The following is a 57,671-nucleotide window of genomic DNA, read 5'->3' as shown; positions in this document are numbered from 1 at the left end:
ACGCACACGAAGACTTAATGGCGTATAAGTCACAGAGTGAGCAATAGTCACCCAAGGTGCTTGTTCTTTCACAATCACTTGTGCTTGTTCATATAATTTTGCCCGCTCGTTTTTATCGCTTAAACCAATAGCTTTATCTAATAACCCTTGATAATCCTGATTACACCAACGAGCATAGTTGCTATTACCAATGTTGCTACAACCTAATAATGGCGACAAGAAATTATCCGGATCACCATTATCTCCTGACCAACCATAAGTCCCAGCTCCCAACTCACCTGCTTTCGTACGTTTAATATAATCTCCCCACTCATAGGTCACTAATTTAGCTTTTACACCAATTTTCGCCCAATCAGCTTGCAAGATTTCACTCATACGACGTGGATTTGGGTTAGAATTACGTACCACTGGCTGAACCCATAATTCGATTTCAAACCCATCAGGATAGCCCGCTTCGGTTAGTAGCTGTTTCGCTTTTTCTAAATCAAACGGATAATCTTCGATTTTATCATTATACCCCCAAATAGTTGGTGGTAATGGGTTTTTAGCAGGGATACCTGCCCCCTGATACACGGCTTGAATAATAGTTTGTTTGTCAGTAGCATAATTTAATGCTTGGCGCACTTTCACATTATCTAATGGTTTTTTCTCAACATTGAGCGCCACATAAGCCACATTGAGCCCTTCTTGTGACATTAATTGAATTTTTTTATCCTCTTTCATTGCAGCTAAATCAGAGGCATTCGGAAAATCCATCATATCACATGCTCCGGTTTGCAATTTGGCATAACGAGCTGAGGCATCTGGCGTAATACTAAAAATTAAACGATCAATCGGCGCTTTACCTTTCCAATAATCTTTATTCGCTAAGTAACGAATTGCCTGATCAACTTGATAACCCGCAAACACAAATGGGCCTGTGCCAATCGGCTGAGAATCAATCGTTTCTGGCTTACCTGCTGCGAGCATTTTATCTGCATATTCAGCAGAATAAATGGAAATAAAATCCATTCCTAAACTGGCTAAAAACGTCGCATCTTGTTGATTCAACGTAATTTTCACTGTATGGTCGTCCACTTTTTCCACCGATTTCAACAAAGATGGAAATTTCATCGCATTAAAATACGGGTAAGTACCATTTGATACTTTATGATAAGGGTGATTTTTATCTAATTGGCGCTGAAATGAAAAGACAACATCATCAGCATTAAACTCACGGCTTGGTGTAAATTCTTTATTTGAATGGAATTTTACCCCTTTACGCAAATGGAAAGTATAAGTCAATCCATCATCACTAATCTCCCAGTTTTCAGCCAAGCCCGGTTCAATCTCTGTACTGCCACGCTTAAATTCGACTAAACGGTTATAGATTTGCTGTGAACTTGCGTTATAAGAAATACCATCCATCACCAACGCGGGGCTAAATCCTGATGGAGAACGACTTGTACAGTTAATAAACGTCGTTTCTGCTGCTTGCGCAAGGCTGGTAACTGATAAGGCTAAGGCCGTTAATGAGAGTTTTGTGGTTAATTTCATACTTGTTCCTTTCCTTTAATAAAATAAATTGGGTTAAAGATATAATAAAGTATCCTTGAATTAAAGACAAAATTGGTATTTATTATAACGATTTCTTCTTAGTCTGTAGCACTTCACCATCATTCGACCGCAAATAGCTTAAACACCAAAGCAATAAAATACCAAAAGAAGCCGTTGTAAAAAAAGTATAACTAAAAGCCTGTTGTAATGCTTGTGGATCGGCTGGCAAATAAAGGCGATAAATCCCTAAAATCACTGCCGATAACGCAATACCAAATCCAATTCCAACTTGTTGAACCACGCTTAACATCGTAGAGCCTGCACTATTATGATGGGGTGGTAAATCACACACCGTTAAACTATTTACAGCAGAAAAGATAGTCGACATACTCGCGCCATAACAGGCCAATACGACAATATGCCACCAAAGAGGAGTTGTCTCTCGCAATAATCCCATAGCAGCTACCGATAGACACATTAACACAGAGGCACATAATAATGTTCTTTTATAACCTAAGGTCGATAATAGTTTCGACAACCAAGGTTTAACTAAAATTGAACTTAAGGCAATCGGGGTCAACATCCAACCAGCCATATCAGGGCTATACTTAAACACAACTTGTAACATGAGTGGCAATAAAAATGGTACGCCAGAAGCGCAAAAGCGAACCAACAAATTAGCAAGACTCCCGAGACTAAACGTACGGGTTTCATATAATGCTAAGGTCATCAACGGATTTGACTTACGCTTAGCATATAAATAGTAAGCAAAAAGTAATGCACAACCCCCACCAAAAATAGAAAGTGCGGTCCATTTTTTTGCAACATTTTCACCGATTAAATCTAACCCTAACGTCAACGCAACTAGACCGCCACCAAACAAAATAAAACCAAACCAATCCAATGTCGAAATATGCACCTCTTTAATATTTGGCATAAAGCGACTCGAAGCCCATAAACTCACCAATCCAATAGGAATATTAATTAAGAAGATCCAATGCCAAGTGGTATATGTCACGATCCAACCGCCCAAAATAGGGCCGAGTACAGGGCCTAATAATCCCGCCATCGCCATGAGATTTAACGATGATAATAATTGATTCTTCGGAATCGTTTTAATGATAACCAAGCGAGCAACGGGCATCATCATCGCGCCACCTATACCTTGTATTATCCTTGATATCACTAACAGGTTTAAAGAAGTCGACGCTGCACAAGCAATAGAACCCAATACAAAAACCAACGTCGCAAAACGGAAAACATGTAAAGTGCCATAACGATCCGCGACCCAACCGCTAATTGGAATCAGTAGCGCCACTGTCAATGCATAACTAATTACCGCCAACTGCATTTGTAGCGGTGATTCATGCAAATAGGTCGCAATTGTTGGCAGCGCTGTATTTAAAATTGTGGCATCTAATGCTTGCATAAAAAAAGCAATCGCGGCTACCCAAGAAAGCGCATGGTTATTTATTTGTTGTTCCATTATTTTGTTGTTGATTAACCCAATGATAAATAAAGTGTGCAATAGCTGAAATCTCATTGAGATTCAACCGCACTTTTTCGACATCTACGTCATAATCTGTTGCTAATGCAATCACGTATTCATCTAAAACAGGCAGTGGTTTTGTCATAGCTTTTCGATGTAATAAAATTTTAGGGATAGGTTCATGCTTAAACCCCTCTACTAACACCAAATCAGTTAACATCGGATCAAATTGCTGACTTAGGTAGGATAAATCGGCTAATTCTGATGTTTCAGTCATCAAGGCCCAACGTTGCTCACAGGCCATAATCACTTGGCTTGCCCCCGCCTCTTTCATGCGCCAAGTATCTTTACCAGGCTTATCTATCTGAACATCATGATGTGTATGTTTAATAACCGCGACCCGCACCCCTAACGCTGCTAAGTGCGGTAATAATTTTTCTAATAATGTCGTTTTACCGCTACCACTATAGCCTGTAATCCCCAACATGGGAATCATACCCACTCCTTAAAAACCACCTGAAATATTCATGATTATACGAAAAATAACCTGAAACACCATGTTCTTTTCTCTTTCGTTCCTAAAAAACAAGAGAAATACAGTCATTATTTGTGATAACTCTCACACTTTTGCCTTTTATTAGCTGACAAATTTTTCATTTGTCTATATTGTAGGCATCGAGTCGCTGTAATAATCTCAAATGCTTTAAAATTTCACCTTACCATAAACGGAGAATTTTGATGCCTAATGTTATTCTTACACCTAATCAAGTTTGGTTTATTCACGATCCCAAAATGGCTTTCTTTTTTCCCCATAAAACCTCTTATCTTTAATTTCTAGGCAATTCGTCATATTGCTACTAATTTAATATTCATTCAGTTTAGCCTTGCGCTATTCTCATCTTGTTTTATGTAAAAAAGAGGAATTGATAATGGAAAATTTCAAACATTTGCCCGAACCATTTCGTATCCGTGTTATCGAGCCAGTCAAACGTACAACCCGTGCATACCGCGAAGCCGCCATTTTAAATGCTGGTATGAATCCATTTTTACTGGATAGTGAAGATGTATTCATTGATTTACTGACTGACAGCGGCACCGGTGCAATTACACAAAATATGCAAGCGGCTATGCTGCGCGGTGATGAAGCTTATAGTGGCAGCCGCAGTTACCACACTCTTGCCAACACGGTTAAAGAGATTTTTGGTTATGCATACACGATCCCGACTCATCAAGGACGAGGAGCAGAACAGATCTATATCCCAGTACTGATTAAAAAACGGGAGCAGGAAAAAGGCCTAGATCGTAGCAAAATGGTTGTGTTATCTAACTATTTTTTCGATACCACCCAAGGCCATTCCCAAATAAATGGCGCAACGGTATGTAATGTCTATACCAAATCAGCCTTTGATACCAGCATTCAGGAAGACTTTAAAGGCAATTTTGATCTTGAGAAACTAGAACAAACCATTCAACAAGTCGGTACCCAACATATCCCTTATATTGTTTGCACCATCACCTGTAATTCTGCAGGTGGGCAACCTGTATCATTGGCTAATATGCGAGCGATGTATGCTATCGCACAAAAATATGAAATCCCCGTTATTATGGACTCCGCACGCTTTGCTGAAAACGCTTATTTTATTCAGCAACGTGAAGCGGAATGCAAAGATTGGTCTATCGAAAAAATCACTTATGAATGCTATCGTTGCGCAGATGCTTTGGCTATGTCGGCCAAAAAAGATGCGATGGTGCAAATGGGGGGATTATTATGTTTCAAAGATCAGTCTATGGAAGAGGTGTATAACGAATGTCGTACCCTCTGTGTTGTACAAGAGGGCTTCCCTACCTATGGCGGTTTAGAAGGCGGGGCAATGGAGCGCTTAGCTGTGGGCTTACGGGACGGAATGCAGCAAGATTGGCTTGCCTACCGTATTAACCAAGTGGCCTATCTTGTGAATGGTTTGGAAGCAATCGGCGTGGTCTGTCAACAGCCGGGAGGACACGCCGCTTTTGTTGATGCTGGCAAGCTTTTACCTCATATCCCAGCGGAACAATTTCCGGCCCAAGCCCTTGCTTGCGAACTCTATAAAGTAGCCGGAATTCGCGCAGTTGAAATCGGTTCATTTTTATTAGGTCGTGACCCAAAAACAGGCCATCAATTGCCTTGTCCAGCTGAATTATTGCGCCTGACCATTCCTCGCGCGACCTATACTCAAACACACATGGATTTTATTATTGAGGCATTTCAACAAGTAAAAGAAAAGGCACAATCTATTAAAGGATTGACCTTCACCTACGAACCTAAAGTGTTACGTCATTTTACGGCTCGTTTAAAAGAAATTGAATAACTCTACAAAAAGTTACCGCACTTTTGTGCGGTAACCACAAATTATCGGCTGTCGTTTAGCTTATTTTATCACTTTGAAAATAAGGATATAGATTATGCCAAAAACACCTTCTATTTTTGGTGGTGCCTGTATTATTGCCAGTGTATGTGTTGGCGCAGGCATGTTAGGACTACCTACATCAGGCGCTGGAGCTTGGACAATTTGGTCTGCTCTAGCTATTTGTTTAACCATGATCGTCATGACACTATCCGGTTGGTTACTACTTGAAGCCTACAAACATTATGATATTCGTGCGTCTTTTAGTACAGTCACCAAAGATATGCTCGGCAATACCGTTAATATCATAAATAATCTTGCCGTTTATTTTGTGGGCGGTATTTTACTGTATGCGTACACCACAGCCTCCGGCAATATTTTAGACGGCTTAACCTCTGAGTTTATTTCTTTCGGTGAATATGGCGGACGTATTTGGTCTGTGATTTTTGTCCTGTTTTTCTCATTCTTTGTTTGGCATTCAACCCGTATTGTAGATCGTATCTCCGTACTGTTAGTCCTCTGTATGGCTATCACTTTCGCACTGACCATTAGTAGTCTTGCCGCTAATATCAACCTGAGTACGTTATTTGATATGCAAAATCCCGACGGCAATTATTCAGTATATGCCATCGGTATGTTACCTGTTGCCCTGACTTCTTTCGGTTATCATCATTCGGTTTCTACGATGCGAGCCTATTATGGCGAAGAGCGCAAGGCAAAATATGCAATTTTAGGCGGCACACTCATAGCCATCTCACTCTATCTACTTTGGCTTATCTGTATATTTGGTAATCTACCACGCGAACAATTCGGCCCCGTCATTGCTAGCGATGGTAATCTCGATGTGTTACTCAATGCCTTAGGCAATGTCATTGAATCTCATTCCGTTAAACAAGTGATTAATGCCTTTTCCATTGCCGCCATTCTTTCTTCTTTTATTGGCGTTGGCTTAGGGGTATTTGATTATTTGGCTGATCTATTTAAATTTGATAACAGCAAAGTTGGCCGAGCAAAATCTTGGGCGGTCACATTCTTGCCTCCATTGACCTTATCCCTGCTTTTCCCACTCGGTTTTCTTAAAGCTATTGGTTATGCTGGCGCTGTCGCAACAATCTGGACTTGTATCATTCCAGTACTGCTCGCTCGAAAATCTCGCCAAATGAAAAGTGATAATCCGTTTACTGTCTGTGGAGGTAATGCCTTACTGCTCTTTATCCTATTATTTGGTATTTGTACCGCCTTATTTCATTTTCTCGCTATGTTTAATTTACTCCCCGTCTTTCAGGGCTAACAAAAACCCCCATTATCATTATGATAATGGGGGTTTTTTAGGGACTATTGAGCCTAGATTACAAGTCAAATGGCTTCACATAAGGTAACAAGCCCTTACCTAACATTCGACTAATACCTGAATTATGATTATTGCTTAAACCTCGTAATTCAACCGTAAACAAAATACTCCGATCGTAGAAAGTATCTTTATCGTCTTTATATTCTTGATTTGCTTTACTGGTTACATATCGACGATACCCAACCCCAACACTCCAACAACACGTGTTATATTGTGCACCAAGATATTGCTCAATCGGTTTATTCAACGCAATATCATGATAATAACGTCCCACCATCGCCCAATGATTACCGATCTCCCAAGCGACAGTTGCCCCTAATTGTTGAATATCTTGATTATAACGGTTCGCGCTACGTGTTAAGTTTTGGTCGATATAAGCTTGGCTTGCAAAACGATAATTTAACTGAATCAAATTATTCCCTGATGGGTTGTATTCTAAAGTAGAGTTTGCCAAAGATGTCTCATCTAAACGCGTATCATACTGATAACTACCGCGCCAATTCCATTGATCATTAATCTTCCAGTTCGCTTCTGCAGCCCAAGAAGAAGAGCGTCCTGATGTACTATTTTCTGCCGAATTATCAATACGCGAATGATTGACGTATAGAATTTGTCCTAAAGAAAAATTAAAACGTTCGTTAGCATTTTCATCAAAGAAACGTGTCGTACCACCAAATGTAAACTGATTAGCAGAAGCGATACGATCTAAACCACTATAACGTCGGTCACGAAATAATGAGAAGTAATCTTGTTGTAACAATGTGGAATCATAGCCAAAACCAAGATATTCTGAATTAAGACTTGAACCGATGTTACTTTGATCTTTATAAGGACGATACAAATATTGCACACGAGGCTCTAAAGTTTGTGAATATCCGTCAATAAAACTTTTTTGATCAACTAAAACCGTTTGCGCATCAACTTTCACTTGTGGCAATACACGATTCACAGAGCGCTGAATATCTTCTGCTCGGTCGCTACGCCCTTTACGCTGATTATAGTGCGTGGCATAAAGTTTCGTTTCAATATTGACACTACCGTATTGATTTGCCAAAGGCAAATTTAAACTCGGTTCAAGATGGAAACGCCATGCGGTTGGCATAAGATTGCTATCATTATCAAAACGTACGGCTTGAGAAAATAATTTAAAATCTAAACGCCCGTCGGCAATGCCATTACGATAATAATTAAAATCTAACTGTGGCATAGCGCGATAAGGACCGATATCCGACTCATCAAACACTTGGAACTGTCTTGCGGAAAGAGAAATATTATAATTTGGTTGAAAATAACTGAGTTTCACAAATTGAGTCGCGTAACCATCAGTACTACTTCCATAATTAGAATCAAAATCTGAAAAATAGCGTTTATCGCTGACCTTTGTATAATTGACATTCAAACGCCAATTATTCCAAAACGCCGCATTATGCGCCCAATGAAACAAATGACGAGAACGATTTTCACCCACATAATCGGTATAACGATCGTCACCCAAATATTCACCGGCGAATCGTCCCTCTCCTAACAATGTTAAATAACGAAATTCTCCGTTAAGTTGCCAACCGCGATGAGACATATATTTTGGTATAATTGTCGCATCGTAATTCGGTGCAATATTCCAGTAAATAGGTTGAGCATAGAAATAACCATCACGGCTTGACGACCCGACTTCCGGAATCAATAGCCCAGAACGACGGCGGTCGCCAATCGGTAATTGTAAATAAGGCGTATAAAATACGGGTACACCTCTCACAAGGAAACGCGCATGCCACATTTCAGCCACTTCGTCTTCTAAATCCTGGCGCATCTCTTTCGCATATACCGACCACGCATCATCGCCAGGCAAACAAGAAGTAAAGGTCGCATTACGCATCAAACGATAACGAGAACGTAACTCAGTTTCTTCGGCAGTACCACGTCCTTGACGACCAACAAGCTGATAATCCACATTACTTAAATCGCCATCTTTGCTATCTAAATCCAATCTTGCTGCGGATCCAGTTAAATTAATCAAATCATCTTTATATGTTACACCACCTTTCACATAGGCATTACGCACGGGATTCTGTTCGGTGCCTGTTTGAATCACTTCTAAAGATTGTGTGGTTAAATAACGGTTGCCTTGTTTTACTTCCACATCCCCTTCATACCTCGCACTGGTCGGTTGATTTAACTCCGCACGATCGGCTTCAATATAGACAGGTAGGGAATTAGGATCACCTTGTACCGGTTCACCGTGAAATTGTGGCACGCCTAGCAAACATTGCTGCCTTAAATTTGCTGAAGCTTGCCCACTATAACAGGCAGCTAAAACAGAAACTGAAAGTAATGTGTAACAATATTTTTTCATGAACTCAACCGTTTATTCTTCAAAAATTCTTCCGATTATACTTGAAAAATTGTCTAGGGGCATGTCTTTTTACAAGGGCAATCATTCACATGATCGTCAACTAATCCCATTGATTGCATAAAAGCATAGCATGTTGTTTCCCCGACAAAGACAAAACCGCGTTTTTTCAATGCCTTCGACATCGCTTTTGATGTCTCCGTTTTAGCTGGCAAACTGGTTATATCCGGCACATGATTAATTTGGGGCTGATGATTGACAAATCCCCAAATAAAATCACTGAAATTTTCACCGCACTTTTCCATATTCAAATAGGCTTGTGCATTTTTGATGATAGCTTCCAATTTTCCTCGATGACGAATTAGCCCCTTATTCTGCATTAATATATCCACATCAAGTGCGGTCATTTTTGCAATTTTTTTCGGGTCAAATTGAAAGAATGCCTGGCGATAATGTTCCCGTTTTTTCAAAACCGTAATCCATGACAAACCTGCTTGCTGCCCTTCCAAACAAATCTTCTCAAATAACACCAAGCTATCATATTGCGGCCGTCCCCATTCCTGATCATGATAAGCAATATAAATCGGTTCTTCACCTGCCCATGCACAACGTTGAGTTTTCATAGTGATTCCTGTTGATTAAAAGATAACTTTGGCAATAACATTGAACCATCATTTATATAAATTATAAGGATAACGCAAAATAACACGGTTATAAAATGAACCATTAATTTGAGTTTTATTCAAATGATAAAGATGATACTGTCGAAATAATTCCCTATTAGGTTGTTCCGGTGAGTGCCAAAACTCAGCTAAGGACTTCTGATGGGTAAGGCCTGGCATATTATAATGGGCGCGACCTAAAGTCATGACCGGCATATTATGCAATAAGGCAGATAAACCGCTTGTACTGTTTAAAGTCACCATTCCTTTGGCATGACGTAAAAAAACCGGCATCATCACATCATGCACATAGTACAAACGATTTTTAAGTGATGGATAGCGTTTAATATAGTCTTTAATAATATGGCCATAATCAATAAACCCGCGATCCATCGGGTGATGTTTGATAATAAGTGTCAAATGGTTAGGGGCATGTTGCACAAAAGAGTCCAGCACATGCGTTAAAAAATCGCCTACACTATGAAAATCACTATGCACCCGTACTTGGCTATCGTCATAGACCTGTAACGGGACAATATAAAAATCACCAAATTTCCGTTTTTTAATTTTTCGGCTAAACGTATAATCCCCAAGCCAATATCCCAAACGCTTAATACCGGATACCGCCCATAATTTAATATAATACAACAGGTTTAAAATACGATGATGTTTATAAAGGGGATACTTGCCATTATCTAAATGGGTATAACAATAATATTGAGTGGCCAATTTAGCTACTAGCCAAAAACCCGGAGCCACTTTTTCCGGCGCCTCAACTTCAGCCACATCTTGTGCCCAAAAATAATCAGCCTGACGAGGAATCGGCTAAAAAGCATTCACCCCATTTTTTTCTAAGGTCACATAATGAGGACGAAAATACCCTTCTTCAAATGCCCAAAAATTAAGGGAGTACGTTTGTGAGATATTTTTTGCAATAAGATGATAAGGACGGTTATCCCCAAAACAGACTAATGTATCGATCTGGTGGTCAACGATAAACTGCTTAAGAAACGTTGAAAAATTCTCCAACGAATCTTGATAAGCGATGGGATTAAAAGGGTTATCCGTTTGAGGATAAAAATACTCATCACCACTATTAAAATTGATTTTAAATACGCGTTTATTTTGCGAAGATAGCCAAGTCCCAAACGCTTGAAAAAAAGCGCCCTATCGGCCCCTGTAATAATAAAATACGATGAGATGTTGAAACTAATTCATCGAGATTATGCACTGTAATAAAACACCCCGCTTATCATGTTACTTTTCAACGTATATCCTTTTCTCAAACGGTACGCAATAAACTTGAGATCATATAAAATAATGCTACCTCAATACAGAACACAATTGCACCAATTTTCCCCATTGCTTCAACATCCAACTACGTGACAGCCCATCTCCTTTTTGCTGTTGTTTTTGCTTTACCAAAATATCAATGGCTTGTTCCGCTTGAATCATATGTTTGGTTTTCGGATCAATATATTGCGGGTAATAAATCAATACCGCAGCAATTAATTCCCATAACGCTAATTGACGTTGACGACGTGGCAATTGGATTTCATCTACCGTTAATCCCCAATTGGCATAAAATGGCAAGCCATAACAATATACTTTTTTCCCGCGTAAAAGCGCCTCAAATCCCGCTAATGACGTCATCGTATGTACTTCATCAACTTGTTGAATACACTCTAATATATTCGCTTCAACGACAATTTGATCGGCATATTTCAAAACCTCGCTCGCCTCAATATACCCTATTCGATTACCACTTACCACATCCGGATGTGGTTTATAAATAATAAAATCTGTCGGATTTTTTAACCGCACTTTTTTCAATAAATCTAAATTTTTCACCACATCAGGCGAACCAAAACGAATAGAGGCATCGTCTTCAACCTGACCAGGAACCAAAATCATCTTTTTCGTTGTCCCTTGTAATGTCAGCCCAAGTTGACCCACATTATATTTACCAATATGAGATTGGATTAATTTTTGTTGTAAACGTTCTGCCTGAATTTTATCTTGTGGAGAAAACTGGTGATGTTGTAGCAATACCTCCAAACGAGAGGGGCAACGCGGATCAAAATAAATCCCCAAGTCATCAATCACCAAAGACAATGGCGCCACCAAATTTGACCCCAACCCCACAGATCGAATAAACCCATCTTCCATGTGTAATAGCGTAACATTTTGCTGTTTCGCATATTCTAATACTTCACTCTTCCCAACGCCCCAAATTAACAGTCGTCCATCTGCCGGAAGATGCTTTTTGGCAAGCTGTTTCACCGAAGAAACAAAATGTAAACGACAACTTGGTAGCCGGAAAAACGGCTTAATCACAGCCCGCTTCCACAGCGACATACCCACAGAATATAAATCACCACGCAGCCTATCATTAAGCAGCTTTCCTTGATGTAAGTAATTAATAACATCAAAAATCGTGCCACTTTGTTGTGTATAAGGATTCAAATAACGACTATATTGCAAATAAGCACAAGCAAACAGTTGTAATAAAGAGCGGTCTTTTCTGCGCGAATTTTTTTGTAACAAGGCTACATTTGGATGGCGATCATCAGTCAGTCCCCAACCGGCAAACCAAGGCACACCAAATGTCACCACCGGTTTATGCAACAATAATGCCTCAAATCCCATTTGTGAGGTAACACAATACACCTTATTTACCCGAGCTAACAAAGAAAGAGGATTCACATCTTCAGCCACTAATTTGACTTGAGGCTCCACAGTAGAAAGTGCGGTCAAATATCCCTGTTTTTTTCCACTAATCACATCCGGATGCGTTTTCACCCAAATCTCTGATGTAGGATTTTCCGCTATTGCTGCTTGCAACATTTGGATAAAACACGTTTCATCCGCCTGACCATATTTAACCGCCATATCACCAAACGTTTGATCGACGACCAAAACGATCTGTCTCTCAACCGAACCATCAAATACCATATCAGGCGCATGGTTATACTTCGACAATTGATATTGGCAGATCAAGTCCATCGCGCGCTGGCTATCTGCCAAAAAATGCTCTGATAATTCACCGCTCTTTAAAATAAGTTGCTCTAAACGAGATGAACGCGTTGTATCGTAATAAATACCAATATCATCATAAACTAAAGAAAACGGTGGATACCCTTCAACCCCTAGACCGACTGAACGTAAAAAGCCGTCTTCGAGAGCAACAAAAGGCAAGTTGTGCTGTCTCGCATAACTTCTTGCTCGACGCGTAGTCGGACGCAACCCCCACCCGATTACCTGTTCCACTTTGGGAGGTTTGCGCAAAACAGAATAAGTACAAAGCTCACATTCAGGTAAAAATACCTTAAGATGAGGTATTGCTAAAAGACCACGGGAAAAGATAAGAGATTGGGACATATCAGTTATAGTGAAAATTACAGATATCAATAAGCTATTATTATAATAAGAAATCACATAATGCTCTATAGCGCATTACATTTTCACACAACATATCTTATAGACATATCAAATAACAAACAGATAAACACAATAACCCAATATTACGCTTACAATTCTGCTACAACCAATAAAAAAGCGCACATAAGGTATGGATATAATGCGTTTACTACACAAAATATCAACCTTATGGCACCTTACTTAAAAAACACTACTTACATAAAATCCCGATATTTATCCATCAAATGCTGCAAGATGGAATTATTGACGCTTTTGCCTTGTTGGTACAAATCCGTTTTTCTAAAGGTGTTGTTCCAAACATGCATTGCATACATATTGTCAGTTAATGTACGCTCGTCAAAGTTTTGATCAAGCAGCATTTTTCTGGTTTGAATGGCGTTTAATCCATTAGGAAGCACGCTTCTCTATTGACAATCTGTAACAGCTTATCCAACTTAGCAGTAAAGATCTTATTGCCATATGCTAAAGACACATATAGATCATACACGCCCAATTCAAATTGGCGAGTTTCAATACCTTTTAATTGCAAGGTGGCAAAGTAACTAGCATTATAGTTAACACTAGGCTTACCAATTCTTGCACCAAGATTATTTTTACGCACTTGCCCAAGCTCGAATACATATTGTTTTTTGGTAATGTGTTTTCGCAGCACCAGATAATATTTTCCTTGTCTAAAATTGCTTAATGGCGCTTCGGCGACGATAAATTCACCTTCAACATGAAATATCGTGCCGTCCGTCCAAGAGCCTTCTACACTGATATGGCTGCCTGACGGTACATCAGTGCCGATGATGTCTTTTTTGGCAAGATACACTTTGCCGCTCTCTTCAAACAGGCGATACTCACAAAAATCATCACACGAATGCTTATCTAAGGCTGCGTCTGCCATCACTAGGCTGACATAGTTGCGGACATTTTTATCGGCAGAAACTGAGATTTGCACTTCATAAATGCCGTCTTCTAAAAAACTGACATCAATGCCTTTAAAACCTACCGTTGCCGTACCTGCGGCGGTGTAGTTATAGGTTTTGCCGTTAAACGGTTGGCTGCTGAGTTCTTTTTTGGGTACTGTACCTAAAACAAATTCTGCTTCATCATCATTGAGCAGGTTTCTAAATTTGATGTGCTTATGCAAATAGCGGTAATCGGGTGCGTCATAGCCTTGCAGATAGGCAAGCCCTTCGATAAAGAACGTGGCGTTGGCTATCCAGATTTTTTCAATGTTGTTGGTTGGAATGGTATTTGTCATTGTTTAACCCCAGTATTTTTCAAAAAAAGTATCAGTTTGCGGCCTTTTTCAGACGGCATTTAAATGCGTTGTTTGGTTTTTTGTTCATCTTGGAACACTTGCGATAAGATGTCGGCAGTGTAGATGAATTTGTCTTTATCGCCTTCGCATAATGCGTCCAAACAAGCTCGGTTAAAGCTGGCAGGCACAAGGCGTGGATAGACATAATGGTAGTGTTTTTGGATAAACTCTTTTGCGGTTTCATAGATTTCGTCTTTTACCGCTTGCGGATAAAACACAAACTCACGCAGATAAATCAGCAAATCGTGGTTCATATAAAACGCAATTTGATATGCTTTACGAACTTCAGGAATATATTGCCATAGCTTTTCAATGGCAACCATACGCTCTTGAAAGTTGCTTAATGATTTTGATGTGGTAATACTGGTTTGATTACCATACACCAACCATATATAAACACGGTTATCAATCAAGCCGATACGGTCAAGTTTGGAGTATAGCTTGGCTGTAAACAGCTTATCTTCGTATAAACCTGTTTCAAAATAGATGTCGTGCTGTTTTAGTGCTTCCACTCGATATAATTTATTGGTGGTGAGTGTATCATCATACAAAGCCAAGCGATTTACCAATAGATTTACTTTTTTGGTTTGATAAAGCCGTCTGAACCACTCGCCTTCTACACCTGTATTGATATCTCGTCTTACTGTGACGCCCGACACACAATCAAGTTGATGTGCCAAAGCATAATCCATCAAGTTTGACAGTGCGTCAGGATAGATTAAGTCATCCGAGTCCAAGAAAAAGATATATTCACCCAAGGCATTATCAATACCGAAATTACGGGTTAACCCCGGTCCTTCATTTTCTTTATAAAAATAACGGAAACGCGGATCGTTGAATGACTGAACAAAATGCTCTGCACGTTGCTCAGATCCATCATCAATGACCATCACATCTACATTTTGATAATGAGAATCTTGAATGGACTTTAATGTCGCTAGAATTTCTTTTTCTGCATTAAAACAAGGAATGACAATAGAAATTTTTGGCAAATCCCAACTGCTGTTTCTTTTAAATAATTTGGTTAAAAATTTCATCTTAAAGCCCCCTTACAGCTCGTCCAATTCGCCAATCAATTTATCCCATTGTGCAAACACATTTTGATTAGAAAAACGCTCAAACATTGCTTTAATCTTGGTTTGATCAATATCGGATACTTGTTTGACAGCGGCAATCACACCTTGATAATCGCCATAAGGCAATAAGAAACCGGTTTGCCCTTGCAGCACCAAATCTTTGGCAGCAGTAAAGGAATCAAACACCACCACAGGCTTGCCGCAGGCGTAGGCTTCAAGCAATACCAATGGGAAACCTTCGGATTTACTCATGAGCAGCAGCGAGTCGTTATCGGCAAAGATTTTGTGCTTGTCGCTCTCAAAGCCGTGCACACGCAAAATACCGTCCAAGCCGTTATCGCTGATCGCCTGCATAAAGTCGGCTTTTAATGCACCGTCGCCATAGATGTTAAGCACAATATGTTCATTTTGCGCTTTGATTTGTTTGCCCAAATCAATCATGGCAAAGATATTTTTATCTGCGTCCAGTCGGCTGATAACCGCCGTGTGCAGCGGCTTGTTAGACGCTATCGGCGTATAGTCAGCGTCAATGGAGTTATGCATAAAGCCGAGTTTTGCCTGTATTTCTTCGTTCAAATGCGGACGGAGCAACTCTACTGCCGATTGGGTCAACAACAGCAGTTTTTGGTAATTGTACAGTTTGCCTTCGTTCAGCCAGCTCAAATGCGGGCCGTACATTTCACGGGAAATCATATCTTTGACATCGCCGTGGAACATCAGCACCGATTTGGCATTTTCCAAATATCGCTGGAAGTGCATATGGGCAGAAAACTGTAAAGAAATCACAATGCCGTCTGTATTTTTTAGAATATGGGCACAGGCTCCATTCAAGTATTGACTGGAAATCGCATAGTCAATATACGGGCTTTCTAAAACGTGCAATTCGGAATTGGCTTCGGCAAACTCTTTAATCGCCAGCACAAAAACTCGGGCGTTGTAGGCTTGCTTATAATACTTCGCCATATTTTTGACAAAGCTATGGATACCGCCGATTTGGTTCAAATCGTTTACCAAGAAAATCACATCTTTACCATGGCGAATTTGTGGCTCAAACGCAATCGCTTCGGCAATACGCTGGGTCGCTTTACCATCTTCGAGCGGATAAAATTCGTTGATGATTTTGCTGTTATCGGCATTGATGGTTTGCCAGTTAATCGATAACAGCTCATCTTCGCTGCGGACGATTTGTTCAGACGGCAGATAATCGGCAAAATCAAAATACACGCCACGCTTTTTCATATAATCGGCATAGTCGTATTGATACAGCACAATCGGCTTGTTGAGCAGGGCAAAATCCAGCACCAAAGACGAGTAATCGCTAATCAGCACATCGGCAATTTTCATCAAATCCGCCATATCCGATGACGATGTGCAGTCAATCACATTGTCATAATGCTGATCAAGATGGTTCAGATAATGCAGCTTGGTGATTAAGATGTAATCGTCACCCAGATTTGCCAACAGGCTGCCTACATCAAACGGCAACGGCATAGCGCCCGCTTCACGGAAAGTCGGTGCATACAGCACAATCCGCTTGCCTTCAGGGATACCGAGCGAGTGTTTTAAATACGCCAAATCAATGTGTTCAGGCGTGTTGAATTTGCTGTTGTGGCGTTCAATTTGCAGCCAGTCAAGCGCCAATAAAGCCGCTTCGTCAGAGACGGTGTATTGGCGGCGTTTGATGATACGCAGCTCGTGCTGACGGCTTGGGTGTGCGGCGGCAAATTCGCTGTGGTCGTGGATAAACAGCACCACAGGGCGGTTGTATTGGTCAAACTGATAAATCAGCGGATTGTAGTCGCTGATTAAAATATCAGCCAGCAGCAGCGCGTCATTTTTGCCCAATGCGTGCGTGTAGTACACGTTATTTTCAGACGGCTTGGCGGCACGCAGATGAGCTGCCGGCAACAGCACCACAAGGCAATAATCCTGCCCCAAGACGTCTAAGAGTTTTTGGGTGTCAAACGGTACGGCAAATGTTTGTCCGCTGCGGTATTCAGGGGCATACAGGGCGATTTTTTTGCCCTGTGGCAAGCCGATTTTGTCGTACAAATCGTGTAAGCGTGCTTGGTTGCTGCGGTTATCGAGCAATTTGTCAATTTTGGCACTGCCCAGTTGCAACACTTCGCCTTCGTAACGCATAGCGCCACGCAAGAAAGTTTGGGTATAAAAATCCGACATTGATACCATGCTGTCGTATGCCAAATCATAGCGGATAGCGCCTGCCAAATGCTTGATGTCCAAATCAACAAACATTTTTTTGTACGGAATACCGTGCCATACCGACACCCATTTGTTGGTCTCGTTAATGCGGTAGCCGTAGTTCATCGTGCCTGCATCAATCATATAATCGGCGGTCATCTTTAAAAACTCGCCGTATGATGTGCCGTTTTTCACCAAAGTATGCGACGGCTTATACACCACATCTTCGTCTAGCTGACGCAAAATCACATACACATCAAAATCATCTTGATAATGGGCGATAAACGGCTCAATGTCCGCCATCACTCGGTGGTTATAATCCGATGGAATGAGCAGCAGTTTTTTCTTAATGGCAACGCCCAGCGACTGACGATAGCCGCCTTGTAAAATACGGGGAACGGCAGCGGTCGGCTTGCCTGTGGCACTGAGTTCATAAGATGAAAAGCCAAGCTGCTTGTTGCACTGCGCCAGCTGGATTTGCCACTGGGTGTTATAAGGGGCAAGCTCAAGCGCTCTTGAAATATAAAAATGCGCTTCGTGCAGACTTTTTAATTTCAGATGACATACGCCCAATTTAAAGGCGATTTGCGGATTGTTCGGTGCAGCTTTATGAGCGGTTTTAAAGGCATTCAGCGCTGCACCCCAGTGTTTCTTTTTATATAAAGACAAGCCGTTGCGGTAAGCGGCTGGTGCAATCATATAGTTGAATGAGTTTTTTAACAGTTTCATCGTGTGTCCTAGACATTTTCGCCATACAGACGCAAAGTTTTTATATATCGATTTCGTCTGTCGCTGTGTGCGGCTGAGATAATTTTTTTATACAGATAAATGATAAATTCTTGCTCGGAAATAATGTGTACATTCGGCGTATCCAATGCGCTGTCAAAATCCGTTTTCGGAATTTGCCAATCCGCACCGTAATTTTCGGTCAAATACTGCCCGTAATCTTTGGGAATGAGATATTCCTGACCCAAAAAACGACGGTAAGTCAGCTCAAAAGGCGAGTTGCTCCACTTGGTTTTACCGCCTGCGTGCCAATAATCGCCATCATCACGATGATGGATAAAAATATCAATGGTAATGCCGCTGACATGGCGAACCACCAAAATATCTTGACTGTAAATCGGTAAAATATAAAAGCAGCCGCTTTGGCGGATCATGCGTGCCAAATCTTGCACCGTATGCGTTTCCCACACGCCAACATCGATGTCTTTATCGTGTCCGAGCAGTTTGCCTTCACGAATACAGCCGAGCAAAGTACCGCTGATTAAGAAAAATTCGACTTGCTGATGATCCAAGCACTGCTTTAACGCTGCCAACGCGGCGGCAGCTTTTTTGTCCGTATATTGCTTAAGAGCGGTCGATTTTTGCAGATTTTTTACCTGTTCGCCCAACCGATACTGCCTACGCCAAAGCTCAAGGGCAAACCCAGTATCGCCAGCACGAGTGGCGGCATTGGATAGATGGCTCGCGATATCAAAGGGTAGGGCTTTGGTTTGATAATCGGGAAAGTAGCCGGCAAACAGCGTGCAAAACCGCTCAAATTCAGACGGCGTATCCACCAAATTGGATAAGTGCTGCCAAGTTTTGCCACGCTTAGAATGTGCCAGCAGTTCTTGCAGACATTGCCACGCTGCTGCCTTATCCGATAATCGGACATAAATTTCTGCCAGCAGATAGGTGGCTTCGGCGTGGTGCGGATTTTCGGCTAAAAACCGGCTCAACACTGCTTTTGCCTGCTCATTATCATTGGTGAGCAAATGGCTTTTTGCCAAATACAAATGCCCCAAAGGATCGCCTTTTTGAAGCATTTTATCGGCAAGTTGATGAATAGCTACATGATCGGCAGTTTCAAATGCCTGCGCCATCTGATAAAGATACAGATAAGCGTGCACGCCCCTGGTCTGCCGAGTGCCTGCGATGTGGTGTTTAATCTGCAGGCAACGCTGAACAAAAGGCGCGTGTTGGTATTTTGAGATAAGTGCGGATCGAAGCGGCTTCATGGTTATTGGCCGGAGAGCGTCTCTTTAATCTGCGTGGTCGAAATCCCTTCGGTGCGGGGTAGATAAACCACCTGGCAGTATTCTTTTAAGAAGTCGAACTTGCCCTGCCAATCGTCGCCGATGACGAAAATGTCGATTTTGTGTTCAACTACGTCTTGAATCTTTTGCTCCCAACTCCTCTCAGGAATCACTAAATCCACAAAACGTATAGATTCCACAATATAGGCTCGCTCTTCATAAGGATAAGCACATACTTTTCCTTTACCTAAATTAAATTCATCGGTAGAAACTGCAACGGTTAAATGATCTCCTAAGGCTTTCGCCCGTTTCAAAAGGTTAATATGGCCATAATGAAGTAGATCAAACGTGCCGTAAGTCAAAACTTTTTTCATAGACCCTAAAAGTTAGTATAATTTGTTTTTTATGTTATATATTAAGACAATTATTGTTCTCAATTGTACCATAAATTTAATTAAGGCTCATCATAATTTCAATCTCACATGTCTCTGTTGTATTAAGAATACTCAAACCGTTCAGCAAAGCAACTTTATGCATATTAAATAAGCCGAATGCATAATACTAAGGGCGATTATTCGATGTTTATTTGCTACAAAATTTTGCTAATTTCAATTAAGCACATTAAAATAGTGCCAACTTTTATTCAGTCTAATAATAAAAAGCTATGATAAAAAAATATCTCTTTCCTTTAAGTTTTTGTACCTTATTGATGGCTTGTAATGCCATGCCAACTTCAGGCCCTAGCCAAAGTAGCATTATGGGGTTACAAAACGAATCAAGTACATTGCCTGTCGTGAATGTAGTCGAAATTGATGACAATATTACGACGACCTTATTCAATCAACAACAAGCCCAATCATTCTCACAGTTCCCACAAACAGGACGAAATTATTTCGGTACGGTTAACTCAGGAGATATGCTTGATGTCATGATTTGGGAAGCACCTCCAGCTGTGTTATTTGGTTCTGTGTTAAATCAAAGTGGGACAGGGAGTTCACAACTGACAAGCTTACCCGAGCAAATGGTTAGTGAGGCTGGCAAAATCACAATTCCATTTTTAGGCGCGGTACATGTTAGAGGAAAAACGCCCGAACAAATTCAACGTGAAATCGTTAATCGCCTCAAGCCGATGGCTAATCAGCCACAAGCTATGGTTCGTTTAGTCAAAAATAATTCCGCGAATGTTACAGTACTACGTCAAGGTAATAGTATCCGCATGCCGTTAACCGCTCATGGTGAACGCGTATTAGATGCGGTTGCGGCTGTAGGTGGTGTAAGTGAAAATGCGGAAGATATTTCTGTACAACTGACCCGTGGCAGCCAGGTGAAAACCATCTCTTTAGAAACATTAGCAGCGAACCCACAGGAAAATATCGTTTTGCGTTCTGGTGATGTCGTTTCTCTCCTAAATAATCCGTTGAGTTTCACTGCGTTAGGTGCGGTTGGCGCGAATAAGCAAGTGAAATTTTCAGCGAAAGGTTTAACCCTCGCAGAAGCCATTGGGCGCATGGGAGGGCTAATTGATACACGTTCTGATCCACGTGGTATTTTTGTGTTCCGCTATTTACCTTTTGATTCTCTCTCTCTAACTCAGCAAAATTTTTGGGCAAGTCGTGGTTATAGCAAGGGTATGGATGTGCCTACGGTATATCGCATGAATTTACTCGAGCCAAAATCAATGTTTTGGTTACAACGTTTCCCAATTCAAAATCGCGACATTGTGTATGTCTCTAATGCGCCACTGGCTGAATTCCAAAAATTCTTACGCATTATTTTCTCCATTAGTTCTCCCGTTACAAGTACGGTCAATAGCGTGAATAATTTATAAGGATATATCATGACAGAAATCATTGAAACGCAGGTTGCTACACAGAAGACGGTACCGAACAAGAAAAAATCATTTTTACATAAATTTCGACCGCTCTTTTGGATTACTGTAGCATTACCGACTTTTTGTTCATTATTTTATTTTAGTTTTTGGGCTTCAGATATTTATGTATCTGAATCTAGCTTTGTCGTGCGTTCTTCACAAAATCAGGCTTCTCTTAGCGGCGTTGGCGCGCTATTACAAAGTGTAGGATTCGCACGCTCCCAAGATGATACTTATAGTGTGCAAGAGTTTATCACTTCTCGAAATGCTCTAGAGCAGCTAGGGCATACATTGCCTGTTCGTCAATTTTATGAAGATAAAGGCGATTTTTTTGCACGTTTTAATCCATTGGGTTTATCCGATGAAAATGAAGCTTTTTACCAATATTTTCGCAAACGTCAAACGGTTAGCGTAGATGCCCTGAGTGGCATTGCGACACTGAGTATTCGAGCTTTTGATCCTGAAGAAGGACAAAAAATCAACATAGAGTTATTAAAACAAGGTGAGGCCTTAATTAATCGCCTTAACGATCGTGCAAGACGTGACACCATTATTTTTGCGGAACAATCGGTGAAAGAAGCTGAAAAGCGCGTAGCTGAATCTGCTGCGGCCTTGAGCAAATACCGTATTGAACATGGTATTTTTGATTTACAATCTCAATCAGAAGTTCAGCTCAGCTTAATTTCGCGTTTACAAGACGAGCTTATTAATATTCAAACGCAATTAGATCAAGTACGTTCAATTTCACCACAAAATCCACAGGTAAATACCTTACAAGTTCGTGAAAAAAGTATTAAGGCTGAAATTCAAAAACAAATTCAACGTGTGCTTGGCGGGGGAAATTCTCTTGCAAACCAAACCGCAGAATATCAACGTTTAGTTTTAGATAATACTCTAGCACAACAGCAGCTCAGTACAGCAATTACCTCTTTACAAAATGCGAAAGGGGAAGCCGATCGTAAGCAGCTTTATTTGGAAATTATCAATCAACCAAGTAAACCAGACTTAGCCCTGGAACCTTATCGCCTTTATAACATTTTAGCTACGTTCTTCATCGGTCTAATGATTTATGGGGTATTAAGTTTATTAATTGCCAGTGTGAGAGAGCATAAAAACTAATGCAATACGGAGATCAAACGACATTTCGACAATCATTAGCAATTCAATGTCGTGTTATTAATGCGTTGTTAATGCGTGAAATTATTACGCGTTATGGGCGTAATAATATTGGCTTTTTATGGTTATTTGTTGAGCCAATGGTAATGACACTGCTCATTGTTTTATTTTGGCGATATATACGTGCAGATGCATTTTCCACACTCAATATTGTTGCTTTCGCCATTACTGGCTATCCCTTGATGATGATGTGGCGAAATGCATCTAACCGTGCTATTGGGGCAATCAGCGCCAATATTAGCTTGTTATATCATCGTAACGTGCGCGTATTAGATACTTTATTTGCTCGTATGCTACTCGAAATTGCAGGCGCCACCATTGCCCAAATCGTCCTAATGGGCTTCTTTATTGCTATCGGTTGGATGAATATGCCACACGATACATTCTATATGTTGCTAGCTTGGTTGTTAATGGCAATGTTTGCTATTGGCTTGGGCTTAATTATTTGTTCTATTGCTCAAGAAATTGAGGCCTTTGGAAAGATTTGGGGAACGCTTAGCTTCGTGATGTTCCCTCTTTCTGGTGCGATGTTTTTTGTCCACGCCATTCCAAGCCAATATCACCATTATGTACTTTGGGTTCCAATGATCCATGGAACAGAAATGTTTCGCCATGGCTATTTTGGCTCAACTGTCATCACTTATGAAAACCCATGGTATTTATTAATTTGTAACCTTGTTTTGTTATTCGTTGGCTTATTAATGGTTAAGCATTTTAGTAAAGGAATTGAACCATCATGATCAGTGTGGAACATGTTAATAAGCGTTATTTAACACGTCGCGGTTATAAAACTGTGTTACATGATATTAATTTTCAGCTTAAAAAAGGCGAGAAAGTGGGTATTTTGGGACGTAATGGCGCGGGGAAATCGACATTAATTCGTTTAATAAGTGGCGTTGAGCCACCAACAAGCGGTACTATCCGTCGAGAAATGAGTATTTCTTGGCCATTAGCATTTAGTGGCGCTTTTCAAGGCAGCTTAACGGGAATGGATAATTTGCGCTTTATTTGTCGTATTTATAATGTAGACGTCGATTATGTGAAACGTTTTACAGAAGAATTCTCAGAGTTAGGGGAATATCTCTATGAACCTGTGAAAAAATATTCTTCAGGTATGAAAGCACGGCTTGCTTTCGCGTTATCCCTTTCTGTCGAGTTTGATTGTTATTTAATTGATGAAGTTATCGCGGTAGGTGATTCGCGCTTTGCCGCCAAGTGTAAACACGAGTTATTCGAAAAGCGCAAAGATCGATCTATTATTTTAGTTTCTCATAGCCCTGCGGCAATTCGTGAATATTGTGACAATGCATTAGTTTTAGAAGAAGGATATATGCATTCTTTTCCATCTATTGATGAAGCTTATCAATACTACAATAAATCATAGGAACAGATAATTCTGTTCCTCTCTTCACTTACTTATTCAATAGCCCTTTACGTCGCATTTGTTGATACATCACCCATATAACCAACAAGTTAATAATGACCACAAGCCAATGCATCAAACTATCAAGGTTTTGTATAAGCTTATACATTTCTAGTGGTAAAAATAACCCATAACCCAATAAGCTAAACCAATATGCCCAACTACGTGAACGAAAAAGCCCGTAAGCTTCCAAAAAACGTAATAGACTATAACAAAACAGCGCTAACGCAGCCCAACTTCCATAATGGGCTGCAGCCTCTACTTTATCTCCCCAATAATCTAATTGAGTCGCGATTAAGCTTCCAAAAAGATGTCGAAGATAAAAAATTAAGCTTTGTATCACCTCGGGCAATGCATTGCGCCAAATCACAACGGCGACAGCCACCATGAGGGCCAGCACACCTTTCGCCGCCTCATATGAGGCGACAACTTTAATGGGATCGCGTGTTAATAACTTAGATTGCATGCGCTATTCTTATGGCATCACAAAACCAATCGCATTATAGACTTTTTCCAATGTTGCCTTTGCTTTTTGGCGTGCTTTGGTTGCCCCTTCTGCTGCGATTTGATTTAATAACTCTTCATTATTGCGGTAATGCCAAAAACGTTCTTGTAAGCCAATGAGCATTTCAGACACACGATCCGCCACTTCGGTTTTTAAATGCCCATACATCTTGCCTTCAAATTCCGCTTCAATTTCTGCAATAGGTTTCCCTGTCACGCCATGCAAGATATCAATTAAATTAGATACACCGGCTTTATTTTGGCGATCATAACGTACGATTGGTGGTTCATCAGAATCAGTAACTGCTCGTTTAATTTTTTTCGCCACTGATTTTGGATCTTCCAATAATGTAATCACATTATTACGATTATCATCAGATTTTGACATTTTCTTTTCAGGATCCTGTAAAGACATCACGCGCGCCCCAGATTTTGCAATAAACACTTCTGGAATCGCAAACATTCCTTCGCCATACAACGCATTAAAACGATTTGCGATATCACGTGTGATCTCTAAATGTTGCTTCTGATCTTCCCCTACCGGCACTTGATTAGCTTGATATAGCAAAATATCTGCAGCCATAAGCACAGGATAAGTAAATAGCCCCACATTAATATTATCTGCGTGGCGTGCCGACTTATCTTTAAATTGTGTCATACGCCCCATTTCGCCGAAATAGGTATAACAATTCAATACCCATGCTAACTGTGCATGTTCCGGTACATGGGACTGAATAAACACGGTACTTTTCTTCGGATCAATACCACAAGCCAAATACAACGCCAACACATCTAAACTGGCTTTACGTAACGCCTGTGGATCTTGTCGCACTGTAATTGCATGTTGATCAACGATACAATATAAACAATCATAATCGTCTTGCATTTGTACGAATTGGCGTAACGCGCCCAAATAGTTACCAATGGTTAGTTCGCCAGATGGCTGAACGCCACTAAAGACAACGGGTTTTGTCATTTCATTCTTTTCCTTATTTTTTATTCAACGACAAAGTGCGGTGAGTTTTACTCATCTTTTTTAACGCACTACAGACAAAATGTCAGCAAAATCATCAAATACCCAATCCGGGCAACTTTCCGCAATCGGGATATTATAATTATAGCCATAGGTTAATCCCACTGCAGCGCAGCCCGCAGCATGAGCAGCTAAAATATCATTTTTTGAATCACCCACAAATAAGATTTGTTTTGGATATAAACCAAACTTACCACATAAATAATACAATGGTGCTGGATGTGGCTTAATAGCAGGTAATGACTGCCCCCCCAGCATTTCACAAAACAAATGATCGATCCCAAACGCCGCCAACACCGGTTGTACATGTTTGGTTGGTTTATTTGTTACCACCGCTAATGCATATCCGGCCGCGTGTAACTTTTCTAAGGTTTCTTTCACATTTGGATACAAACGGCTAATATTACAAATATTTTCACCATAATAGAAACCGAAACGGCGTTTAAAATGTTTCACTTCTTCATCGCTTAACGCTCGGTTATCAGCCTGTGCACAAGCCCAATCTAACGCGCGGGCACTCAAAATATCCGCACCATTTCCAATCCAGGTCATTACTAATGCTTCTGGCGCCTGTGGTAAACCTAATTCTGCTAAAGCCGAGTTTACCGATAACGCTAAATCCGGCAAACTATCGACTAAAGTTCCGTCTAAATCGAAACCAATTAATTTAAATTGAGATGTCATAAAATCTTCCTAAAAAACTACCGCACTTTTGCTAATTCAGCTCGCATATCATCAATCACCTTTTTATAATCAGGTTGATCAAAAATCGCTGATCCCGCCACAAACATATCTGCACCAGCTCGAGCAATATCGGCAATATTACTCACTTTCACTCCACCATCGACTTCAAGACGAATATCCAAGCCACTTTCGTCAATACGCTGACGAACTTGGCGTAACTTATCAAGGGTTGATGGAATAAAAGACTGACCGCCAAATCCAGGATTCACAGACATCAATAAAATGATATCGACTTTATCCATCACATAATCTAAATAGCTTAGCGGTGTCGCAGGGTTAAATACAAGTCCAGACTGACAGCCATTGTCACGAATCAATTGTAGGGTGCGATCAATATGAACCGCAGCTTCCGGGTGAAAAGTAATAGAATTCGCCCCTGCTTTCGCAAAATCTGTCACAAGACGTTCCACTGGGCTCGCCATTAAATGAACATCAATTGGGCAAGTAATACCATAATCACGCAAAGACTGACAAATCGGCGCACCAAAAGTTAAATTTGGCACATAATGATTATCCATCACATCAAAATGAATTAAATCCGCACCGCACTTTAAGACATTTTCGACATCTTCACCCAAACGGGCGAGATCGGCGGATAAAATTGAAGGGGCAATTAAATAATTTTTCATAAGCTTTCCTTATTTGCGAATATAAGGCTAGTGTACTATTTAATAGAGAAGAGGTAAAACAAAAATAAGGCGCCAAAACGCCTTATTTTCTTCCAGTAATCGTTAAATTTTTGTATACATTTCATACAGGCAAGAGCCGGTAAAATCAAAATCACTCAATTTAAAAATCTCCCCTTTAGGAATATCTTTTATTAACGTTTTATTTGAGATGAGTTGACATCCTCCCCGCCATAAAGGGCGGGGATTCCTACTAGTGCCAATTGCAAGCAATAGGCTACTCTCGGTGGGTTCTTGCTGCTGACCTCTTATGAGGTTCACTTCACAAGCTCTACGGACATGTCCTGCCCTGATATTTTATTACGCGTGGACGATAGCTCGCCCACGCACCAATACATTTAACGCTCCAACCACATCGGCATTTTCTGTATAACCACATTCTACACACTCAAAATTCGCCTGTGTTTGCCGATTTTCTTTTGCTGTATGACTACAACAAGGGCAAGTTCGGCTGGTATTTTGTGGTGGTACTGCCACTAAAAATCCACCTTGCCATTGCGTTTTGTAGTCCAACTGACGATGAAACTCAAACCAAGATTGATCTAATATCGCTTGGTTCAAGCCTGATTTTGCAGCAACATTTTTGCCTGGTGCTTCCGCCGTGCCTTTGGCTGATTTTGACATATTTGACACCTGCAAATCTTCAATATAAATCATGGCGTGGTTTTTGCTGATTTTGCTTGAAGTCTGATGCAAGAAGTCTTTGCGACAATTGGCAATTTTATGGTGCAGTTTGGCGATTTTTTCCTTTAATTTCTGCCAGTTTTGACTAAATTTAACCTTGTTTTTAAGTTGGCGTTGGAGTTTTGCCAATTTGCCTTTGTAGGTTTTAAAGGCGTTTAATGGCTCAAAAAATTCACCGCTTGAAAGCGTCGCAAAACGTGCAATGCCCATATCAATACCAATTTCACCGCCTTTATGTGTCGGGATTTCGTACTCAAATTCAGTTTGAATACTAACAAAAAATCGACCGCACTTTTGACTGACGGTAACATTTTTGATTTCACCAACTATATCTCGGCTGTTGCGATAGCGAACCCAGCCAATCTTTGGCAGATACAAGCGGTTATTTTGTTGTTCTAATTTGCAACCTTGCGGAAAGCGAAAACTCTCTTTTAAACCTTTTTTCTTAAATTTTGGGAAGTCTGCTCGCTGTTGAAAGAAATTTTTAAACGCACTTTCTAGGTCTTTTAAAGACTGTTGAAGCACTTGAGAATGACATTCTTTTAGCCAAACTAATTCTTTTTTCCATTGTGGAAGCAAGTTGGCGATTTTGGTGTAACTGAACTTAAAGCTGTTATCTTGCTCGTATTGTTCGTTTTGCCAAGCCAACGCACGATTGAACATAAAACGAGAGCAACCACAGAACTGTTTAATTCTGCGGATTTGGCTGCCGTTTGGCATTATCTCGAACTTAAAGGCTTTGCGTAGTTGCATTGACAAGGTTTAGAATGTAAGTTTTCAACATTTTACACTTGGTCTATGCAAAAAGAAACAGAAATTAGACACGGTAGGCATTGCGTTTTTAATATGCATGTTCACTTAGTCTTTGTAACAAAATATCGCCATGATGTTTTTACGAAAGCTATTTTAGACGAACTCAAATTGATTTTTGAAAGCGTCTGCAATGATTTTAAAGCAAAATTAGTTGAATTTGACGGCGAAGACGATCATGTTCATTTACTTGTGGAATATCCGCCGAAAGTGGATGTATCTACACTTGTGAACAGCTTAAAAGGTGTATCAAGCCGAATGATTAGGAAGAAAAACTCCCCAAACATCCGAAAAAAACTTTGGGGTAATCAGCTGTGCTCTCCGTCTTATTTTGCAGGGAGTTGCAGCGGTGCTCCAATTTCCATTATTCGCCAATACATCGAGCAGCAACAAACACCTGATTAGTTAGGTTTGAAACGGCTTACGCCGTTTGTGCCTTAATCTCCGCCCTGAAGGACGGAGTTTTACGGCACGAGTCTGATAAAAGTGTAATGGCCGGATGGACATTCCATTTAGAGATCATCAAGATCATCACTGCAATAGCAATAACAAATACGACTAATATATAGACTTCGTTCATATGCCTTTCTCCTCTGTTTTGTCAAAACGCTTAACATTAAAATTTGTGAATTTACTCCATACCTCCTTTTCTTTCGTATTCAAAAATAGAACAAGCTTGAGGTTAAATAATACTCTTTATAATGTTTAGAATCTGAGAGTGAGATCACATAAATTAACAAAAAACAGACCGTACTTTGTTAAAAAACGATATTTATTGTTAAGTAAACGGAGATTTAGGGCAGTTTGCCGCCCTAACTGAATACCATTGGGCAACCCAAGAAAAATAAAGTAAAATAGAGGGGTGAATTTCAACTTAAAAGAGACATTATGACTATCTTAAATGTAGTATTATATCCAGATGAACGCCTACGTACCGTAGCAAAGCCTGTTGCCCAAGTCGATGATGGGGTGCGCGAGATTGTGGACAATATGTTTGATACCATGTATGAAAATGAAGGGATTGGCCTTGCTGCAACACAAGTCAATATTCACCAACGCATTATTACTATTGATATTGAAGGCGATAAGAGCAATCAACTAGTGTTAATTAATCCTGAGATTTTAAATGCTTCCGGAGAAACCGGTATTGAAGAAGGCTGTTTATCTGTACCTGGATTTCGTGGGCTAGTTCCCCGTAAAGAAAAGGTTACAGTCAAAGCCTTAGACCGTAATGGCAATGAATTTACTCTTGAGGCTGATGATTTATTAGCAATTTGTATCCAACATGAAATTGATCACCTTAATGGCGTATTGTTTGTGGATTACTTATCACCACTTAAACGTCAACGCATTAAAGACAAAATGTTGAAACTACAAAAACAAATCGCACGCCAACAATAAATAATCACTGACTCCCCTCTGTTTAGAGGGGAATTTGCTTTTAATTCAAAGACTGAACGAACCATGATGAAACCTTTAAATATTATTTTTGCGGGAACCCCCGATTTCGCTGCACAACATTTACAAGCGCTAATTGACTCACAGCATAATGTGATTGCCGTCTATACCCAGCCGGATAAACCGGCAGGACGAGGTAAAAAATTACAAGCAAGTGCGGTTAAAATTCTCGCAGAATCTCATCATATTCCTGTTTACCAACCTAAATCCCTGCGCCCCCTTGAAGCGCAACAAACACTGGCTGACTTACAGGCGGATATCATGGTTGTCGTTGCCTACGGGCTTATCCTGCCTAAGGCTGTCTTAGAAGCACCACGTCTAGGTTGTTTAAATGTGCACGGTTCTATTTTACCCCGTTGGCGTGGGGCTGCGCCCATTCAACGTGCGATTTGGGCTGGTGATCAACAGACAGGTGTCACCATTATGCAAATGGATGAAGGTTTAGATACCGGCGATATGCTACATAAAGTTTATTGTGATATTCGCTCTGATGAAACGTCCCTGAGCCTATATAATAAACTGGCCCAGCTTGCACCACCCGCCTTACTTGATGTCTTAAATGGGCTAGAAAAAGGCCAATTTCATGCCGAGCCACAAAATGAAAATGAAAGTAATTATGCCGAGAAACTCAGTAAAGACGAAGCAAAGCTCAATTGGCATTTGCCCGCAGCACAGCTTGAACGCTGTATTCGAGCCTTTAATCCTTGGCCAATGAGTTATCTCACAACCCATGATGCTGCAGGTAATCTTCATACATTGAAAGTCTACCAAGCTGACGTCTTACCCCCAACGACCCACTCTCCCGGCACCATTTTACGTGCCGACAAAACCGGGATTCAAGTCGCCACGGCGCACGGGGTACTCAATCTGCTACAGCTTCAACCGGCCGGCAAAAAACCTATGTCTACACAAGATTTACTAAATGGTCGTGCCGATTGGTTTACCGTCGGACACATCCTAGACTAACGAGGCAATAACATGAAAAAAACACAAAAAATCACCGCACTTTCTGCTCGAGCAGCAGCTGCCGAGATTGTGTTACAGGTATGTGATCAGGGCCAATCCCTTTCTACCTTATTGCCTCATTATCAAAATAAAGTGAAACCACAAGATTTTCCTCTGTTACAAGAAATCTGTTTCGGTATCTGTCGCGTATTGCCTCGTCTAGAGCGAATTATTCAACATTTAGTAGACAAGCCACTTAAAGGCAAAACTCGCATTGTGCATTGCCTACTGTTAGTCGGCCTGTATCAACTACTATATACTCGTGTGCCAAGCCATGCTGCAGTAGATGAAGTCGTCAATGCGACTAGCGTACTTAAATCAGAGCGTTTTCGTGGTTTAATTAATGGTGTGTTGCGACGCTTTTTACGGGAGAAAGAAGCCATACTTTCTCTCATTGATAAACATTGGCAAACGCTCCACCCAGAATGGTTGGTTAATAAACTAAAAAAAGCCTATCCACACTGGCGTGACATCATTGAGGCCAATAATCAAAAGCCACCAATGTGGCTGCGTATTAATCAACAACATTCCAGCGTTGCGCACTACCGCACCCTACTTTCACAAGAAAGTTACCCCGCAGACAATCCTTCTGCACTACGCTTAACCACACCGAGTGCGGTACAAAATTTACCATTTTTCTCCGACGGTTGGGCAACGGTCCAAGATATTAATACCCAGTGGGCAGCTCACTTACTGGAAGCCAAAAATCATGAATTTATTTTAGATGCTTGTGCTGCGCCAGGTGGAAAAACCACACATATTTTGGAACTCGCCCCCGAAGCCAACGTTGTTGCCCTAGATATTGAAGAAGCTCGTTTAGTGCGTGTACATGAAAATCTAGCTCGTCTAAAACAACAGGCTACGGTAATTTGCGGTGATGCTAGTCAGCCAATGACTTGGCTTGATCAAATCCCAATGCCTTCTCGTCAGTTTGATCGCATCTTACTTGATGCGCCTTGTTCCGCTACAGGCGTTATTCGTCGCCACCCAGATATTAAATGGTTACGACAAGAACAAGATATCCCTGCCCTTGTCGCACTACAAAAGCAAATTTTGACTGCGCTGTGGTCAATATTAAAACCAAACGGCATTTTACTCTATGCGACTTGTTCTGTTTTACCGGAAGAAAATAGCGAACAAATCGTTCAATTTTTAGAAAATACCCCCAATGCTCGACTAGAAGCACTCCCCTTTAACCACACAGATAAAAATGCGATCGGTTTCCAATTCTTCCCTCAACCAGCAGGCGGGGATGGATTTTATTATGCCAAACTCCGTAAAGTCAGCGTAGATTCACAGCAAGGATAACCCATGAAAATCATTATTCTAGGTGCCGGTCAAGTTGGCACGACACTTGCAGAAAACTTGGTCAGCGAAGACAACGATATTACTTTAGTCGATAATAATCCTCAGCGTTTATCCACTTTGCAAGATAAGCACGATCTACGCGCCGTACATGGCATTGCCTCTTCACCAAGAACATTACGTGAAGCCGGCGCAACGGATGCCGATCTCTTGGTTGCCGTGACCAGCTCAGATGAAACCAATATGATCGCTTGCCAAATGGCCTATACCTTATTTAATACGCCCACTAAAATTGCGCGTATCCGTAATGCAGACTATTTACGCGAAAAAGAAAAATTATTTCACAACGATGTCGTGCCTATTGATCACATTATTTCACCTGAAAAATTAGTGATTGACGATATTGTACGCCTTATTGACTATCCCGGTGCATTACAAGTCGCCCATTTTGCCAACGAGCGCATTAGCTTAGTTGTAGTGAAAGCTTATTATGGCGGGCCTTTAGTGGGTTATGCCATTTCGGCGCTCAAAGATCATATGCCTCATATTGATAGTCGTATTGTCTCGATTTTACGCAACGATAAAACGATTCGTCCACAAGGTTCAACCATCATAGAAGCTGGCGACGAAATCACTTTTATTTGCGCAACAGAACATATTAAAGCGGTAATGAGCGAGCTACAACGCCTGGAAAAACCCTACAAGAAAATCATGATTGCTGGCGGGGGAAATATTGGTTCGGGTGTCGCAAAATACCTTGAAGAAAATTGTACTGTAAAAATGATCGAACGTAACCCTGAACGGGCGGCATTACTGGCCGAAAAGTTATCGAAAACCTTAGTTTTTTGTGGTGATCCGTCTGATCAATCGTTACTCTTTGAAGAACATATTGAAAGTATTGATGTTTTCATTGCTCTAACCAGTGATGACGAAGCCAATATTATGTCGGCCTTACTGGCTAAACGTTTGGGTGCCAAAAAAGTGATGGTATTAATTCAACGTATGGCCTATATTAATTTAGTGCAGGGCGGCTCTATTGATATTGCCGTTTCACCACAACAAGCGACTATTTCTGCCCTATTGGGACATGTACGTAAAGGCGATATTGTTAATGTTGCGTCTCTACGTCATGGTATCGCAGAAGCGATTGAAGCCATCGCTCATGGCGATGAAAAAACATCTTCTGTTATCGGCAAAACGATTAGTGAAATCAAACTGCCGTCAAGTGCAATTATTGGCGCTATTCTGCGTAACAATACCGTCATTATGGCACGTAAAAATGTTGTCATCGAACAAGGCGATCATGTTATTGTCTATTTAGGCGATAAAAAACACGTCCCAGAGATCGAAAAACTCTTCCAACCGTCAGTTTTCTTTATATAAGATGAGTTGTACTTTTAAACAGAGATCTCTATAATACGCCTGCTTATAGGGGTCAATAGGCCCAATTTACGAGGAGAAAATATGAGCTTTATGAAAGAATTCCGCGAATTTGCTATGCGCGGTAACGTTGTAGATATGGCAGTCGGTGTCATCATCGGTGGTGCATTTGGTAAAATCGTGAGTTCCTTAGTAGCCGATGTGGTTATGCCTGTCTTAGGTCTATTCACTGGTGGAGTCGATTTCAAAGATTTAAAAATCGTACTTGCTGAAGCAGTGGGCGAAACCCCAGCAGTGACTTTGAACTACGGTATGTTTATTCAAAACGTATTTGATTTCATTATTATTGCATTTGCTATCTTCATGATGATTAAAGGGTTAAACAAATTAAAACGTGAACAACCTGCTGAAGAAGAAGCGCCTGAAGAGCCAACTGCAGAAGAAAAATTATTAACAGAAATTCGTGACTTGTTGAAAAATAAATAAGTTATCCGCATAAATCAATCTGTACCTGACATTGAATTCAATGGACTGGATCAGGTACAGATTTTTATTTTGCCGCAAAAGTGCGGTGGTTTTTCCTCGTTTTTTCAACATCAATTAAAATAGCGCCGTTTTCTATCACTTTCCCTCCTAGCCTCAAAATAAATGTATCTCCAGACAAAATGTTTTTAATTCTGTGAGCTATTACGGAATAATCCTTTCAATTTAGCCATAAATAAAAAATTTTGTCTAAATTGTGCAAGTATTTCTTTTTCTGTTTCCTTATAGTAGGCCATGCTAATAAATTAACTTTTTATTAACATCACCCTAATAACTGTCATCAGTGATTTCAGCAAGGAGAATAATATGAAAAAGTTCACACATATTGCCATATTAGCCAGTTGTTTATATTCCGCGACCTTATTTGCTAAAGACATTGTTGTTGGCGCCCCCATGCCTGTTTTTGCCGATAAATGGTTAACCTATCTTTATGATGCCATTAAAGATTATGATGAAAAACACGACGATATCACATTTAAACTGACCGATGCCAACAACGATCCGGCCAAAATGCTCAATGATGTAGAAACGTTTATTGATCAAAAAGTCGATGTATTATTAGTTGTGCCTACCGATCCCAAAATTGTTAAAGTTATTGGCATTAAAGCACAAAAAGCCGGTATTCCATTAATCGTTGCAAATCGTGCGCCAGCAGAACAAGATTTAAAATACATTACGAGTTTTGTCGGTTCACAAGACAGCACTGCAGGCCAAATGCAAGCAGAATTTATCGTAGAACAGCTACAAGGCAAACCCGCTAATGCCGCGATTTTACTCGGTGAGCTAGGCCATAATTCTCAAATTAGACGTACCGAAGGAAATTTATCCGTATTCAAAGATCATAACAATATCAATATAGTGACCCAGCAATCAGCTAACTACGATCGCGCCCGCGGATTAGATGTCGCAACCAATATTTTGTCAGCTTATAAAAATATTAATGTTGTTGTAAGCAATAATGATGAAATGGCCATTGGCACAATTTTAGCAGCTGAGAAATTAGGGCTAAAAGATGAAGATTTATTAATTGTCGGAGTAGATGCCACACCTGATGCATTGAAATATCTAGGCAAAGGCTTAGATGCGACGGTTTATCAATCTGCCATAGGACAAGGTCATACGGCGGCTGAAGTTGCACATAAAGTCGCTAAAGGCGAGACCGTTGATAAAATCACTTGGGTTCCTTTTGAATTAGTCACACCGGATAAAAAAGCAGAGTATGAGGCAAAATACCAATAAGTGACTTATCCTTCGCTTAAAAGGACATGTTATAGAAATCATGATTTGTGAGATTTGTGAGTAATATCAATCAAACCCCAAAAATTAGGACATAAATAGGATTTTTTGTCCTAATTTCACAAGATCAAATCTGTCAGTTTCTCTAATATCCCTTTATCTGTTACACATGTTTTCAACTAAGGAGCCCCCATGAATATAGAACGTAGCCGTTTTTGTATAAACCGCAAAATAGCACCAAGTTTAACGATTGAAGAATTTTTCCAAGTCGTACAAAAGTGCGGTTTAAATAAAGTAGAAATTCGTAATGATATGCCAAGTGGCAAAATTCTTGATGATTTAACACCAACGCAATTCAATGCACTGGCCAAACAATATCATATAGAAGTGGTGACAATTAACGCGCTTTACCCATTCAATCTCCCATCAAAACGGGAACAAGTCACCAAAATGGCCATTGAAATGCTGGAAACTGCGAAAGCAGTAGGTGCGAAAGCGGTAATTATGTGTCCATACAATGAACCTGACTCCCGTTCAACAGCACAACGTATCGGGGATACCGCAGATTCTATTCAATATTTCACCGCACTTTTTGCACAATACGGGATTGAAGGTCTAGTTGAACCTCTTGGTTTTCCAATCAGCTCATTACGCTCCTTTACCTTTGCTGGCGAATTAATTAAAGCGATGGCCTCACCATTTAAACTAACATTAGATACTTTTCATCACCATTTGGCAGAATTACCTATCCAAAATTATGCCAACACCGTTGATATTAATCAGGTAGGTTTAGTGCATTTATCGGGTGTGGAAGCGACACGTCCAGTCGAGACGTTGCTTGATGACGACCGCATTATGTTAAGCCCACACGATGTGATGAAAACAAAAGAGCAAGTGGCAGAAATAGAGAAATTGGGCTATCAAGGCATTTACGCTTTTGAACCATTCGCATCAAGCCTTGCCGATTGGACAGCCTCAGATATTGAAAAAGCAATCAATGAAAGTATTGATTATATTTGCAACTAATTGAATTTAGGGAATAAATAAGGAGTTTGCTATGACATTAAGAATTGGTGTAATTGGTACAGGCGCCATCGGTCAAGAACATATTGAGCGATTAAGTCACAAATTAATTGGCGCCCAAGTGGTTGCGGTCAATGATATTCACGAAGAAACCGCAAAGGCCGCCGTTGCCCGTCTAGGCATTCAGGCCAAATTCTATGCGGATCCGCACGCCTTAATCAAGTCAGATGATGTCGATGCCTTAGTTGTCACCTCTTGGGGGCCCACTCATGAAGAATTTGTATTAGCATCAATCGCAGCCGGTAAGCCCGTATTTTGTGAAAAGCCCTTAGCTGTAACAGCACAAGGATGTAAAAATATCGTGGACGCGGAAATCAAACATGGCAAACGTTTAGTGCAAGTAGGATTTATGCGCCCATTTGACTTGACCTATCGCCAATTAAAAGCCACATTAGATAATGGTGAAATCGGCCAGCCTTTATTATTAAACTGTAAACACTTTAATCCCGAAGTGGGCGAAAGCTACACCACTCCAATGGCCATTGTCGATACCTTAATTCACGAACTTGATGTCCTACGCTGGCTATTAGATGATGATTATGTTTCAGCCCGCGTTATTTACCCAAGAAAAACAAGTAAGGCCTCCAATCATTTAGCAGACCCACAAGTTGTTATCTTAGAAACGGCAAAAGGTATCGTGATTAATACACAAATCTTTGTAAACTGCCAATATGGTTACGATATTCAATGTGAAGTTGTTGGGGAACAAGGCATTGCCTATCTTCCGGAACCGAATCAAGTCACTATTCGTAAAAACGCTCATGTACAGCGTGGTATTTTAATGGATTGGAAAAAACGTTTCATTGAAGCTTATGATGTTGAATTACAAGCATTCATTAATAATGCCACATCAGGCAACTTTACAAGTGGCGCTTCTGCGTGGGATGGCTACGCGGCAGCAGTCGCAGCCGATGCGTGCGTAAAAGCCCAACAAACAGGGAATATCGAACCCATCGTGATGCCTGCAATGCCTATATTCTATAATAAATAGAATAAATATTTCATTTTAGCCATAATTGATTATAATGAAATCTCCATCGGTATTTCATAATAGGATCTGAATTATGGCTAATATAAATACTTTTTTGTACCAAGATCATTTTAAAGATGAGCAAACTCTTTTAAGTTTTAACTATACAGATCCCGAATATAACGAGAATGAACATGCACATGAGTTTGCGGAATTAGTCATTGTGGATAAAGGGTGTGGCGTACAAATATTTAATGGCGAACCCTATTTTATCCAAGAAGGCGATGTATTTTTAGTTAAGGAATTAGATCGGCATTTTTACAACGAATTAGGGACATTAAAATTAATGAACCTACATATTAATTCCAAATATCAATTTCAATATTTAAAACATATTGAACCTATTTTGGCTCAATTACATATTACAGATGGAAATTTTATTTGGCTCATGCCACAAGAAAAGGATTATTGCATGAAACTTATCCGTCAACTCCCTGAAATCTATGCAAAAAATGATTCTATGCTGTTATTCCAAGTAGAATCTTTATTTATGCAACTAATCGGGGTACTGCTGACGAATAAAAATATTCTCAAAAATAATCATACTCAATATAAAATCCGGAATTTACTTATTTATCTACAACAAAACTATATGGAACAAATTAACTGGCATGATTTATCCGAACGCTTTTTTATTAAAAATAAAACCTTAACCAGAAAGATAAAAGAGCTAACACAAATGTCACCAGTTAATTATTTAAACCGCCTGAGATTATTAGCTGCAAGGGAGAAAATATACCATACTGATTTATCTATTACCGATATAGCAACATTATGTGGATTCAATAATAGCGACTATTTTACCAAATGCTATAAGAAAAATTTTGGAATATCACCTTCACAGGCCAGGAAAAACCATACTGGGTAATGTCTCCTATTCTTATAGCATAAATGATTCATTTTGATAGAAAACAAAAGAGGTGTTTTATGAAAATTGCATTTGATGTTGATGTTCTTGCTAAACAAATGAATATTAGTGATATGGTTTATAAAGTGGCGGACTGGGGATATAAATATATTGAGCAATCACCCCATCCACAAATTAACCCATTTTATAAACATCCCTTATTTTCTCGCGAATGTGAAAAGGAATACCGCACCGCACTACAACGTACAGGGCTGGAAATTTCCTCTTTTATCACCGTCTATCGCTGGTCAGGTCCAACGGAAATACAGCGCCAACATGCTGTTGAAAACTGGAAACGTATGATTGAAATCGCAGACAGTATGGATGTCCGCGTAATCAATACCGAATTATCCGGTGATCCACATCAACCCGAGATTTGTAACGGTATGCTATTCCGTTCTCTCGATGAATTATTACCTTTATTTGAAAAATATGGCATTCGTTGTGAAATTCAATCACACCCTTTTGATTTTTGTGAGCTACATAATGAAACCGTTGATATTGTTAGATCATACCGCAGTGATCACCTGAAATATGTTTACTCCTGCCCACATGGTTTCTTCTATGATCAAGGCAAAGGCGATGTCCGAGCTATGTTGGAATATGCGGGCGATACCATGTCTCATATCTTATTTGCCGATACATTTAATCAAACCCTAGATTGTCGCTATATCGTTAATCCGCCTGGTATTGATAAATCTGGTGGCTGTACCGTACACCAACATCTTCCGATGGGCTATGGAGATGTAGATTTTGACGGCATTTTTGAGACGCTCAGAAAAACCAATTTTGCTAACCGCACTTATCCGGTTGGGGGAGAGTCTATTGCTTGTGTATCCATGTTCGGCTTCCCTGAAAAAATGGATGTAGAAGCCCCGAAAGCAAGAGAACGGATTGAAAAGGAATTATTGAACCAATAAACGTTATTTAGAGAAAACAATATATCCCCCATAGATTCTCTATGGGGGATTATTTTGGCTACATTTCATAAAAATTAATAATCAACCCAAACGCCACCAAGATTGGCAGACTCCACACATTTTTCCACCCAACGCACACCGGCAACACCGGCATGAATATCGGGATACCAAAAATCAATATCTTTTCCCTGTTCTTTGGCAACGATGGCTTTTGCAAAACGACGGTATAAATTAGACCAAGCTTCAAATAATCCTTCGGGATGACCCGCGCCGATACGATCTTCAATTAATGCAGAAGGATGCAAATAGCCCATTCCCCGTTCAAGAATTTGGACGGGTTCGCCTTGCACTTCAAAACGCAACTGATTAGGCTGTTCATCCCACCATTCCAAACTGGCTTTTTCACCGATAACACGAATTTTCTGCCCATGCATAGAACCACAGTTAACACAAGAAGACCATAATGTCCCTACTGCGCCTGTATCATATTCCATTAATGTCATCGCGTTATCCTCAAGGGGAGCTCTGCTTTTGACGAAACTTTGCCGAGTACAAAGTAGCCTTTTTATTTTCAACTTAGGCAGCATTATTTCAGAAAGATAAAGCGGGTGAGTACCCACATCCCCCAACACATAGCTCGGACCTGCGAATTTAGGATCAACTCGCCACTTAGTGCTGGCAGCTTGAGATTCCAACGCTACATTATGAAATCCGTGTGCAAATTGCATATTGACAATACGAATATCACCTAACGCATTATCGGCGATTAACTGACGGGCTTCTTCTATCGCTTGATGACCGGAATAACCATAAGTAATGCCAACCATACGATTTTGTTTTTGGGCAAGAGCTTCTAATTCTTGAGCTTCTGCATAAGTAAAACACAGTGGTTTTTCACAAATGACATGCAATCCGGCATTCAGTGCCGCTTTACAAATTTCAAAATGGGTATTATTCGGCGTTGCAATGGATACCGCTTCGATACCGTCTTTTCTACGAGATTCTTGCAAAAACATTGTGTTGTAATCGGGGTAACAACGTTCTTCATCTACATGCAGATTCTTACCAAACTCTCGTCCACGTTCAGGATCAATATCAAATGCACCGGCAACCAACTCAAAACAAAAATCACGCAATGCTGCCGAACGGTGGATATAACCGATTTGACTTCCCTTTCCGCCACCGACCATCGCCCAGCGAATTGGACGTTCCACGCTTTTTTCACCATAAATCATTATTTAATCTCCTTAAAAGTGCGGTCAAAATCCCAGCTGTTTTAAATTATCCCGACTAACTTTGACATCATTCAAACTGGAATTCGAATTACGCGGATCGCGTTCCTGTTCAACAGTAATATATCCTTGATAATTCAATTCATTTTGTAAGACATCACGCACGGCAGCATAATCAATACAACCCTCGCCGATACGGCACATTACCCCATCGGCACAAGCCTCAAAGAAACGGATTCTTTTATTCATCACCTTATGATAGGTCGCTAAATGAATATCTTTAAAATGAATGTAATCCACTTGCGCTGCGTACTTGCGTAAATAGGTGACAGGATCCATTTTAGAATAATAGAGATGTCCGGTATCTAAACATAATCCAGCCAATTCATAGGGAATATCTTGCACAACTTGTTCAATTTCATCAGCAAACTCTATATAACCGCCTGCATGTGGATGAATGACCGCACGCACATGATAACTTTGCGCAATTGCCGCCAGTTGTTTAATATTTTCCATCATTTGTTGCCATAGCGGTGCGGAAAGTCTCGGTGCTTTATCGGGATGACCGGCGGTATAATCACGTTCATCATGCCCCCAGTCGATAATGACGAGATAAGGTGTCGGGAATTTTTGTCCCGCCTCTTGTGCAACCTGAGGTAATTGCGTAATCAGTTGGCAGATATGATGTACTTGTTGAATGAGTTTAGGCTGATTTTCCAGCGAAATCAGATCATCAAAAACCGTTCCGGCAACAATATAAAGATCATTTTTTCGCAATTCCGCAGAAACTTGCTGAATATCAATCGGCAAATAACCATAAGGCCCCAACTCAATCCCCTTATAACCGGCTCGGGCGGCTTCATTCAATACCTGTGTCCATTCCGGCAAATAAGGATTGCTTGGATCATCAACACCCCAACAGCAGGGTGCGGTAGAAATTTTAATACTCATATGCTTCTCCTTGATTTCAATTGAATCTGTGAAAACATGGTATCCAAAATATTTTTGATATTGTGGCGGTGTACACCCGTTGAAATCACTGCTGTTGATTCCGTATTACACAGGTATAACAGCCGTGGCAATCTGTTTTGTTCAAAGATCGATGTTTTACTTTCTGTTAGAAAATACTGTAGCATAGGCATATCAATGAAAAAATATACAAAAATGACCGCACTTTCTATGGTTTATTGAAAGGTGCAGTCATATTTCTATCGTAGACTAGTTGAAATTAGGATTTTTTACGGCGTTTTAAGGTATCCAACAATACTGCCACAATAATAATGCTGCCTTTAATGATTTGTTGCCAGTAAGGATCAACCCCTAACATATTCAAGCCTTTATTCGTTGTACCGATAATCAACGCTCCGATAACACACATTGGAATTGTGCCAAGTCCACCACTTAAAGAGACACCGCCAATAACCGCTGCTGCAATCGCATCTAATTCCCAAGAAAGCCCATAAGATGGATTACCTGCATAAGTACGAGAGGCAAGTAATGCGCCAGCTAAACCAGATAATGCCCCACCTAATACATAAACCCAAATTAAGGTTTTCGTCGTATTGATACCACAAATTTTTGCCGCATTCAGGTTTCCTCCTACCGCATAAACATGACGTCCAAACGTAGAACGGCTCAATAAAATATGGCTACCAATCACAATAATAATATAAAGTAACACCAAACCAGGTAGGCCAAAGAAGTTAACATCGGCAATCCAAGTAAACGCTTCAGAAGACGCGTCAATTGGGCGACCATCCGAATACAGCTGTGCTGCGCCACGCGCAATAATCATCATACCCAATGTGGCAATAAATGGCGGAATAGAACCAATTGCCGTTAAGCCACCATTTACCGCACCTAACGCTGCGCCGATCACGATAGACGCACCAAATGCAACAAGTGCTGCACTTACCGAATCCCCACCTGTTACAATTGAGGCTGACACCACAGCAGTTAACGCAACAACAGAACCCGATGATAAATCAATCCCTGTGGTAATAATAATGAAAGTCACCCCAATCGCAATAATACCAAACATCGAAACCTGTTCGATAATGCTCCATACTGTACGCGCTGAGAAAAAACCATCAATCGAGGCGGACAAGCTTAAAAATAGCAGGATCAGTATTAACACCATGCCATAGCTATTTATCATTTTTTTTAAGGTAAGATTCGACATAATAAGTACCTCATATAAATAGAGAAAAATAAAAGTTTGTTGTGATTAATAAACTAACCTGAAGCTAATTCAAGTACGCGTTCTTGTGTTAATTCAGTACGTGGAATAATGCCCACCTGTTTTCCTTCATGCATGACCATGACTCGGTCACTCATTGATAAAAGCTCTAGCATATCCGAAGTAATCATAATGATTGTTTTCCCCTGTTTTGCTAATTCCACCATCAATTTGTACAACTCAGCCTTTGCCCCAACATCAATTCCTTTCGTGGGCTCATCTAAGATGAGAATATCCGGTTCAAGCAATAACCAGCGCGCTAACAGTACTTTTTGTTGATTACCTCCCGACAAATTATTTGTAATTACCTCCACATTCGGCGCTTTAATTTTTAATTTATCTTTTTGCTCATAGGCTGTACGCTGCGCTTTCTGTACAGATAACAAAAAGTTTTCCAAATAGGGCGACATTTTCGGCATAATCATATTGTCAGTAATACTGAGGTTGAGAAAAAGCCCAGTTAATTTACGATCTTCTGTCACAAAACCAATTTTGTGCTTCATCGCATCAACCGGGCTCTTTATATCAACCTTTTGACCATGAATATAAATCTCACCCTTATCTGCTGGCTTATAACCAAATAAGCCCTCCACAATTTCAGAGCGCCCAGCGCCAACAAGCCCAGCAATGCCAAAAATTTCGCCTTTACGCACAGCAAAATTCACATCGTCATAATGGCCTTGTCGACAAAAGTTTTTAATTTCCAATACAATTTCATCAGAAGGTGTCAGTTCTTCCCGCTGGAACATTTCTGACATATCGCGCCCCACCATCATAGAAATAAGCTGTTCTTTCGTAACATTAGCGATAGGCAAGGTATCAATATACTGTCCATCTCGAATCACTGTAATTTCATCTGATACACGAAATACTTCATCTAACTTATGCGAAATAAAGATAATGGCGATACCACGACTTTTTACCGTATCAATAATTTTATACAATTGCTCAACTTCATTTTCGGTCAGTGCCGTTGTTGGTTCATCCATAATAATGACTTTGGCATCATTAGAAACCGCTGTCGCAATGGCCACTAATTGTGCTTTAGCCACAGAAACATCAGACATTTTCACCGTAACGTCCATCGGAACGCCTAAATCTTGTAAAATTTCAGCCGCTCTTTTGTCCATTTCCTTTTGATTGAGAAAAAATTTATTTTGGGTAATTTCTCTCCCTAAATAAAAATTATCTGCAATAGTCAGATTCGCTGCAGGTGAGATTTCCTGTGGTACCATCGTTAACCCACTACGGATTGCATCGATCGGACGATGAGGCTTGAAAGGCTTATCATCTAAAATCAATTCGCCGCCTGCATCAGGGGTATAAATGCCATATAAAATCTTCATTAAAGTCGATTTTCCGGCTCCGTTTTCACCCATTAATGCATGGACTGAACCTCGTTTCACTTTTAAATTAATGCCATCTAATGCTTTTACCCCAGGAAAGGTTTTTGACACATTACGCATTTCTAAGATATAAGGGGAATGACTTAAACTCATTTGGTACTCCTATTCTTTTAGAAAACCGATTGCAATCTATTATTCTTTATATTTATTCAAGTATTGTGCTTTTTTATCTGGCGTCACTAATTCAAAAGGAATCCAATTGTACAAGGGGACTTTTTCTCCTTTCGCTGCTTGATATGCCATTTCTACACTAATTCGTCCTTGCCCATTAGCTGATTGATAAACCGTCGCATCTAAACCTTTTCCTAAATATTCCAATGCATCGGGTGTCGCGTCGATCCCAATGATTAACAATTCATTATCCTTTACACCCATTTTGCGTGCGGCCAGTAACGCGCCAATGGCCATTTCATCATTATTCGCGAGAATGACATTAATATCTTTATGTACTGAAAAGAGATTTTCCGTCACTTCCATTCCCTTAGCACGATCCCACTTTGCTTCCTGCTCCGCGACGATTTGTATTTCCGGATATTGCGACAGAATCTTTTTATTGCCTTCTGTGCGTTTAATCTGTGCCTCTAAACCCAGGGGACCAAGTAAAATAATGGCTTTAGCTGGCTGCCCATTTAATGCTTGAGCAATAAATTCTCCTTGAATCTCACCGCTCTTTATTTCTTCTGAACCGACATAACTGGTTAAATATTTCATGTCTTCTTCATTCGGACGAACGGCCACAACAATAAGTGGAATACCTGCTTTTTGTGCTTTTACGCCAATTGCTTTAATAATTTTTGGATCGGTTGGCATTGCAATTAACGCATCGACTTGAGTATCAATAAAATTTTCTACATCATTTAACATTTTCGCGGGGTCGCCATTTGCATCTGCAAAGCGCAATTTCACTTGAGAATTTTCTCGCGTAAAGTTTTGCATGGCATCTTGCAAATAGGTTGGATACTTATCTGCTAAGCTATACATTGTTACGCCGATCGTGACTTGCTTAGACAACGCGACAGGGGCAAATAAACAAGTTAGTATCAAAATCAATATTCTTTTTAACATCCTAAGACACCTTATATTATTAATGTGTTTTACAAAGGGCGAACCAACTCATAACCGGTACGCCCTCACCTATGATGTTTTATTTTTTATATTTTGCTTGATATTCTTCTTTATTCGCTGGTGTGACTAACTCAAAAGGAACCCAGCTAACATGAGGCACTCTTTCCCCTTTTGCTGCTTTATAAGCATGCTCAGCTCCCGTTGTGCCTTGCCCATAAGCCGATTGAAATATGGTTGCATCCAAGCCCTTACCTAAGTATTCAAGTGCATCTGGTGTCGCATCAAGACCAACAATTAATAGATCTTCATCTTTATAACCAAGCTTACGGCTTGCTAAAATTGCACCGATAGCCATTTCATCGTTATTACTCACAATCACATTCAATTTCTTATTAGCGGCTAATAAATTCTCAGTAATTTGAAGACCTCTGTCACGCTCCCATTTACCTTCTTGTTCTGCTAATACCTTGATATTATCGTGTTTTGCAAATACCTCTTTGTTGCCTTGAGTTCGTTTAGTGGTCGCATCTAAACCTAACACGCCCATTAAGATACTGGCTTCTGCTGGTTCGCCGTTTAATTGATTAACAATAAAGTCAGCTTGCATACGTCCACCTTCTAATTCATCAGAGCCGACAAAGCTAGTAACCAATTCCATGTCTTCATCATTCGGCTTACGATTCACAATCACAAGCGGAATACCTGCTTTTTTAGCTTTACGTCCGATGACTTTAACAATATTCGGATCAGTCGGAACAACAAGCAATGCATCTACATTCTGATCAATAAATGTTTCGACATCATTCAATAAACGCGCCGGATCGCTATTTGCATCAGATAATTTAATTTCAACATCATCATGTTGAGCATCAAAATCACGAATCGCATCTTGTAAATAGGTTTGCCACTTATCGGCAAAAGTTAACATCGGTGCACCAATAACAACATTCTTCGCCACCGCTTGAGAAGAAAATAATACGCCAGCGCATAAAAGGCCTAATAAGGTTTTTTTCATACATTACTCCTTTTGGATTGATGAGGACATTTTGAACTACCACGATATCTCCGACACCTGTCGAGAATATAAATTCCAAAATAATAAAAAATGAAATAATTATTTGATTGGTATATGTACCATTAACGTTCTATCACTTGCAATCATGAAGTTACAAATTTGTGAAATAGATCTCATCTTTTTTATCATTAAAACCCTTAAAAAAATAAAAAAGCGATTTCATATCAAATCGCTTATCAAAAAAATTTTTCAAAAATAGGGTGAAATGAATCAAAAATTAAGCAACCTCATCCACCTCCACCCAACGTTTTTGCTCACACGAAAGTGCGATTGCATCTAAAATACGTGATACCTTAAATCCTTCTTCAAAATCCGGATACATGGCTTTTCCACTTGCTATACCATTCACCAAATCACGAATTTCTACGGTTTTCTGATCGTTAAAACCAATACCATGCCCTGCACTAACACAGAAATTTTTATAATCCGGATGAAGAGGGCCAGTTAATAACGTTTTAAACCCCTGCCTTGCAGGATCATCATCATGTAAATAAAGCTTCAGCTCAGCCATTCGTTCTTGAGTATAGGTCAGCGTACCTTTTGTTCCAGTAATCACATAACTAAGCCCCATTTTGCGCCCACAAGCGATACGAGAAGTTTCTATTGTCCCCATACAACCATTCTCAAAACGCACAAGTGCGGTCGCTTGATCTTCATTTTCTACCGCTAATAACTCTGTGAGATTTTGCGGATTTGGTCGCTGCTTAATCACTGTTTCTTTGTCGCCAATCACTTGTTTAATGTCACTGCCTAACAAATATTGCGACATTTGCACAATATGCGCAGCAAGATCGCCTAGTGCGCCCAATCCAGCTTTTTCTTTAATACAATGCCAATCTAGCGGTGTATTTGGGTTTGCTAAATAATCTTCATTATGTGTGCCATAAAAATGCACAACTTCACCAATTTCACCATTAGCAATAATTTCACGGGCTAATTGTGTCGTTGGATTTTTGATGTAATTAAACCCAACTAGCGTTAACACACCGGCCTGTTGTGCAGCCTCATACATTTCCTTAGCATCACGGGCCGTCAAAGCTAGAGGTTTTTCTGAATAGACATGCTTGCCTTTTGCTATCGCAGCCAATGCTATGTCTTTATGTAAAAAATTGGGCGTGCAAATATCTATAACATCTACATTAGGATCATTCACAACATCTTGCCAATGAGCTGTTGAGCGATTAAAACCAAACTCTTTCGCTTTTTGTGCGGCTAATTCCGGCGTAATCTCCGCGAGATACTCTAACTCTAACTTTGCTTCCAATGGAAATACAGTCGGAGCTTGGGCATACGCAATCGCATGGCAACGCCCAATATACCCCGTACCAATCAAACCAATACGCACTTTTTTCATAGCAACTCCTTGAATAAAAAGAGAAAAAGGAAGACCTAAATCTTCCTTTTTATTAAAATTAAAGCGTTGGCATACTAAATGCCGCATTCTCAATATGATATTGATCCGGCCAACGTGTTGTGATGGTTTTCATTTTTGTGTAAAAACGCACACTATCAGGACCATAAGCATTAAGCTGGGTATAGGCAGAATGTTTCCAACCACCAAAACAGTGATAAGCGATAGGCACCGGAACTGGGACATTAATCCCTACCATTCCGGCTTGGATATGATAAGAAAACTCACGTGCAGCCCCACCATCATTAGTAAAGATTGCCGTACCGTTGCCATAAGGGTGCTCATTAATTAATTTTATCGCTTCCTCAAAACTCTTCGCTCTCACAATACAAAGTACAGGACCAAAAATTTCCTCTTTGTAAATACGCATTGAACGGGTGACATTATCAAATAATGTACCACCAATAAAATAGCCTTTTTCGTGGCCACTCGGCTTTTTACCGCGACCGTCTACTAGCAAGGTCGCGCCTTCTTCCACACCGCTATCAATGTAACCGGTTACACGATCTAAATGCTGTTGCGTAATCAATGGCCCAAAATCATTTTCTTTTTCGCCCTCTTTCGGTATACCTGGCCCATAACGCAATGCATTCACTTTTGGAACAAGCGTTTCAATTAATTTATCCGCAGTGGCATCATCAATGGTCACCGCAACTGATAGCGCCATACAACGCTCTCCAGCAGCCCCATAAGCAGCGCCCAATAAAGCATTTGCTGTCGATTCAATATCAGCATCAGGCATGATTAAAGCATGATTTTTAGCCGCGCCTAATGCCTGTACGCGTTTGCCATGTTCTGCGCACACACGATATACACTCGCGGCCACCGGTGTGGAACCGACAAAACTCACTGCTTGCACTCTAGGATCACGTATAATAACCTCATTATCTTCGCGTTCACCCTGCACCACATTAAATACACCATCTGGCAAACCCGCTTCTTTTAATAACTCAGCTAAGTAAATAGATAAAGACGGATCCGTTTTTGACGGTTTTAAGATAAAAGTATTACCACAAGCTAATGCGACAGGGAACATCCACATCGGCACCATTGCGGGAAAGTTAAATGGTGTAATCCCAACGGCCACTCCCAAAGGTTGCATGGTAGAATGAACATCAATCCCGCGCCCAACTTGTTCAGAAAATTCACCTTTAAGTAAATGCGGAATACCACAAGCAAATTCCACAACTTCCAAACCACGCTGTAATTCTCCAATAGAATCAGAATAGGTTTTACCATGCTCTTCTGTAATAATACGCGCCAGCTTATCAAAATCTCTTTCTAATAATTCTTTAAATTTAAATAGCACTCGCGCGCGACGTAAAGGCGGTGTTGCAGACCAGCTAGCAAAAGCGCGATGTGCCACATCTACTGCTTCTTTAGCTTCTTCTGCGGTGCTCATCACAACCTGACGAATTTGCTCACCGGTTGCGGGATTATAGATTGGAGACACAGTCGTCCCTTTACTCGCTACTTGTTTACCATTAATAAAGTTTAATACTGTTTCCATTCTTTACTCCTTTTTAAATAAGTGCGGTTAAAATTGAACAAGTATTGTTGATAGTATATGTATCAGCTTACCAAAATGAAATAATTATTTCAATTAAACAAAAATCAAAATTAAAATTTTAATTCACTTTGTGATCTAGCTAACAAATTTAAAAAAATTTGATAGTGAAATTTATCTAACTCGGTATGATTTGAAATAATTAAACCAAATATTGTGGAGACCATCATGAGCAAATTACTTTCTAAATCCCAAAAAGCCCATCCAAAAGCAAATGGTGAAGTACAAAACGTTACTCCCCAAAGTGCGGGTTGGGAATATGTTGGATTTGAAATGTACCATCTACAACCAAAACAAACGCTTTCCTTTCAAACAGACACAACAGAAGCATGTTTTGTCCTCGTAGCAGGAAAAGCCACTATCCAAACCGAAGCACACACTTTTGAAAATATAGGCAACCGTCAAACTCCTTTTGAGCGTATTCCGCCTTATTCAGTTTATGTACCTCATCATCAACAAGTACATATTCAGGCGGAAACTTATCTAGAACTTGCCGTCTGCCGAGCACCAAGTAATGGTCATTTACCTGTACGTTTAATTCGTCCTGAAGATGTTGGTGTTGAAAAACGCGGTTACGGCAATAACAAACGTCTTGTTCATAATATTTTGCCTGAAACCGAATTAGCTGACAGTCTATTAGTTGTAGAAGTCTTCACAGATGAAGGGAATACCAGTTCTTTCCCAAGCCACAAACATGATGACAAAAACAGTGAAACTGAAACCTATTTAGAAGAAACGTATTATCATCGTTTTGAACCGGCTCAAGGCTTCGCACTACAACGCGTGTATACTGACGATCGTAGTCTTGATGAATGTATGGCCGTTTATGATGGTGATGTTGTTCAAGTACCTCGCGGCTACCACCCAGTATCAACTATTGCGGGTTATAATAATTACTACCTCAATGTCATGGCTGGGCCGGTAAGAAAATGGCGTTTTACCTGGGAAAAAGATCATCAATGGATTAATAGCGAAGAATATGCAAATAAATTTAAAGAATAACCGCTAACAATCTTTGCTGAGAGAATAATCTTTGTTTATTTTTAATGCGACATAAATTATAGTATAGCCATAACATTACTTTTCAATCATTGAAGAATGGCTACGGCTCATTCTGCTATGTTTTATTTAGAGATAAACTTATGCAAGACTCCTCTCAACTCATTAATTTACAAAATGAAATTCGGCAACAATACGATTCTCTCAGCAAACGTTTAAAGCAGGTTGCGCGCTATATATTAGATAACCATAATAGCATTGTCTTTGATACCGTTGCCGTGATCGCTGAAAAAGCGGATGTTCCTCCTTCTACTCTCATTCGCTTTGCCAACAACTTCGGGTTTAGCGGCTTTAATGAAATGAAACAAATATTTCGCGAAAATTTAATGGAGGAAACCGCAAATTATACCGAAAGATTACAGATTTTACGCCAATTAGAACCCAAACAAGATGTGCAAGAATCTGCCAGCGATATTTTAAATGTCTTTGCTCATGCAAATAGTCAAGCGTTACACCAACTTGCTAACCAAACTTCTTTGGCTCAACTTGAGGCCGCTGTCGATATTTTACATACCGCCAATAATATTTTTATTATTGGCCTCAAACGTTCTTTTAGTATCGCATGCTATCTAGACTATGCTTTACATCATCTAGATACCCGTTCTTTTATCATCAATGGATTAGGGGGCATGTTTGATGAGCAGCTTAGCCAAGTAAAAGAAGGCGATGCTATTGTGGCGATTAGTTTTTCGCCTTATGCGAAAGAAACAATAGAAATTATGAACACGACGGCGCAAAAAGGCATTAAACAAATTGCGATAACAGATAGCCAAATCAGCCCATTATTAACCTTTAGTGATGCCTCATTTGTTATTAAGGAAGCACAAATTCATGGTTTCCGCTCTCAATCCGCAACCATGACCCTTGTACAAACCTTAGCCATTGCTTTGGCCATCAAAAAAGAAGCAGACCAAGAAGCACAAAAGAAACATGCTTCTTCTGCTTAATACTGAACATAAACAAAGTGCGGTTAAAAAACCGCACACAGATTATTGGCAAACCTAACAGGATAGGGGACGTATGTCATACGCCCCCAAAAAATATAACACCTTGCAACAGTTTAAGTGCGGTCAAAAAACCGCACATTTTGTTAATTTATATATCATCACGCCAAGAACCGACCAATCACTTGCCCTCCGACTAAAATCCATGTCATCAACAACGAGGTAAAAAACACCCCAAAGTAGATGTAACCCGTTTTTAGATAACACCAGTGATTGATGAAAATAAACACGACAAATTGCGGAATAATGACCGCTAACATCATCATCCAACGTCCACCGAATTGCGGTAAGCCAATAAGGTCAAAACCCGGCCCGATTTGCAGAAAATTCGGCACAAAATGGAACAGCCAGAGGATTGCTAACCCGCCGACGGCAAAGATAGCAGATTTCAATGTCCAGCTTAATAACGTGCCGGTGAATGAATTGCCGATGGCTTGTTTCATTTGTACGGACAGAATTAAGCCGTTAAAGATTAAGAAAAAGGCGAAAATCGGCAGCCAATACGGTATAAATAAAGCGAAACGTTCCGTCGTCAATGGCTTTAAGAGTGGCCATAAGAAACGTAGTTCCACACCCCAAAGTTGATGTACCGCAAAAGCAATGAGATAGAGCCAAACCACGAGAATTAAACTCAGAACAAGGCTTCTGATGATAACTCCAGCAGTAGATAGCTTCGATGATTTACTCAATACACCAAACTCTGCCAACGAAAGTGCGGTCGATTTTTGCCATAATTTAAAGAAAATCAAACTGACTATACCACTTACCACCAACCAAGTGATAATCCCATTCCCCATTTCTAACGGCATAAACGACAATACGGAAGCGATAGGTTCGTTTGCACCGCCCCACTGGGTGAATACTGGGTAAAGAATAAGGGTGACAAGAATGTTGATAAGGGTAAACAGCCGCCATTGACGGGGAGAAAGTGCGGTCTGTTTTGTCACAGTTTTAGTCGCCACTGCAAAGTAATTGGTTTTTAATAAACCGTTGGCTAAAAATAAAGCAGAGATTAAGGCAAAACCTAATGCAAACAAACCGGAAAACTCTTTATACCAATAGGTTTGTTTATGCGGTTCAAGCCAATCTGCATCTTTTTCACCATTTTGTAGCGTTTGATTAAACCATAAAATTGCTTCTGTATTGCTTTGATCATCAATCATCACGCCTAAATGTGTGCCGTCTACTAATGCCGCACGACGTGCCGAACCGTCAGTCATATCGCCGTAAGTATGATCCCATTTCAACGTTTCATTTGCCGGCAAGGAAAAGGCTTTAAGACGCGCCTCGTTATTCACCAAATCTTTCACGGGGAAGATACGCTCCCGATAGCCGCCGATTTCCTCATATAAGCCTTGAGTGAGCAAATAGTTATTCAGTGTTTCATCACCGCCATTGCTACTTAACCCATTGATTGCCTTATGATCCGGATTTAATTTTGCGACCCGAATAGCATTTAATGCCCCCGTAGAATGACCGAAAATACCTAAGCGGTTTTTGTCCACAAAGGGCAATGTTTTCAAGTATTGATACCCATTATTGGCACCACTCATATTTTTATTGGAGGCCGGTAATTTCGTGGAATAACCGTGTCCGAAATGGTCAATGGCTAACACCACAAATCCTCGTTTGGCAAGTTCTAATGCCCCAAAGGTATTGGTCGCTTCTTTGTCACTTTGATAACCGTGTAATGCCAATAATGCCGGTTTTGGCGTTTCAGCAGTAGCGGAAATCGGACGATACAACTTCGCCACCATGGGTTGTCCCTCTTCGGTCATAAAGCTCACCGTGCTGACCTCAATACGTCCGAAATCACGATCAATACGGGAACCGAAATAGGCAAAAATAAGACTCAAGCACAAAAAAAGTGCGGTCCAAAAATAGCTTTTTTTCATTTATTTACTCTCTGTTAATTGTTGCTGTAACAGCCATGTCATCACTTCGGGACTGTTAAAGACACTGTCCCATGTGTTATGAGCATTATTATTAATAATGCCGTTATCCCCAGCCTGCTCGAAGCTGAATTCCGTATAGCGGACATTCGGCGCATTTAATGCTTTTAACAACGCCACATTAATACGTGAACCTGACACCGGAGAAATTTTGTCTTCCTTGCTGTGGAAAAACCACATCGGTATCTGTTTAATCGGCTCAAGCATGGCTTTCGTCGCGTTACCATCAATCCATTCTACCGTGCCGGCTTCTCGCCCGCTCATCAGCAATGCTCCGGCAAAAAAGTGCGGTCGTTTTAATAACAGATTTAATGCTCCCTCTGAGCCACGAGAAAGCCCAACTAAATAAATCCGATTTTGATCAATATTAGGATAGGCCTTTAGCGTGTCATCAATCATTTTCAGCACCAGGTTTTGACGATTTTCCGTTTGCCAGTGGATGCCTTTTGTATCAAAAGGATCGAACACTTGGGTATATTGCGGAGCCAACACAAAGCCCTTTTCATATTGCAAGGTAGAAATCGCCCCCTTGCTGGAAAGCATGTGCGCGAGGTTATCTTTCCCGACTTGCCCAGAGCCATGTAGGAAAATCGTCAGTGGATAAGGTTGGGTTTGCTTATCTTGCGGAACGTATAAGCGGTAATGTAGTTGGTTATCGGGCTGATTTAGGCTGACCGTATGAGCCGAAAAATCATCCAAATAAGGGGTTTTTACCTGATTTTTAACCGCACTTTGTTCAATCTGCGTTTTATCTAAGGTTTTGCCATTACGCAATTTGAGCAAACCGGTTTGCTGAATGTGATAAACCAAACGGTCATCATAATAGTGCGGTACGCTATTTGCTTGTACTTTCTCAACCTCAACAAAATTTCCGGCATTATCTTTTGCCTTAAACTTCTTCGGCTGCTCGTTTTCTTTTTGAATCGCATACAAATCAGCATTATTATCACGAGGATTAAGCTCAATAATGACAAATTTTCCCGCTTTTGCCTGAGCACTCATGGCGGGTTGATTGTTGGTATAAGCCCGCATAATACGACGAGGCGCTTTATCCTTTTGATCCAAACTGGTTTTTACTGCATAAAGGTCAGTTAAATCACTGCCGGATAAAATTTCTCCTTCATATTCCAATGCCACGCCACTGATTTTTTGTCCTTTGGGCGTAATTTCCGCCAACAAGGTGGCCTTAATCAGGCTAGGCGGTTGAGGAGAGTCCTCGCCATTGGCAAAGAGAGGACATGCAAATAGGCAAAGCGAGGAAGCAAACAGAATTTTTTTAAACATAGAATATACCTCAAACACCGGAAATAAGCTGACTAAATAAGCTACGATATAGCAGCGCAGCTAATATTGAACCGATGATAGGACCAACAATCGGCACCCAAGCATAATCCCAATTAGAAGAACCTTTATTTTTCAAAGGAATCAATGCATGCACTAATCTCGGCATAAAATCACGGGCGGGATTAATAGCATAGCCTGTCAAACCACCAAAGGACATCACACCGCCCGCTACGCCGGCAAATACAAAAAACATGGCTACACCGTTTGCCGGTGATTGATGACCAAGACTTAACAAAATAAACATTAAAGAAAAGGTTGCGACAATTTCTGACAGCAAATTACGCCAATTATTACGATTTGAAGCGATAGTCGCGAAGCTACCTAACTGACTATTTGGATTGTCTTCTTCATCTAAATGATCTTTAAATAATTGCCAAACAATCAGCGCACCGATAAATGCCCCTAAAAACTGGGCAACAATATAACCAAATACCAAATGGCCAGGAAAATTACCCCCTAACCAGAATCCAATCGTCACGGCAGGATTAACGTGCGCCCCTGTTGCAGGCCCGAAAATTACGGCGATGGACACCATGGAGAGCCCCCAACCGCAAGCAGCCAATAAGCCACCACTGCCATACATTCCTGATTTTTTCAAAGAAATATTGGCACAGACACTTAAGCCCAACACCATAAAAAACGCAGTGCCAACTAATTCGCCCAAATAAAGTGAAAATTCGCTCATCGCAAGCCTCTCCTTAAAAAATAAAGGTTAGCAACTTACATTGCTAACCCTATTTATTACTCAACCTCTGCAATGCAGGTCACTTGGCTGGAATCCAAACCAGCAATCCGCCACGGCGCATTAAAGAACTGCTTGATTTTCGCCCCTTTCGGCAACTCGCTTAAATGCATATCTTCAATTACTGTCGTGAATCGCCCTGTGTGATAACCTAAAATATATTGATGGCAATTTTTAGGATTCTCCGCATCCGGTACACGTTTAGAAGGCGAACCTAATGCTAAGAAATCAATGCCAACCCCTTTTAAATTTGGGAAGTTATCCGACAAATAAGTCCCTGCACTGGTTGCAATATAAGGACCTTCGTTTTGATATAACGACGGGTTTTCTGTACGATATTTCTCAAACCCCGTGCGGAAAAACGCAAAAGAAACTTGAGACAAAATATCCGCATAAGGCTCTAAATCTTCTTTGGTAATACCTTCTGCTTCCCCTTTTGGAATTTCTAATAACGCCACTTTCTGATGACAGAAATATTCCATACCTAATTCATTAATGCTCAAGCCGTCTTTCACAAAATGACGTGGTGCATCCATATGCGTACCGCAATGATTCGGCAATTCAGTAATAAAACTACTAAACGGACAATCTTCTGTGACATCAGTACAACGAGTCACTTTAGCAACCGGTTCGCCCGGCCATGCCACATCTTTCGGATCTATAGGGTGAGATAAAAAAGTAAACATAATGTTCCTCCTTGCTTTGCTGAAATTAATGATCAACCATACTTTCATAAGGGAAAGTATTGCTTTCCCTTAATATTGATTTCAGTCTAAATAACACTCCAAATTAATGCGGTCACTAAGAAACCTATCGTGCCATAGATAGTGGTGAGCGGTGTCCAAGTCCTTAATCCTTCTGATACTGAAATATTAAAGAATTTTGTCCACACCCAGAATAATGAATCATTGACATGAGAAAGGGTCATTGAACCCGCACCAATTGCCACCGTTAATAATGCAACCTGAACACCGGTATATTGTTCAACTGCAATGGCTGGCATAATGATGGTTGCGGTGGTAATTGTCGCAACGGTTGCAGAACCCTGCGCAGCTCTTAATAAGGCAGATAAAATAAAAGCTAATGCTAACAAAGGTAATCCCGTGCTAGACAACACATCTGCAAGGGCTTTCCCAACACCACTCGCATCTAACACTTTTCCAAACATACCGCCAGCACCTGTAATGAGGATAATCCCTGCGATTGGTGCAAGAGCGGAATTCAGAACCTCTTCTACTTTATCTGCTTTCCAACCGCGACGAATCCCCAGTACATAAGAAGATAAGAAAACAGAGAACATTAACGCAAACGGAGAGCTTCCTACCATACTAAAAATCTCACGAATTCCGTTATCTTTCGGCAGTACTGTGGCTGTCACTGTCCCTAACATAATTAGGATTAATGGCGTAACAATCATTGCCAATACTGTACCAAACTTTGGTAAACCATCTGTTTGATGGGATAGCTGTTTTTGATGTTGAATCAAATCCGTTGAGGTGGATACTTTCACATGGTTATTTTTGGTAAAAAATGGAATAAACATCTGACCAATTAAATGTGCGGGTAACGCGGCTAAGAAGCCAAATGCCAGAACTAAACCAATATCCGCTTGTAAGGTTTGCGCCCCTGCCACAATACCTGGATGAGGCGGTAGAAAAACATGTACGGCTAACATTGCTAAACCAATTGGTAAGGTATACACCAACATGTTGCCGCCCAAACGTCGCGCGACACTAAAAATGATCGGAATCAATACAATAAACCCAACATCTACGAATACAGGGATCCCAAAAATAAAGCCAGTAATCCCTAAAGCAAAAGGTGCGCGTTTTTCACCGAATTTCTCCAGTAGCCAACTGGCAAGCACATCAGCACCATTAGATTTTTCAATGATTTTGCCTAGCATCGCCCCAAGACCAACGATTAAAGCAACACCACCTAATGTGCCTCCCATACCGGA

50 protein-coding genes and 1 pseudogene (2 of these 51 running past the window's edge) are annotated in these 57,671 nt (G+C 40.4%); 20 read left to right on the top strand and 31 right to left on the bottom strand.

Going from position 1 to position 57,671, the window contains the following annotated elements; genetic code table 11:
* From CVP05_RS03020 to mobB, 3 genes are all read right to left on the bottom strand, one after another.
* Positions 1-1,536 carry the 5' portion of an ABC transporter substrate-binding protein gene (locus tag CVP05_RS03020; RefSeq protein WP_100288091.1) on the bottom strand. Its footprint begins 57 nt before the window's first position, so only the first 1,536 of its 1,593 coding nucleotides appear in the window; it begins with the start codon at positions 1,534-1,536; the stop codon falls past the left edge of the window.
* An 82-nt stretch (positions 1,537-1,618) separates the two neighbouring features.
* Entirely contained in the window at positions 1,619-3,022 is a 1,404-nt protein-coding gene (locus tag CVP05_RS03015; protein WP_100288090.1) for a DHA2 family efflux MFS transporter permease subunit, read from the bottom strand.
* Positions 3,003-3,521, bottom strand: coding sequence for a molybdopterin-guanine dinucleotide biosynthesis protein MobB (gene mobB, locus CVP05_RS03010; RefSeq protein ID WP_100288089.1), 519 nt, complete (start codon positions 3,519-3,521; stop codon positions 3,003-3,005). Before mobB ends, CVP05_RS03015 begins: the two co-directional genes overlap by 20 nt.
* Positions 3,522-3,763: 242 nt before the next feature.
* Here mobB and tnaC point away from each other — a divergent pair, with 242 nt between their 5' ends.
* From tnaC to CVP05_RS02995, 3 genes are all read left to right on the top strand, one after another.
* On the top strand, positions 3,764-3,856 hold the full coding sequence (tnaC, locus tag CVP05_RS12875) for a tryptophanase leader peptide (RefSeq protein WP_100288088.1): 93 nt from the start codon (positions 3,764-3,766) through the stop codon (positions 3,854-3,856).
* A gap of 98 nt (positions 3,857-3,954) precedes the next feature.
* A complete protein-coding gene (gene tnaA, locus CVP05_RS03000; protein WP_100288087.1) occupies positions 3,955-5,373 on the top strand; it encodes a tryptophanase in 1,419 nt (472 codons plus the stop codon).
* 94 nt (positions 5,374-5,467) lie between these two features.
* Positions 5,468-6,700 carry an aromatic amino acid transporter gene (locus CVP05_RS02995; RefSeq protein ID WP_100288086.1) on the top strand — a complete coding sequence of 411 codons (1,233 nt, stop codon included), beginning with the start codon at positions 5,468-5,470 and terminating at the stop codon, positions 6,698-6,700.
* A 58-nt stretch (positions 6,701-6,758) separates the two neighbouring features.
* Here the strand turns inward: CVP05_RS02995 and lptD are convergent, their stop codons facing one another.
* From lptD to tagD, 10 genes and pseudogenes are all read right to left on the bottom strand, one after another.
* Positions 6,759-9,110: an LPS assembly protein LptD gene (gene lptD / locus CVP05_RS02990; protein ID WP_100288085.1), complete on the bottom strand. Its 2,352-nt coding sequence runs from the start codon at positions 9,108-9,110 to the stop codon at positions 6,759-6,761.
* 53 nt (positions 9,111-9,163) lie between these two features.
* Entirely contained in the window at positions 9,164-9,730 is a 567-nt protein-coding gene (locus CVP05_RS02985) for a DNA-3-methyladenine glycosylase I (protein ID WP_100288084.1), read from the bottom strand.
* A 48-nt stretch (positions 9,731-9,778) separates the two neighbouring features.
* Positions 9,779-11,006 (bottom strand): annotated as a pseudogene (locus tag CVP05_RS02980) (capsule biosynthesis protein).
* A gap of 86 nt (positions 11,007-11,092) precedes the next feature.
* Entirely contained in the window at positions 11,093-13,150 is a 2,058-nt protein-coding gene (locus CVP05_RS02975) for a capsular polysaccharide biosynthesis protein (RefSeq protein WP_100288172.1), read from the bottom strand.
* A 254-nt stretch (positions 13,151-13,404) separates the two neighbouring features.
* Positions 13,405-13,569, bottom strand: coding sequence for a hypothetical protein (locus CVP05_RS12570; protein ID WP_165773112.1), 165 nt, complete (start codon positions 13,567-13,569; stop codon positions 13,405-13,407).
* Between the two features lie 20 nt (positions 13,570-13,589).
* Positions 13,590-14,459, bottom strand: a complete 870-nt coding sequence (locus CVP05_RS02970) for a hypothetical protein (RefSeq protein WP_100288083.1) — start codon at positions 14,457-14,459, stop codon at positions 13,590-13,592.
* Between the two features lie 59 nt (positions 14,460-14,518).
* Positions 14,519-15,556: a glycosyltransferase family 2 protein gene (locus tag CVP05_RS02965; protein WP_100288082.1), complete on the bottom strand. Its 1,038-nt coding sequence runs from the start codon at positions 15,554-15,556 to the stop codon at positions 14,519-14,521.
* Between the two features lie 12 nt (positions 15,557-15,568).
* Complete coding sequence (locus CVP05_RS02960) at positions 15,569-18,526, bottom strand: CDP-glycerol glycerophosphotransferase family protein (protein WP_100288081.1); 2,958 nt, start codon at positions 18,524-18,526, stop codon at positions 15,569-15,571.
* Positions 18,527-18,534: 8 nt separating this feature from the next.
* Complete coding sequence (locus CVP05_RS02955) at positions 18,535-19,800, bottom strand: tetratricopeptide repeat protein (RefSeq protein WP_100288080.1); 1,266 nt, start codon at positions 19,798-19,800, stop codon at positions 18,535-18,537.
* 2 nt (positions 19,801-19,802) lie between these two features.
* Positions 19,803-20,192 carry a glycerol-3-phosphate cytidylyltransferase gene (tagD, locus tag CVP05_RS02950; protein ID WP_100288079.1) on the bottom strand — a complete coding sequence of 130 codons (390 nt, stop codon included), beginning with the start codon at positions 20,190-20,192 and terminating at the stop codon, positions 19,803-19,805.
* Between the two features lie 290 nt (positions 20,193-20,482).
* Here tagD and CVP05_RS02945 point away from each other — a divergent pair, with 290 nt between their 5' ends.
* Genes CVP05_RS02945 through CVP05_RS02930 form a run of 4 tightly spaced genes read left to right on the top strand, consistent with a single transcriptional unit; the run spans position 20,483 to position 24,248 of the window.
* Positions 20,483-21,646, top strand: a complete 1,164-nt coding sequence (locus tag CVP05_RS02945) for a polysaccharide biosynthesis/export family protein (protein WP_100288078.1) — start codon at positions 20,483-20,485, stop codon at positions 21,644-21,646.
* 9 nt (positions 21,647-21,655) lie between these two features.
* Positions 21,656-22,807: a capsule biosynthesis protein gene (locus CVP05_RS02940; RefSeq protein ID WP_100288077.1), complete on the top strand. Its 1,152-nt coding sequence runs from the start codon at positions 21,656-21,658 to the stop codon at positions 22,805-22,807.
* Entirely contained in the window at positions 22,807-23,604 is a 798-nt protein-coding gene (locus CVP05_RS02935; RefSeq protein WP_100288076.1) for an ABC transporter permease, read from the top strand. Before CVP05_RS02940 ends, CVP05_RS02935 begins: the two co-directional genes overlap by 1 nt.
* Positions 23,601-24,248 (top strand): ABC transporter ATP-binding protein, encoded by a 648-nt coding sequence (locus tag CVP05_RS02930; protein WP_100288075.1) that lies wholly within the window; start codon positions 23,601-23,603, stop codon positions 24,246-24,248. The genes CVP05_RS02935 and CVP05_RS02930 overlap by 4 nt, the downstream gene beginning before the upstream one ends.
* A gap of 28 nt (positions 24,249-24,276) precedes the next feature.
* Here CVP05_RS02930 and CVP05_RS02925 read toward each other — a convergent pair whose 3' ends face one another.
* From CVP05_RS02925 to CVP05_RS02905, 5 genes are all read right to left on the bottom strand, one after another.
* On the bottom strand, positions 24,277-24,753 hold the full coding sequence (locus tag CVP05_RS02925; RefSeq protein WP_100288074.1) for a DUF2127 domain-containing protein: 477 nt from the start codon (positions 24,751-24,753) through the stop codon (positions 24,277-24,279).
* A gap of 9 nt (positions 24,754-24,762) precedes the next feature.
* On the bottom strand, positions 24,763-25,767 hold the full coding sequence (gene trpS, locus CVP05_RS02920) for a tryptophan--tRNA ligase (protein WP_100288073.1): 1,005 nt from the start codon (positions 25,765-25,767) through the stop codon (positions 24,763-24,765).
* Between the two features lie 60 nt (positions 25,768-25,827).
* Positions 25,828-26,508, bottom strand: a complete 681-nt coding sequence (locus tag CVP05_RS02915) for a phosphoglycolate phosphatase (RefSeq protein WP_100288072.1) — start codon at positions 26,506-26,508, stop codon at positions 25,828-25,830.
* 17 nt (positions 26,509-26,525) lie between these two features.
* The gene (rpe, locus tag CVP05_RS02910; RefSeq protein ID WP_100288071.1) at positions 26,526-27,197 is read right to left on the bottom strand and encodes a ribulose-phosphate 3-epimerase; all 672 of its coding nucleotides are present in this window, start codon (positions 27,195-27,197) and stop codon (positions 26,526-26,528) included.
* 357 nt (positions 27,198-27,554) lie between these two features.
* A complete protein-coding gene (locus CVP05_RS02905; RefSeq protein WP_100288070.1) occupies positions 27,555-28,691 on the bottom strand; it encodes an RNA-guided endonuclease InsQ/TnpB family protein in 1,137 nt (378 codons plus the stop codon).
* A gap of 45 nt (positions 28,692-28,736) precedes the next feature.
* Between CVP05_RS02905 and tnpA the strand changes: the two genes are divergently transcribed.
* The 11 genes from tnpA (at position 28,737) to CVP05_RS02850 (ending at position 39,615) form a co-directional block, all read left to right on the top strand.
* Positions 28,737-29,153: an IS200/IS605 family transposase gene (tnpA, locus tag CVP05_RS02900; protein ID WP_100288069.1), complete on the top strand. Its 417-nt coding sequence runs from the start codon at positions 28,737-28,739 to the stop codon at positions 29,151-29,153.
* 483 nt (positions 29,154-29,636) lie between these two features.
* Positions 29,637-30,149 carry a peptide deformylase gene (gene def, locus CVP05_RS02895; protein WP_100288068.1) on the top strand — a complete coding sequence of 171 codons (513 nt, stop codon included), beginning with the start codon at positions 29,637-29,639 and terminating at the stop codon, positions 30,147-30,149.
* 66 nt (positions 30,150-30,215) lie between these two features.
* Complete coding sequence (gene fmt / locus CVP05_RS02890; protein ID WP_100288171.1) at positions 30,216-31,172, top strand: methionyl-tRNA formyltransferase; 957 nt, start codon at positions 30,216-30,218, stop codon at positions 31,170-31,172.
* Positions 31,173-31,184: 12 nt separating this feature from the next.
* Positions 31,185-32,519: a 16S rRNA (cytosine(967)-C(5))-methyltransferase RsmB gene (gene rsmB, locus CVP05_RS02885; protein WP_100288067.1), complete on the top strand. Its 1,335-nt coding sequence runs from the start codon at positions 31,185-31,187 to the stop codon at positions 32,517-32,519.
* A 3-nt stretch (positions 32,520-32,522) separates the two neighbouring features.
* Positions 32,523-33,899, top strand: a complete 1,377-nt coding sequence (trkA, locus tag CVP05_RS02880; RefSeq protein ID WP_100288066.1) for a Trk system potassium transporter TrkA — start codon at positions 32,523-32,525, stop codon at positions 33,897-33,899.
* 81 nt (positions 33,900-33,980) lie between these two features.
* On the top strand, positions 33,981-34,382 hold the full coding sequence (mscL, locus tag CVP05_RS02875; protein ID WP_100288065.1) for a large-conductance mechanosensitive channel protein MscL: 402 nt from the start codon (positions 33,981-33,983) through the stop codon (positions 34,380-34,382).
* 363 nt (positions 34,383-34,745) lie between these two features.
* Positions 34,746-35,678 (top strand): substrate-binding domain-containing protein, encoded by a 933-nt coding sequence (locus tag CVP05_RS02870; RefSeq protein ID WP_100288064.1) that lies wholly within the window; start codon positions 34,746-34,748, stop codon positions 35,676-35,678.
* A 189-nt stretch (positions 35,679-35,867) separates the two neighbouring features.
* Positions 35,868-36,701, top strand: coding sequence for a TIM barrel protein (locus CVP05_RS02865; protein WP_100288063.1), 834 nt, complete (start codon positions 35,868-35,870; stop codon positions 36,699-36,701).
* A 31-nt stretch (positions 36,702-36,732) separates the two neighbouring features.
* Positions 36,733-37,749 carry a bifunctional inositol 2-dehydrogenase/D-chiro-inositol 1-dehydrogenase gene (gene iolG / locus CVP05_RS02860; protein WP_100288062.1) on the top strand — a complete coding sequence of 339 codons (1,017 nt, stop codon included), beginning with the start codon at positions 36,733-36,735 and terminating at the stop codon, positions 37,747-37,749.
* 73 nt (positions 37,750-37,822) lie between these two features.
* Positions 37,823-38,656, top strand: a complete 834-nt coding sequence (locus tag CVP05_RS02855) for a helix-turn-helix domain-containing protein (protein WP_100288061.1) — start codon at positions 37,823-37,825, stop codon at positions 38,654-38,656.
* A gap of 59 nt (positions 38,657-38,715) precedes the next feature.
* Positions 38,716-39,615, top strand: a complete 900-nt coding sequence (locus tag CVP05_RS02850) for a sugar phosphate isomerase/epimerase family protein (protein ID WP_100288060.1) — start codon at positions 38,716-38,718, stop codon at positions 39,613-39,615.
* A 74-nt stretch (positions 39,616-39,689) separates the two neighbouring features.
* Here the strand turns inward: CVP05_RS02850 and CVP05_RS02845 are convergent, their stop codons facing one another.
* From CVP05_RS02845 to CVP05_RS02810, 8 genes are all read right to left on the bottom strand, one after another.
* On the bottom strand, positions 39,690-40,850 hold the full coding sequence (locus tag CVP05_RS02845; protein WP_100288059.1) for a Gfo/Idh/MocA family protein: 1,161 nt from the start codon (positions 40,848-40,850) through the stop codon (positions 39,690-39,692).
* Positions 40,851-40,874: 24 nt separating this feature from the next.
* Positions 40,875-41,798 carry a TIM barrel protein gene (locus CVP05_RS02840; protein WP_100288058.1) on the bottom strand — a complete coding sequence of 308 codons (924 nt, stop codon included), beginning with the start codon at positions 41,796-41,798 and terminating at the stop codon, positions 40,875-40,877.
* A 277-nt stretch (positions 41,799-42,075) separates the two neighbouring features.
* Complete coding sequence (locus CVP05_RS02835; RefSeq protein WP_100288057.1) at positions 42,076-43,029, bottom strand: ABC transporter permease; 954 nt, start codon at positions 43,027-43,029, stop codon at positions 42,076-42,078.
* 53 nt (positions 43,030-43,082) lie between these two features.
* The gene (locus CVP05_RS02830; protein ID WP_100288056.1) at positions 43,083-44,585 is read right to left on the bottom strand and encodes a sugar ABC transporter ATP-binding protein; all 1,503 of its coding nucleotides are present in this window, start codon (positions 44,583-44,585) and stop codon (positions 43,083-43,085) included.
* 39 nt (positions 44,586-44,624) lie between these two features.
* Positions 44,625-45,557 (bottom strand): sugar ABC transporter substrate-binding protein, encoded by a 933-nt coding sequence (locus tag CVP05_RS02825; protein ID WP_100288055.1) that lies wholly within the window; start codon positions 45,555-45,557, stop codon positions 44,625-44,627.
* A 79-nt stretch (positions 45,558-45,636) separates the two neighbouring features.
* A complete protein-coding gene (locus tag CVP05_RS02820; RefSeq protein WP_100288054.1) occupies positions 45,637-46,572 on the bottom strand; it encodes a substrate-binding domain-containing protein in 936 nt (311 codons plus the stop codon).
* Between the two features lie 277 nt (positions 46,573-46,849).
* Entirely contained in the window at positions 46,850-47,986 is a 1,137-nt protein-coding gene (locus CVP05_RS02815) for a Gfo/Idh/MocA family protein (RefSeq protein ID WP_100288053.1), read from the bottom strand.
* Positions 47,987-48,044: 58 nt separating this feature from the next.
* The gene (locus CVP05_RS02810; RefSeq protein WP_100288052.1) at positions 48,045-49,553 is read right to left on the bottom strand and encodes a CoA-acylating methylmalonate-semialdehyde dehydrogenase; all 1,509 of its coding nucleotides are present in this window, start codon (positions 49,551-49,553) and stop codon (positions 48,045-48,047) included.
* 225 nt (positions 49,554-49,778) lie between these two features.
* Here CVP05_RS02810 and iolB point away from each other — a divergent pair, with 225 nt between their 5' ends.
* On the top strand, positions 49,779-50,612 hold the full coding sequence (gene iolB / locus CVP05_RS02805; protein ID WP_100288051.1) for a 5-deoxy-glucuronate isomerase: 834 nt from the start codon (positions 49,779-49,781) through the stop codon (positions 50,610-50,612).
* A 140-nt stretch (positions 50,613-50,752) separates the two neighbouring features.
* Positions 50,753-51,616, top strand: a complete 864-nt coding sequence (locus CVP05_RS02800) for a MurR/RpiR family transcriptional regulator (protein ID WP_100288050.1) — start codon at positions 50,753-50,755, stop codon at positions 51,614-51,616.
* Between the two features lie 158 nt (positions 51,617-51,774).
* Here CVP05_RS02800 and CVP05_RS02795 read toward each other — a convergent pair whose 3' ends face one another.
* The 5 genes from CVP05_RS02795 to CVP05_RS02775 form a co-directional block, all read right to left on the bottom strand.
* On the bottom strand, positions 51,775-53,568 hold the full coding sequence (locus CVP05_RS02795; RefSeq protein ID WP_100288049.1) for an alpha/beta hydrolase: 1,794 nt from the start codon (positions 53,566-53,568) through the stop codon (positions 51,775-51,777).
* Positions 53,569-54,909 carry a carboxylesterase family protein gene (locus tag CVP05_RS02790; protein WP_100288048.1) on the bottom strand — a complete coding sequence of 447 codons (1,341 nt, stop codon included), beginning with the start codon at positions 54,907-54,909 and terminating at the stop codon, positions 53,569-53,571. It lies immediately after the preceding gene.
* A 10-nt stretch (positions 54,910-54,919) separates the two neighbouring features.
* Positions 54,920-55,654, bottom strand: coding sequence for an MIP/aquaporin family protein (locus tag CVP05_RS02785; protein ID WP_100288047.1), 735 nt, complete (start codon positions 55,652-55,654; stop codon positions 54,920-54,922).
* A 56-nt stretch (positions 55,655-55,710) separates the two neighbouring features.
* Positions 55,711-56,397, bottom strand: a complete 687-nt coding sequence (locus CVP05_RS02780) for a cyclase family protein (protein ID WP_100288046.1) — start codon at positions 56,395-56,397, stop codon at positions 55,711-55,713.
* 86 nt (positions 56,398-56,483) lie between these two features.
* On the bottom strand, positions 56,484-57,671 hold the 3' portion of the coding sequence (locus tag CVP05_RS02775; protein ID WP_100288045.1) for a GntT/GntP/DsdX family permease. Its footprint extends 165 nt past the window's final position; 1,188 of the gene's 1,353 nt are visible here — the last part of the coding sequence; its start codon lies beyond the right edge, outside the window; the stop codon is at positions 56,484-56,486.

The organism is Conservatibacter flavescens, from assembly GCF_002795425.1.
Taxonomy (GTDB): domain Bacteria; phylum Pseudomonadota; class Gammaproteobacteria; order Enterobacterales; family Pasteurellaceae; genus Conservatibacter; species Conservatibacter flavescens.
Note: the sequence above shows the minus strand (reverse complement) of the source record. Positions and strands in the feature narration are given on the sequence as shown.

Bases quoted from the DNA above. Each gene is read 5' to 3' on its own strand.
- CVP05_RS02800 (WP_100288050.1), top strand. From the start codon at position 50,753: ATGCAAGACTCCTCTCAACTCATTAATTTACAAAATGAAATTCGGCAA.
- CVP05_RS02940 (WP_100288077.1), top strand. From the start codon at position 21,656: ATGACAGAAATCATTGAAACGCAGGTTGCTACACAGAAGACGGTACCG.
- CVP05_RS12570 (WP_165773112.1), bottom strand. From the start codon at position 13,569: ATGCTGCTTGATCAAAACTTTGACGAGCGTACATTAACTGACAATATG.
- CVP05_RS02915 (WP_100288072.1), bottom strand. From the start codon at position 26,508: ATGACATCTCAATTTAAATTAATTGGTTTCGATTTAGACGGAACTTTA.
- CVP05_RS02820 (WP_100288054.1), bottom strand. From the start codon at position 46,572: ATGAAAAAAACCTTATTAGGCCTTTTATGCGCTGGCGTATTATTTTCT.
- tnaC (WP_100288088.1), top strand. From the start codon at position 3,764: ATGCCTAATGTTATTCTTACACCTAATCAAGTTTGGTTTATTCACGAT.
- rsmB (WP_100288067.1), top strand. From the start codon at position 31,185: ATGAAAAAAACACAAAAAATCACCGCACTTTCTGCTCGAGCAGCAGCT.
- CVP05_RS02845 (WP_100288059.1), bottom strand. From the start codon at position 40,850: ATGATTTATGGTGAAAAAAGCGTGGAACGTCCAATTCGCTGGGCGATG.
- CVP05_RS02835 (WP_100288057.1), bottom strand. From the start codon at position 43,029: ATGTCGAATCTTACCTTAAAAAAAATGATAAATAGCTATGGCATGGTG.
- mobB (WP_100288089.1), bottom strand. From the start codon at position 3,521: ATGATTCCCATGTTGGGGATTACAGGCTATAGTGGTAGCGGTAAAACG.
- CVP05_RS02995 (WP_100288086.1), top strand. From the start codon at position 5,468: ATGCCAAAAACACCTTCTATTTTTGGTGGTGCCTGTATTATTGCCAGT.
- CVP05_RS02935 (WP_100288076.1), top strand. From the start codon at position 22,807: ATGCAATACGGAGATCAAACGACATTTCGACAATCATTAGCAATTCAA.
- CVP05_RS02930 (WP_100288075.1), top strand. From the start codon at position 23,601: ATGATCAGTGTGGAACATGTTAATAAGCGTTATTTAACACGTCGCGGT.
- CVP05_RS02830 (WP_100288056.1), bottom strand. From the start codon at position 44,585: ATGAGTTTAAGTCATTCCCCTTATATCTTAGAAATGCGTAATGTGTCA.
- CVP05_RS02840 (WP_100288058.1), bottom strand. From the start codon at position 41,798: ATGAGTATTAAAATTTCTACCGCACCCTGCTGTTGGGGTGTTGATGAT.
- tagD (WP_100288079.1), bottom strand. From the start codon at position 20,192: ATGAAAAAAGTTTTGACTTACGGCACGTTTGATCTACTTCATTATGGC.
- CVP05_RS02870 (WP_100288064.1), top strand. From the start codon at position 34,746: ATGAAAAAGTTCACACATATTGCCATATTAGCCAGTTGTTTATATTCC.
- CVP05_RS02975 (WP_100288172.1), bottom strand. From the start codon at position 13,150: ATGTCCCAATCTCTTATCTTTTCCCGTGGTCTTTTAGCAATACCTCAT.
- tnaA (WP_100288087.1), top strand. From the start codon at position 3,955: ATGGAAAATTTCAAACATTTGCCCGAACCATTTCGTATCCGTGTTATC.
- CVP05_RS02825 (WP_100288055.1), bottom strand. From the start codon at position 45,557: ATGTTAAAAAGAATATTGATTTTGATACTAACTTGTTTATTTGCCCCT.
- CVP05_RS02905 (WP_100288070.1), bottom strand. From the start codon at position 28,691: ATGCAACTACGCAAAGCCTTTAAGTTCGAGATAATGCCAAACGGCAGC.
- CVP05_RS02815 (WP_100288053.1), bottom strand. From the start codon at position 47,986: ATGAAAAAAGTGCGTATTGGTTTGATTGGTACGGGGTATATTGGGCGT.
- rpe (WP_100288071.1), bottom strand. From the start codon at position 27,197: ATGAAAAATTATTTAATTGCCCCTTCAATTTTATCCGCCGATCTCGCC.
- iolG (WP_100288062.1), top strand. From the start codon at position 36,733: ATGACATTAAGAATTGGTGTAATTGGTACAGGCGCCATCGGTCAAGAA.
- trpS (WP_100288073.1), bottom strand. From the start codon at position 25,767: ATGACAAAACCCGTTGTCTTTAGTGGCGTTCAGCCATCTGGCGAACTA.
- tnpA (WP_100288069.1), top strand. From the start codon at position 28,737: ATGCAAAAAGAAACAGAAATTAGACACGGTAGGCATTGCGTTTTTAAT.
- CVP05_RS02780 (WP_100288046.1), bottom strand. From the start codon at position 56,397: ATGTTTACTTTTTTATCTCACCCTATAGATCCGAAAGATGTGGCATGG.
- CVP05_RS02955 (WP_100288080.1), bottom strand. From the start codon at position 19,800: ATGAAGCCGCTTCGATCCGCACTTATCTCAAAATACCAACACGCGCCT.
- CVP05_RS02960 (WP_100288081.1), bottom strand. From the start codon at position 18,526: ATGAAACTGTTAAAAAACTCATTCAACTATATGATTGCACCAGCCGCT.
- CVP05_RS02790 (WP_100288048.1), bottom strand. From the start codon at position 54,909: ATGTTTAAAAAAATTCTGTTTGCTTCCTCGCTTTGCCTATTTGCATGT.
- CVP05_RS03015 (WP_100288090.1), bottom strand. From the start codon at position 3,022: ATGGAACAACAAATAAATAACCATGCGCTTTCTTGGGTAGCCGCGATT.
- lptD (WP_100288085.1), bottom strand. From the start codon at position 9,110: ATGAAAAAATATTGTTACACATTACTTTCAGTTTCTGTTTTAGCTGCC.
- CVP05_RS02865 (WP_100288063.1), top strand. From the start codon at position 35,868: ATGAATATAGAACGTAGCCGTTTTTGTATAAACCGCAAAATAGCACCA.
- CVP05_RS02785 (WP_100288047.1), bottom strand. From the start codon at position 55,654: ATGAGCGAATTTTCACTTTATTTGGGCGAATTAGTTGGCACTGCGTTT.
- CVP05_RS02965 (WP_100288082.1), bottom strand. From the start codon at position 15,556: ATGAAATTTTTAACCAAATTATTTAAAAGAAACAGCAGTTGGGATTTG.
- CVP05_RS02795 (WP_100288049.1), bottom strand. From the start codon at position 53,568: ATGAAAAAAAGCTATTTTTGGACCGCACTTTTTTTGTGCTTGAGTCTT.
- CVP05_RS02925 (WP_100288074.1), bottom strand. From the start codon at position 24,753: ATGCAATCTAAGTTATTAACACGCGATCCCATTAAAGTTGTCGCCTCA.
- CVP05_RS02970 (WP_100288083.1), bottom strand. From the start codon at position 14,459: ATGACAAATACCATTCCAACCAACAACATTGAAAAAATCTGGATAGCC.
- iolB (WP_100288051.1), top strand. From the start codon at position 49,779: ATGAGCAAATTACTTTCTAAATCCCAAAAAGCCCATCCAAAAGCAAAT.
- trkA (WP_100288066.1), top strand. From the start codon at position 32,523: ATGAAAATCATTATTCTAGGTGCCGGTCAAGTTGGCACGACACTTGCA.
- CVP05_RS02945 (WP_100288078.1), top strand. From the start codon at position 20,483: ATGATAAAAAAATATCTCTTTCCTTTAAGTTTTTGTACCTTATTGATG.
- CVP05_RS02985 (WP_100288084.1), bottom strand. From the start codon at position 9,730: ATGAAAACTCAACGTTGTGCATGGGCAGGTGAAGAACCGATTTATATT.
- def (WP_100288068.1), top strand. From the start codon at position 29,637: ATGACTATCTTAAATGTAGTATTATATCCAGATGAACGCCTACGTACC.
- CVP05_RS02855 (WP_100288061.1), top strand. From the start codon at position 37,823: ATGGCTAATATAAATACTTTTTTGTACCAAGATCATTTTAAAGATGAG.
- CVP05_RS02810 (WP_100288052.1), bottom strand. From the start codon at position 49,553: ATGGAAACAGTATTAAACTTTATTAATGGTAAACAAGTAGCGAGTAAA.
- CVP05_RS02850 (WP_100288060.1), top strand. From the start codon at position 38,716: ATGAAAATTGCATTTGATGTTGATGTTCTTGCTAAACAAATGAATATT.
- mscL (WP_100288065.1), top strand. From the start codon at position 33,981: ATGAGCTTTATGAAAGAATTCCGCGAATTTGCTATGCGCGGTAACGTT.
- fmt (WP_100288171.1), top strand. From the start codon at position 30,216: ATGAAACCTTTAAATATTATTTTTGCGGGAACCCCCGATTTCGCTGCA.